We start from the raw sequence: 57,671 nt of genomic DNA, 5'->3' as shown, positions 1-57,671 counted from the left end.
CCGCAGGCGCATTCTCCACTGTCGGCCGGGCAGAAGTCACCCTTGGGACCGGCCCGCCGCCCGGTGCGCGGGCGCCGCGGGGCGACACGGGTGCCCCTGTCCCGGTTCGTCCGCACAGGGGGCGGCGGCCCGGACGCCGTCGGCCGGACCGCGGGCGGGAGGGGTGGGGAGGGTCAGGGGCGGACTTCCCGGAGCAGGCCGGTGTGGACGTCGAAGACGAAGCCGCGGACGTCGTCGGTGTGCGGGAGGAAGGGCGAGGTGCGGACCCGCTGCATCGACTGGCGGACGTCGCCGTCCAGGTCGACGAAGGACTCCACCGCCCACTGCGGCCGCTGGCCGACCTCCAGCTCCAGCTCCCGGCGGAAGTCCTCGGTCAGGCCGAGCAGGCCGCAGCCGGTGTGGTGGATCAGCGCCACCGAGCGGGTGCCCAGGGCGCGCTGGCTGATGGTGAGCGAGCGGATGGTGTCGTCGGTGACGACCCCGCCCGCGTTGCGGATGATGTGGGCGTCGCCGAGCTCGAGGCCGAGCGCGGCGAACAGGTCGAGGCGGGCGTCCATGCACGCGACCACGGCGACCTGCTGGACCGGGCGGGCGTCCATGCCGCCGTCGCGGAAGTCGACGGCGTAGCTCCGGTTGGATCCGACGAAGCGGTCGATGACCGACTCGGCGGGGTTGGCAGCGGCGGTCGGCGTGGGCCGGTCGGGGGTCACTGTCATGGGGATGACGGTAGTGGGGTCCGGGCCCGCGCGGGACGGGTGATCGCTGTTCGAATCCGTGCCGTGACCGGGCCCCGAGCGGAACGCGAGTCTCTGCGCACGGGTACGCCCCGGATTGCCCCGGTTGGTCCCGGCGCGGGCCGCCGCCGTGCGCCGATCGGCCGCGGTCACCCGGGCGACCGCCCCGACCTGCGGGAATCCGTACCTCCGCCCGGGTGGCGCGCCGGTGCGGACCGTTGACTCGGCGGTGGCCCGCGATAGGCTGGCGCCGCCCCGGAGCACAGTCCGCGCAGATCGTCAACTGTGTCTCCCCGGCCGGTCGCTGCGGCCCCCGCGCCGCCCGCGGCCTCCACCCGCTCCTGGCCTCCCGGCACACCTTCCCCGGTGCCTGGCGGCCCCTCCTTCCCCGGGCGAGCGGGCGGGGACCACGGGCGGCGTGCTGCCGCCGCGGCCCGGTGGGCCAGAATGGGAGCAGCCGTCCGGCCCCGGACGGACGCACCGAGGAAGGGCGCCACCGCGCAATGACGAACGACGCTCCGGCACCCAAGCACGTCCCGGTGATGCTGCAGCGCTGCGTGGACGCACTGGCGCCCGCCATCGCGGCGCCCGGCGCGGTGGTGGTGGACGCCACCCTCGGGCTCGGCGGCCACAGCGAGGCGCTGCTGACCCAGTTCCCCGAGGTCCGGCTGGTCGCCGTGGACCGGGACCCGGCGGCGCTGAAGCTCTCCGGCGAGCGGCTGGCCCCCTTCGGCGAGCGGGCCACCCTGGTGCACGCCGTGTACGACGAGATCCCGCAGGTGCTGGCCGACCTCGGCATCCCCGAGGTCCAGGGCGTCCTGTTCGACCTGGGCGTCTCCTCGATGCAGCTGGACGAGGCCGAGCGCGGCTTCGCCTACGCCCAGGACGCCCCGCTCGACATGCGGATGGACCAGACCCGCGGCCTGAGCGCCGCCGAGGTGCTGAACACCTACACCCACGGCCAGCTGGCCCGGATCCTCAAGGTCTACGGCGAGGAGCGGTTCGCCGGGAAGATCGCCTCGGTGATCGTCCGCGAACGCGAGAAGGAACCGTTCAGCACCAGCGCGCGTCTGGTCGAGTTGGTACGCAACGCCATCCCGGCCGCCACCCGGCGCACCGGCGGGAACCCGGCCAAGCGCACCTTCCAGGCGCTGCGGATCGAGGTCAACGGCGAGCTGGAGGTGCTGGACCGGGCCATCCCGGGCGCACTCGACTCGCTGGCCGTCGGAGGGCGGATCGTGGTGATGTCCTACCAGTCGCTGGAGGACCGCCTGGTCAAGCAGTACCTGGCGGCCGGGGCCACCAACACCGCACCGCCCGGCCTGCCGATCATCCCCGAGGAGCACCAGCCCTGGCTGAAGCTGCTCACCCGGGGCGCCGAGCTGGCCACCGAGCAGGAGATCGAGGAGAACCGGCGCGCCGCCCCCGTACGGCTGCGGGTGGCGGAGAGGATCAGGGCAGCCCGGGCCTGACCCGGCCGGCCCGCCGGGACCGGGCCGGCCGCGGACCGGACGGGTGCGTGACGGACGGCCGGCGAGCGGGACGGGCCGGGCACAGCGGGACGGGCCGGGGAAACGGGACGAGCCAGGGAATCGGGACGAGGGAGGGCGGCGGTGCCGGTGGCCGGCCAGGGGGCCTGGGGGAGCGGTCGGCTCCCGGGGCAGAGCGGCAGGGCGCGGATCACCGTGCGCCCCGGCGCCCGCCAGATCCGCGGACGCACCCCGTTCGCCGTCCTGGTGGTCGCCCTGCTGACCGCCGGGCTGCTCGGGCTGCTGATGCTCAACACCGCGCTCAACGAGAACTCCTTCGAGCTCTCCCGGCTCAAGCGGCAGACCACCGAACTGACCGACCGCAAGCAGTCGCTGCAACGCGAGATCGACCAGTTCTCCGCCCCCGACGCGCTCGAACGGCGGGCCCGCGACCTCGGCATGGTGCCCGGCGGCGACCCGGTGTTCCTGTCCGACGACGGCACCGTGCTCGGCAAGCCCGCCCAGGCCCAGGACGGCCCGCCGGTCAAGCGCACCGACAACGGCCTGTGGCAGCAGGCCCCGGCCGCCACGCCCGCCGCCCCACTGCCCTCCCCGCAGGCGTCCGCCCCGGCGCCGTCCGGGCAGGGCGGCGCACCCACCCCGCCGGCCGCGGTGGGCGGCGGGGTGGAGATCGCCCCGCTGCCGCCCGCGGCGTCCACGGCCGCCCCGGCCGCCACCCCGTCAGCGCAGGCCGGAGGTACGCCGCGATGAGCACGCCCCGCCAGCCGTCCCGAGGCTCGGGCGACCGGCGCCCGGCCGGGCCCGCCCGGCCCGGCGGGCAGCGCCCGCGCGCCCCGCGCCCGCGGCCGTCGGCCGATCCCCGCCGTCCGGCCGCCCGCCGGCCGCCGGCCCGGCGCCCCGCGGCCCGTCCGCAGTCGCGCCCGATCAGGCTGGCCGACCCGCGCCGCCGGCTGCGCCTGGTGACGGTCGCGCTGGCGCTGGTGTTCACGGTCTTCGCCGGCCGGCTGGTGCAGCTGCAGCTGCTCGACTCGGACGCGCTGGCCGCCGCCGCGGGCGCCAACAAGTACGTCCGGATGGAACTGCCCGCCGAGCGCGGCTCGATAACGGCCGCGGACGGCACGGTGCTGGCGACCACGGTGGACGCCTACGACATCGTCGGCGACCCGACCCTGCTCACCCCGGCCGCGCTGCACCTGGCCGACGGGCCCGAGCAGGCCGCCGCGCTGCTCGCCCCGATCCTCGGCCAGCCCAAGGAGAAGCTCGCCACCGCGCTGCACCTGAACCCGAAGAACCCGAAGAGCCAGTACTCGCCGCTCGCCTACCGGCAGACCCCGGAGGTCAAGAACAAGATCAACGAACTGCGCAGCTCGCTCGCCAAGCAGGCCGACACCGCCGCCTGCCGCGGCCAGCGCCAGCTGCTCGGCAAGCCGGCCGAGCAGGGCGGACGCCAGTACCTGGACGTCGCCTGCACCAATCCGCTGGCCGCCCTCGCCTCCACCGAGTCGACCCGCCGGGTCTACCCCGCCGACGGGCTGGCCGCCAACCTGGTCGGCTTCGTCAACTCGGAGGGCGTCGGCACCGGCGGGCTGGAGCTGCAGTACCAGAAGGAGCTGGCCGGGCAGAGCGGCCGCAGCACGTACGCCTCGGCCGGCGGGCGGATGGTCGCCACCGCCGGCGGCAGCCGGCAGGAGCCGGTCCCCGGCTCCGACCTGCGGCTCACCCTGCACCCGGACATCCAGTGGGCGGCCCAGCGGGCGATCACCGACCAGGTGGCCAACGCCGGGGCGGAGAAGGGCTACGTGGTCGTCCAGGACGTGAAGAGCGGCCAGATCCTCGCGATGGCCACCTCGCCCGGTTTCAACCCCAACGACCTGTCCACCGCCAGGCCCGAACAGCTCGGCAACGCGGCCCTCCAGGACGCCTACGAGCCCGGCTCCACGGCCAAGCTGATGACCATGGCGGCGGTGCTGGACACCGGCAAGGCCACCTGGGACACCCACGTCACCGTGCCCAACACCCTGCAACGCTCCGACCAGGTCTTCCACGACGACGTCGACCACGAGACCTGGTACCTGACGCTGGCCGGGGTGCTGGCCAAGTCCTCCAACATCGGCACCATCGAGGCCGCCGAGACGCTCGGCGCCGACCAGGCCGAGTCCAACAAGGTGCTGGCCGGGTACCTGGACAGGTTCGGCATCGGCAGGCCCACCGGGCTCGGCTTCCCCGGCGAGACCCGGGGCATCCTGGCCAAGCCGGAGGACTGGAAGGGCTCGCAGCAGTTCACCATCCCGTTCGGCCAGGGCCTGTCGGTCAACGCCCTGCAGGCCACCTCGGTCTTCTCCACCATCGCCAACGGCGGGGTCCGGGTGCCGCCCAGCCTGCTGGCGGGCACCACCGGGCCGGACGGCCGCTACACCCCGGCCCCGGCCCCGGCGGGCTCCCGGGTGGTGGGCGAGCAGACCGCCAAGACCCTCACCGAGATGCTGGAGTCGGTGGTCACCGACGAGCAGGGCACCGGCACCAAGGCGGCCATCCCGGGCTACCGGGTGGCCGGCAAGACCGGCACCGCCAACCGGGTGGACCCGAAGACCGGCAAGTACTCCGGGTACACCGCCTCCTTCATCGGCTTCGCACCGGCCGACCAGCCCCGGGTCACCGTCTCCTGCGTGATCCAGAACCCGGTCAACGGCCACTTCGGCGGCCAGCTCTGCGGCCCGGTGTTCAAGCAGGTGATGGAGTTCACCCTCAAGTCCCTGCAGGTACCGCCGAGCGGCAGCGAAGCACCCAACCTGCCCGTCGACTGGAAGCCCTGATGCCCCACACCCCGGAACCCGGCCACGGCACGCCCGCCCAGCAGCCCTCGGCGCCCGGCGCCGGGCCGCAGCGCCCGAGGGGGAGCAGAGCCGCCGAAAAAGGCGATAGCCTGCCCGCCGTGCCGAAACCCGATCAAATCTCCGCGAGTCCGCCCCGTCCCACCGAGGAGGCGGCGATGCCGTTCGCCGAGGTCGCCCGACTGCTGGGCCTGGAGCCCGCCGACGGGCCGCAGGTCACCGGCATCACCCACGACTCCCGGGCGGTGCGGCCCGGCGACGTGTACGTGGCCTTCCCCGGTGCCAACCACCACGGCGCCGCCTTCGCCGCCGCCGCGGTCGCGGCCGGTGCCGCCGCGGTGCTGACCGACGCCGCCGGGGCCGAGCTGGCCGCCGGCTGCGGGGCGCCGCTGCTGGTCGTGGAGAGCCCCCGGGCGGTCATGGGCGAGCTGGCGGCGGCGGTCTACGGCCGTCCCAGCGAGCGGCTGCTGATGATCGGACTGACCGGCACCAACGGCAAGACCACCACCTCGTACCTGGTGGAGGGCGGGCTGCGCGGCGCCGGCCGGCTGCCCGGGGTGATCGGCACCGTCGAGATGCGGGTCGGCGACGAGCGGATCAAGAGCGAGCGCACCACCCCGGAATCCACCGACCTGCACGGCGTCCTCGCGGTGATGCGCGAGCGCGGCGCCGAGGCGGTGGTGATGGAGGTCTCCAGCCACGCCCTGGTCTTCGGCCGGGTCGACGGCGTGGTCTACGACGTGGCGCTGTTCAACAACCTCACGCCGGAGCACCTGGACTTCCACCCCGACATGGAGGACTACTACCGGGCCAAGGCCCGGCTCTTCCAGCCGGACAAGGCCCGCCGCGGCGTGGCCAACCTCGACGACGCGTACGGGCGCCGGCTGGCCGCCGAGGCGCCGGTCCCGATGACCACCTTCTCCGCGCAGGGCGACCCGGAGGCCGACTGGCGGGCCGTGGACGTCCAGCTCGGCCCGGCCGGCTCCACCTTCAAGGTGGCCGGCCCCGACGGCGCCGAGGCCGACGCCTCGGTGCCGCTGCCCGGCCCGTTCAACGTCGCGAACGCGCTCGGCGCGATCACCGCGCTGGTCACCGCCGGCCTCCCGCTGGCCGAGGCGGTCGCCGGGGTGGCCGCCGTCCCCGGCGTCCCCGGCCGCCTGGAGCGGGTGGACGCGGGCCAGCCGTACGTCGCCGTGGTCGACTACGCGCACAAGCCGGACGCCCTCAAGGCGGTGCTGGAGTCGCTGCGCGAGGTCACCAAGGGGCGGCTGCACGTGGTGGTGGGGTGCGGCGGCGACCGCGACCCCTACAAGCGCGGCCCGATGGGCGCCATCGCCGCCCGGCTCGCCGACACCGCCGTCCTGACCAGCGACAACCCGCGCTCCGAGGACGCGCTGGCGATCCTGGTCGCGATGCTGGGCGGCGCCGCGGACGTGCCCGAGGCCGAGCGCGGCGAGGTGCTGGTGGCGCCGGACCGGGCCGAGGCCATCGCGCTGGCGGTGGCCCGCGCGCACGCGGGTGACGCCGTCCTGGTGGCCGGCAAGGGCCACGAGCTGGGGCAGTACGTCCGGGGCGAGGTGCGGCCGTTCGACGACCGCGAGGTGCTGCGCGAGGCGATCGTACGGATGCAGGAGGTGGATCGGTGATCGCACTGACTCTGGCGGAGGCCGCCGCGGCGGTGGGCGGCACCCTGGACGGCGCCGACCCGGCGGCCGAGATCACCGCGGCGGTGGTGGTCGACTCCCGGCTGGTCGAGCCCGGCGGGCTGTTCGCGGCGGTGCTCGGCGAGCACGTCGACGGCCATGACTACGCCGCCCGCGCGACCGCCTCCGGCGCGGTCGCCGTGCTGGCCTCCCGCCCGGTCGGGGTGCCCGCGATCCTGGTGGACGACGTGGTGACCGCGCTCGGCCGGCTCGCCCGCGCCGTGGTCGAACGGGCCCACGGCACCGCCTTCGTGGCGCTGACCGGCTCGGCCGGGAAGACCTCCACCAAGGACCTGATCGGCCAGCTGCTGCAGCGCCGCGGCGAGACGGTCTTCCCGCCCGGCTCGTTCAACAACGAGATCGGCATGCCGCTCACCGCCCTGCGGATCACCGGCTCCACCCGGCACCTGGTGCTGGAGATGGGCGCCCGCGGCAAGGGCCACATCGACTACCTGACCGGCATCGTGCCGCCCACCATCGGCGTGGTGCTCAACGTCGGCACCGCGCACGTCGGCGAGTTCGGCTCCAAGCAGGCCATCGCCGAGGCCAAGGGCGAGCTGGTGGAGGCGCTGACCGTCGACGGGGTGGCGATCCTGAACGCCGACGACCCGCTGGTCCGGGCGATGTCCGAGCGGACCAAGGCCCGGGTGGTGCTGTTCGGCGAGAGCCGCGAGGCCGAGGTCAGGGCCCAGGACGTTCGCCTGGACGACACCGGACGGCCATCGTTCACGCTTGTCACCCCGGCCGGTTCCGCACCCGTGAAGCTGCGCCTGTACGGTGAGCACCACATCTCGAACGCCCTCGCCGCCGCTGCGGTGGCGGTGGAGCTCGGGATGTCCGTCGACGACGCCGCCGAAGCCCTCAGCGAGGCGGGCGCGCTGTCCCGCTGGCGCATGGAGGTCGTCGACCGGGCCGATGGTGTCACCGTCGTCAACGACGCCTACAACGCGAACCCCGACTCGATGCGGGCCGCGCTGCGGGCCCTCGCGACGATGGCGGGCCGCGGCCCGGGGCGCCGCCGTACCTGGGCGGTGCTCGGAGAGATGCGGGAGCTCGGCGAGGAGAGCCTCGACGAGCACGACGCCATCGGGCGGCTCGCGGTCCGGCTCGACGTCACCAAGCTGGTGGCGGTCGGCGGACGCGAGGCGGCCTGTATGGAACTGGGCGCGAGGAACGAAGGTTCGTGGGGTGAGGAGTCGGTGCTGGTGTCCGACGCGGACGCGGCGGTCGAGCTGCTGCGCAGTCAGCTTCAGCCGGGGGACGTGGTGCTGGTGAAGGCCTCCCGCTCGGTGGGTCTGGAGAAGGTGGCCGAGGCTCTGCTTTCGGACGGAGCCGCCCGGTGAAGCAGATCCTCTTCTCAGGCATGATCGGCCTGGTGCTGTCGCTGCTCGGCACGCCGGCCCTGATCAAGCTGCTGGCCAAGCACGGCTACGGCCAGTACATCCGCGACGACGGCCCCAAGGCCCACCACAGCAAGCGCGGCACCCCCACGATGGGCGGCATCGCCTTCATCCTGGCGACACTGATCGCCTACGGTGCGACCAAGGCGATAACGGGCGAGTCGCCCACCGCCTCCGGCCTGCTGGTGCTGTTCCTGACGGCGGGTCTGGGCCTGGTCGGCTTCCTGGACGACTACATCAAGGTGGTCAAGCGCCGCTCGCTCGGCCTGCGGGCCAAGGCGAAGCTGGCCGGCCAGTCCCTGGTGGGTCTCGCCTTCGCCATCCTGGCACTGCAGTTCAAGGACGACCGCGGGCTCGCCCCGGCCTCGCAGCACCTCTCGTTCGTGCGCGACTTCGGCTGGTCGGTCGGCCCGGTGCTGTTCGTGATCTTCGCGTACTTCATGATCGCCGCGATGTCGAACGGCGTGAACCTGACGGACGGTCTGGACGGCCTGGCCACCGGCGCCTCCGTGATGGTCTTCGGCGCCTACACCTTCATCGGCGTCTGGCAGTACAGCCAGAGCTGCGCCTACGCGATCACCGCCACCGCCAACTGCTACGACGTCCGCGACCCGCTGGACCTCGCCATCGTCGCCGCCGCGCTGATGGGCTCCTGCTTCGGCTTCCTGTGGTGGAACACCTCGCCCGCCAAGATCTTCATGGGTGACACCGGTTCGCTCGCCCTCGGCGGCGCCCTCGCGGGCCTCGCCATCTGCTCCCGCACCGAGCTGCTGCTCGCCCTGCTGGGCGGCCTGTTCGTGGTGATCACCCTGTCGGTGATCATCCAGGTCGGCTCGTTCCGGATGACCGGCAAGCGGGTCTTCAAGATGGCCCCGCTCCAGCACCACTTCGAACTCAAGGGCTGGAGCGAGGTGCTGATCGTGGTCCGGTTCTGGATCATCCAGGGCCTGTGCGTCGCGGTCGGCCTCGGACTCTTCTACGCAGGATGGGTGGCCGGATGACCCCCGACCCCGAGTGGCCGGGCCTGCCGGTCGTGGTGGCCGGCCTCGGCCTCTCCGGGATCAGCGCCGCCAGGGTCCTGCACGGCCTCGGCGCGCTCGTCACCGTGGTGGACGGCAGCGAGGGCCCCGCCCAGCAGGCCAAGGCCGCCGACCTGGCGGCCGAGGGCATCACCGTCCGCCTCGGCGACGGCGAGACCCTGCCCGAGGGCACCCGGCTGGTCGTCACCTCGCCCGGCTGGCCGCCGAGCAGCCCGCTGTTCACCGAGGCCGCGCTGGCCGAGGTCCCGGTCTGGGGCGACGTCGAGCTGGCCTGGCGGCTGCGCCGCCCGCTGCCCGCCACCGGCGAGCCCGCCCCCTGGCTGGCCATCACCGGCACCAACGGCAAGACCACCACCGTCCGGATGCTCGCCTCGATCCTGCGCGCGGCCGGCAAGCGCACCGCCGCCGTCGGCAACGTCGGCGTCTCGGTGCTGGACGCGGTACTCGCCGAGGAGCCGTACGAGGTCCTCGCGGTCGAGCTCTCCAGCTACCAGCTGCACTGGGCGCCCAGCCTGCGCCCGCACTCGGCGGCCGTGCTCAACCTCGCCCCCGACCACCTCGACTGGCACGGCTCGATGGAGGCCTACGCCGCCGACAAGGGCCGGATCTACGAGGGCAACCAGGTCGCCTGCGTGTACAACCTGGCCGACCCGGTCACCGAGGAGCTGGTCCGCGGCGCGGACGTCGAGGAGGGCTGCCGGGCGATCGGCTTCGGCCTCGGCGCGCCCGGCCTCTCCCAGTTCGGTGTGGTCGACGGCCTGCTGGTCGACCGGGCCTTCGTGCCCGACCGGCAGAAGAACGCCGCCGAGATCGGCTCGGTCGAGGACGTCAACCCGCCCGCCCCGCACAACATCGCCAACGCGCTGGCCGCGGCCGCGCTGGCCCGCGCCTACGGGGTCGACGCCAAGGCGGTCCGCGAGGGCCTGCGCGCCTTCCGGCCGGACGCCCACCGGATCGCCGAGGTCGCCGTGGTCGACCGGGTGACCTGGATCGACGACTCCAAGGCCACCAACACCCACGCCGCCGCCGCCTCGCTGGCCGCCTACCGGCCGGTGGTGTGGATCGCCGGCGGACTGGCCAAGGGCGCCACCTTCGACGAGCTGGTGCTCGGCGCGGCGGACCGGCTGCGGGCCGTGGTGCTGATCGGCCAGGACCGCGCACTGATCCGCGAGGCGCTGACGCGACACGCCCCCGATGTGCCGGTGTTCGAGGCCGCCGAGGGCCAGACTGGCGCCGAGGCGATGGCCGAGGTGGTCCGGGTGGCCGCCGGCCTCGCCCGGCCCGGTGACACCGTCCTGCTGGCCCCGGCCTGCGCGTCGATGGACATGTTCACCGACTACGGGCAGCGCGGCGACCAGTTCGCCGCCGCCGTACGGGAGCTGGAGAAGTAGCGGCGCGCACGGGCGGACCGGCCGGCCCACGGGCGGGCCGGCCGCCCGCGGCCGACGGGGGCGGGCGGCGGACGAGGCGAGGGCGGGGAGACGTGGCGGGCGACGGCAAGGCGGGCACCACAGCCCCACCCGAGCGGTCCTCACCGCTCAGACTGATCTCGGCGACCACCACCACCTTCAAGTCGGCCGGGCCGATCGCCCGCGCCCGGGCCTTCCGGGCGGGCTTCCGCTACGCCCTGGACCGGCCCCTGACGCCGTACTACCTGATCCTGGGCTCCACCCTGCTGCTGGTCGTGCTCGGCCTGGTGATGGTCTTCTCCGCCTCGCAGAACGTGGTCACCGAGAACCACCTGCCGATGACCTTCTTCTTCCGCAAGCAGCTGGTCGCCCTGCTGCTCGGCGCCGCCATCGCGATGCTGCTGGCCCGGGCACCGGTCAAGGGCCTGCGGGCGCTGGCCTACCCGGTGCTGTTCGGGGTGCTGGCCGGCCTGGTGCTGGTCGCGGTGCCCGGCATCGGCACCCAGGTCAACGGCAACCGGAACTGGATCAGCCTGGGCTTCTTCCAGATCCAGCCCTCGGAGTTCGCCAAGCTCGCCCTGGTGCTCTGGGGCGGCGACCTGCTGGCCCGCAAGCAGAAGACCCACATGCTCGACCAGTGGAAGCACCTGCTGGTGCCGCTGGTGCCGGGCACCGTGCTGCTGATGCTGCTGATCATGGTCGGCGGCGACATGGGCACCACCATGGTCCTGATCGGAATGCTGTTCGGCCTGCTGTGGATGGTCGGCGCCCCGATGCGGCTGTTCGCCGCGACCCTCGGCATCGCGGTGGTCGCCTGCACCGCACTGATCATCACCGTGCCGCACCGGCTCGACCGGCTCGGCTGCGTCGGCGTCACCAAGCCGGACCCCAACCTCAACTGCTTCCAGGCCCTGCACGGCCTGTACGCCTTCGCCGCGGGCGGCCCGTTCGGCTCCGGACTCGGCGCCGGCGTGGAGAAATGGGGCCAGCTTCCCGAGGCCCACACCGACTTCATCTTCGCCGCGACCGGCGAGGAACTCGGCCTGGTGGGGACGCTGTCGGTACTCGGCCTCTTCGCGGCACTAGGGTATGCGGGTATCCGTGTGGCTCTCGGCACCAAGGACCCGTTCGTCCGCTACGCCGCGGGAGCGGCCACCACGTGGATCATGGCGCAGGCCGTGGTCAACCTGGGCTCCGCACTGGGACTCCTGCCCATCGCGGGCGTCCCGCTCCCGCTGTTCTCGTACGGCGGCTCCGCCATGCTGTCGGCCATGTGCGCCATCGGCGTGCTGCTCTGCTTCGCGCGCAGCTCCCCGGGGGCGAAGGCGGCCATGGCCGCCCGGAGCTCGAACTCCCGGCTCAGGCCCGTCCTGGCCCGGGTGCTGCCACGACGACGGACCACAGCGCGCAAGGCCACCCGGCCGCCGCGCAGGGAGCGGTGAATTTCGGTGCATGTCGTACTCGCCGGCGGCGGAACCGCCGGCCACATCGAGCCGGCCATGGCCCTCGCGGACGCCCTCCGCAGGCACGACCCGTCGATCGGGATCACCGCGCTCGGCACCGAGCGCGGCCTGGAGACCAGACTGGTCCCCGAGCGGGGCTACAGCCTGGAGCTGATCCCGGCCGTCCCGCTGCCCCGCAAGCCCACCCCCGAGCTGATCACCGTCCCGGGCCGGCTGCGCGGCACCGTCCGGGCCGCCCAGGAGATCATCGAGCGGGTCAAGGCGGACGCCGTGGTCGGCTTCGGCGGCTACGTCGCGATGCCGGCCTACCTGGCCGCCAAGCGCGCCGGGGTGCCCATCGTGGTGCACGAGGCCAACGCCCGCCCCGGCCTGGCCAACAAGATCGGCGCCCGGTACAGCGACTTCGTCGCCGTCTCCACGCCCGACTCCAAGCTGCGCGACTCCCGGTACATCGGCATCCCGCTGCGCCGCACCATCGCCACCCTGGACCGCAACGCGGTCCGCCCGGAGGCCCGGCACTACTTCGGGCTCGACCAGCGGCTGCCCACCCTGCTGGTCTCCGGCGGCTCCCAGGGCGCCCGCCGGCTGAACGAGACCATCCAGGCCATCGCGCCGCGGCTCCAGCAGTACGGGGTGCAGATCCTGCACGCGGTCGGCCCGAAGAACGAGCTGCCGCAGATCGACGACATCCCCGGGATGCCGCCGTACCGGGCCGTGCCGTACGTGGACCGGATGGACCTCGCCTACGCCGCCGCCGACCTGATGCTCTGCCGGGCCGGTGCGATGACCGTCGCCGAGCTGGCCGCCGTCGGGCTGCCGGCCGCCTTCGTCCCGCTGCCGATCGGCAACGGCGAGCAGCGGCTGAACGCCCAGCCGATGGTCAAGGCGGGCGGCGGCCTGCTGGTCGACGACGCCGAGCTGACCGCGGACTGGGTACTGCAGAACGTCCTGCCGGTGCTCACCGACCCGCGCAAGCTCTGGGACATGAGCCGGGCGGCCGCCGAGTTCGGCCGCCGGGACGCGGACGAGCTGCTGGTCGGCATGGTCTACGAGGCGATCGACGCCGCCCGGGGCGGCCGCCGACGTGGCTGACGCGCCGGTCCTCGACGGCTCGCCGCGGGACGAGGAGGACGCCGAGGAGCACGCTCCCCGGCTCCGGCTCTCCCGGCGGGGCGTCGTGGTGCTGTGCGTGCTGGCCGCCCTGGTGGCCGGCACGCTCGGCTGGCTGGTGTTCCTCTCCTCGGCCCTGGACGTGCGCGAGGTCGCCGTCCAGGGCCTGCAGAGCGGGCACCTGAGCGAGGACGAGGTGCGCCGGGCGGCCGGGGTGCAGGACGGTCGGCCGCTGGCCCGGGTGGACCTGGCCGCGGTGGAGAAACGGGTCGCCGCGGTGCCCAGGGTGGCCGGCGTCGAGGTGTGGCGCGGCTGGCCGCACACCCTGCGGGTGAAGGTGACCGAACGGCGGCCGGTGGCCGCGGTCCACACCGACCGGGGGACGTACCTGCAGGTGGACGCGGGCGGCAAGGAGTTCGCCGACGAACCGCAACCCCCGGACGGCGTACCGGTGGTGGAGCTCCAGCTCAGTGCGCAGGCGAACGAGGCGCTGGGCGTGATCGACCGGCCGGCCCTGGTACGGGCCGCCGTCACGGTGGCCGCGGGACTGCCCCCGGAGGTCGCCAAGCGGGCCGGCGCGGTCCAGGTGCACTCCTGGGACGACATCCGGCTCCAGTTGCGCGACGGGGTGACGGTGCGTTGGGGCAGTCCGGAGCGGACCGCGCGCAAGGCCGTGGTGCTGACCGCGCTGCTCGGCCGGAAGGCGTCGAATTATGACGTGAGTGCGCCGGACGCACCGGCTGTGTCGGGATGATCCGGTAAGTTCTGTGCCTGAGGGCGGTATTGACGGGGTCGGGACCCCGGTCCGACTCTTGGTGGTCACCCCGGTTTCGCCGAGGGGTCGATGATCACATAGGCTCAAAAGAAAAAAGGGAAGCTCGGCGTGTTCGTTGAACACGTGCCGTCCCGCGACCTACTGTCCTGTTTCACCAGGCTGTGTCAGACAGTGATGTGACACAGGCGCAGCGGTAACCCTAAACCTCAAGTTCAGGGTTCGGGTCGGTGGTCGGCATTTCGGACAATCCGTTCGAAAGCGCGCTCCCCACCCATCGACATCCGTCGGCCTTCACCAACACAGGGAGCCGACCCGGAAATTCGAGGCGAGAGGCCTTCGACGTGGCAGCACCCCAGAACTACCTCGCAGTCATCAAGGTCGTCGGAATCGGCGGCGGTGGTGTCAACGCCATCAACCGGATGATCGAGGTCGGGCTCAAGGGCGTCGAGTTCATCGCGATCAACACCGATGCGCAGGCCCTCCTCATGAGTGACGCCGACGTGAAACTCGATGTGGGCCGTGAACTCACCCGGGGCCTCGGCGCCGGCGCCAACCCCGATGTCGGCCGCAAGGCCGCCGAGGACCACCGCGAGGAGATCGAGGAGGTCCTCAAGGGGGCCGACATGGTCTTCGTCACCGCCGGCGAGGGCGGCGGCACCGGCACCGGCGGCGCGCCCGTCGTCGCCAACATCGCCCGCTCGCTCGGCGCCCTGACCATCGGTGTGGTCACCCGCCCCTTCACCTTCGAGGGCCGCCGCCGGGCCAACCAGGCCGAGGACGGCATCGCCTCGCTGCGCGAGCAGGTCGACACCCTGATCGTGATCCCCAACGACCGGCTGCTGTCCATCTCGGACCGCCAGGTCAGCGTGCTGGACGCGTTCCGCTCGGCCGACCAGGTGCTGCTCTCCGGTGTCCAGGGCATCACCGACCTGATCACCACCCCGGGCCTGATCAACCTCGACTTCGCCGACGTCAAGTCCGTGATGTCCGACGCCGGCTCCGCGCTGATGGGGATCGGCTCGGCCCGTGGCGAGGACCGCGCCAAGGCGGCCGCCGTGATGGCGATCTCCTCGCCGCTGCTGGAGGCGTCCATCGACGGCGCCCGCGGCGTCCTGCTCTCCATCTCGGGCGGTTCCGACCTCGGCCTGTTCGAGATCAACGAGGCGGCCCAGCTGGTCAGCGAGGCGGCCCACCCCGAGGCCAACATCATCTTCGGTGCGGTCATCGACGACGCGCTCGGCGACGAGGTCCGGGTCACCGTGATCGCGGCCGGCTTCGACGGCGGCCAGCCGCCGGCGATCGTCCGCGAGCCGGTGGTGAAGTCCGCCTCCACCCCGGCCCCGGCGGCCGCTCCCGAGCGCCCCGCCACCCGCCCGTCCTACGGCGCCATCGGCTCGGTGACCGCCCGCGGCGAGGAGGGGGCCCGCCAGCCGGAGACCGCCCCGGTCACCGCGACCGCCTCCCCGGTCCCGCCGCAGGTGCAGCCGGCCCGTCAGCCGTACGTGGAGAGCCCGGCCGAGGAGCTGGACGTCCCCGACTTCCTGAAGTGACCCCGGCCGTCCTGACGGATGGTCCGGCCCGGTGCTCACCCCGTCCCCGCCCGACCGGCGGGGCCGCGGGGTGGGCACCGTGGTGTTCCGAGCCCGTCGGCGGCCGGCGGCATCGGGGGGACCCGCCGGTGTGGCGGGGCGATAGGTGGACCACAGGACCACCGAATTGGTGCGATCATCTGTCTGCACCCTTGAGCCGGCCGGTCACCACTCCTACTGTCGCGAGCCATGCCGGCCGGCTCGCGAGCCACGTCTGGTTGGGCCCTGAACTCTGATGACGAACGACCTCTACGGACCGTTCCCGGGAAACAGCGCGTTCCTGGCCGGCCTGACGCAGCAGCAGCACGCCCGCTACGAGCAGCTCGGCACCAACCTCGAGGTGGTGGAGCGGCGGATCGCCGACGCCTGCGCGGCGGCCGGGCGGGAGCGATCCGAGGTGTCGCTGGTCGTGGTGACCAAGACCTACCCGGCCGAGGACACCGCGCTGCTGGCCGCCCTCGGCGTCACCGACGTCGCGGAGAACCGGGACCAGGACGCCGCACCCAAGGCGGAGCGCTGTGTGGAGCTGCCGCTGACCTGGCACTTCGTCGGCCAGCTGCAGACCAACAAGGTGCGCTCGGTGGTCCGTTACGCGGACCTGGTGCACTCGGTCGACCGGCCCAGGCTGGTCGGGTCGCTCTCCGCCGCCGTCCTCCAGGCCGAACGGGCGCCGCTCGGCTGCCTGGTGCAGGTGGCCCTCGACAAGGAGGCCGGCGAGGGCGGGCACCGGGCCGGGGTGGCACCGGCCGAGGTGCCGGAACTGGCCGCCCTGATCGCCGACACGCCCGGGCTGCAGCTGGCCGGTGTGATGACCGTCGCTCCGCTGTCCGGCCCGCTGGCCGGCGATCCGGCGGCGGCCTTCGGGCGGTTGGCGGAAATCGCAAGCGCCGTACGCGCGGCCCATCCTGCTGCCACGATGGTTTCGGCAGGGATGAGCGGCGATCTGGAACAGGCCGTGGCGGCCGGAGCGACACATGTACGCGTCGGGACGGCGGTACTCGGAGTGCGGTCACCGCTCGGGTAACGTCACCGGGTAGTAGATCAGACTGCAGGACAAAATAGGACAGAACCTAGCAGCTTTTCAGAGCGCTAGCGAACCGTGGATCGCACCTCCGCCCCCCGTGCTCCCGGCCTGACGGGCCGTCGGCCCGATGGCCCCTGAGCGGGCGGCGGAGACCGCAGGTGAAGACCGTGGTCGGAGCCGATCCACCACAGAGCGGAGGAGACAGGAGCATGGCCGGCGCAATGCGCAAGATGGCGGTCTACCTCGGCCTCGTGGAGGACGAGACGTACGACGGCCAGGGGTACGACCCCGACGACGACTACGACTCGGACCCCGAGCCGATCCGGACCGGCCGCACCGAGGACCTCAGGTCCGCGGCCGCCACCCAGCCCGCCCCGGCGCCGGTCGCCCACATCGCCCCCCAGCCGGTGCCGGCCGCCGTGCCGATCCGGCAGGAGGCGCCGCGGATGGCTCCCGTGTCGTCCATCACACCCGACCGACGCCACAACGTGGAGAAGAGCGCCCCGGTGATCATGCCCAAGGTAGTGAACGAACGAGAGCCCTACCGCATCACCACACTTCACCCTCGAACCTACAACGAGGCCCGTACCATCGGGGAACAGTTCCGTGACGGGACCCCTGTGATCATGAATTTGACCGAGATGGACGACACCGACGCGAAGCGCCTCGTAGACTTCGCCGCTGGACTCGTCTTCGGTCTGCACGGCAGTATCGAGCGCGTGACCCAGAAGGTGTTCCTCCTGTCTCCTGCTAACGTCGATGTCACGGCGGAGGACAAGGCTCGGATCGCCGAGGGTGGGTTCTTCAACCAGAGCTGACCCGGCCACGACTTTATGTGTGGATCGAGCAACAGTGTGTGACTGACGGAATGTTGGCGGGGGAGAGGGAGACGAGATGGGGATCGTCGGCGCGGTGCTCTACTGGGCGCTGACCGTCTTCCTGCTGATCCTGCTCTTCAGACTCGTCATGGACTGGGTCTTCCAGTTCGCCCGCTCGTGGCGACCCGGCAAGGCCATGGTCCTGGTCCTGGAGGCCACGTACACTGTCACGGATCCGCCACTCAAGCTTCTTCGGCGGTTCATCCCGCCGTTGCGTCTCGGGGGCGTGGCGCTCGACCTGTCCTTCTTCGTACTGATGATCATTGTGTATGTCCTGATCTCGCTCGTGCGGTCCCTGTCGGTGTGAGCGATGCGACAGGATTCCGGAGTGCCGACGATCACGTTGAGGTGAAGAGATGCCATTGACCCCCGAGGACGTTCGGAACAAGCAGTTCACGACCGTCCGGCTGCGCGAAGGCTATGACGAGGACGAGGTCGATGCCTTCCTCGACGAGGTCGAAGCCGAGCTGACCCGCCTGCTGCGCGAGAACGAGGACCTGCGCGCCAAGCTGGCGGCGGCCACCCGTGCCGCCGCGCAGAACCAGGCCAACATGCGCAAGGAGCAGCAGCAGCCCCAGGACGCCCGGCCGGGCGCCCCGGTGCCCGCCGCCATATCCGGCCCGCCGGTGCCCGGCCAGCAGCAGGGCCCCGGTCCGCAGCAGATGGGCGGCCCGCAGCAGCAGATGGGCAACCAGCCCCTCGGCCTGCCGTCCGGCGCCCCGCAGCTTCCGGCCGGTCAGGGCGGCCCGATGCAGCAGCAGATGGGTCAGCCGCAGCTCGGCCAGCCGATGGGCCAGCCGCAGATGGGCCAGACCATGGGCGGCCAGCAGCAGCTGGTGCAGCCGATGGGCGGTCAGATGCTGCAGCCGATGGGCAACCCGATGCAGCAGATGGGCCAGCCGCAGATGGGCCAGCCCATGGGCGGCCAGCAGCTGCAGCCGATGGGCGGCCCGATGGGGCAGCAGCTCGGCGGCCCGCTCGGCGCACCCATGCCGCAGCAGCAGCAGGGTCCCGGCGGCGACAGCGCGGCCCGCGTGCTCGCGCTCGCCCAGCAGACCGCCGACCAGGCGATCTCCGAGGCCCGGTCCGAGGCCAACAAGATCGTCGGCGAGGCCCGCAGCCGCGCCGAGGGTCTGGAGCGGGACGCCCGCGCCAAGGCCGACGCCCTGGAGCGGGACGCGCAGGAGAAGCACCGCGTGGCGATGGGCTCGCTGGAGTCCGCCCGCGCGACGCTGGAGCGCAAGGTCGAGGACCTGCGGGCCTTCGAGCGCGAGTACCGCACCCGCCTGAAGTCCTATCTGGAGACCCAGCTGCGCCAGCTGGAGTCGCAGGCGGACGACTCGCTCGCCCCGCCGCGGATCCCCGCCACCGCTTCGCTGCCGCCGGCCGCGTCGTCGATGGCGCCGACCGGTGCGTCCTCGATGAGCAGCGCCACCCCGAGCTTCGGCGGCCAGCCGTCGTTCGGCGGCGGCCAGTCCTTCGGCGGCGGCCAGTCCTTCGGCGGACAGAGCTCCTTCGGCGGCGGCAGCGGCCAGCCCTCCTTCGGTGGCCAGTCGGGTGTCGGCAACGGCGCTCCGCAGATGGCTCCCGCCGGGATGACCCAGCCGATGGCGGCGGTCCGTCCGCAGCCTCCGCAGCCGATGCAGCAGGCGCCGGCGCCGATGCGCGGCTTCCTCATCGACGAGGACGGCGACAACTAAACAGCACCACCGTCGAGGGCGCCCCTTCTGTGACCATGGTCACGGCGGGGGCGCCCTCGTGCGTGGCCCTGCGGGCGGCGGGCGGACGGCTTCCGTTCGTTGCGCCGGGGTCCGCTGTGGTCCTCCGCTGCGAGGCGCCGTTCTCCCCGGCCTTCCGCCCGGGGGCACCCGGGGGCGGGAAGGCGGTGGCCGCCGGGGGCGGGTGCGGGTGGTGGGACTGCGTGAGCAGGTGGGAGCGTGGGGCGTTTGTTGCGCCGGGATGCGGCGGACTCTTCTGCTGCGCGTCGTTCTTCCCGGCCTTCGGCCCGGGAGGGCCGCGGGGGCGGACAGGCGGTGATCGCCGGGGTGGGGGCGTTCGTTGCGCCGGGATGCGGCGGACTCTTCTGCTGCGCGCCGTTCTCCCCGGCCTTCGGCCCGGGAGGGCCGCGGGGGCGGACAGGCGGTGGCCGCCGGGGTTGGGTGGGGGCAGTGGACTGTGCGAGCCGGTGGGGGCGGTGCCCCGGGGGCGGACAAGGCGGTGGCCGCCGGCTCCCGTGGGGGAGGCGGCGGCCACCGGTGGTGCGGGGGTGGGGTCAGGCCTTGCGGAGCTGGAAGGTGAGGCCGAGGGACTCGTCGGTGAAGGTCTCGGACTCCCAGTCGGCGGAGCCGGCGGCGAAGTCGGTGGCGAGGACCTCCTCGGCGACCAGGCCGCCGTGCTCGGTGATGGCGCCGGCGGTCTCCTCGTCGGCGGACTGCCAGCGCAGCACGATCCGGTCGGCGACGTCGAGGCCGGAGTTCTTGCGGGCCTCCTGGATCTGGCGGATGGCGTCGCGGGCGACACCGAGCCGCTTGAGCTCCGGGGTGATCGTCAGGTCGAGGGCGACCGTGGCGCCGGCCTCGTTGGCGACGGCCCAGCCCTCGCGCGGGGTCTCGGTGATGATCACCTCGTCGGGGGTCAGCGCGACGGACTCGCCGTCCAGCGTGACGGTGGCGGTGCCGGTGGCGCGCAGGTCGGCCGCGAGGGCGGCGGCGTCGGCGGCGGCGACCGCCTTGGCGACCTCCTGGACGCCCTTGCCGAACCGCTTGCCGAGCGCCCGGAAGTTGGCCTTGGCGGTGGTGTCGACCAGCGAACCGCCGACCTCCGCCAGCGACTCCAGCACCGAGACGTTGAGCTCCTCGGTGATCTGCGCCCGCAGGTCGGTCGGCAGCTCGTCCCAGCCCTGGGCGGCGATCAGGGCGCGGGACAGCGGCTGACGCGTCTTGACCCCGGACTCGGCGCGGGTGGCGCGGCCGAGCTCGACCAGGCGGCGGACCAGCGCCATGTGCCCGGACAGCTCGGTGTCGATCAGCGTCTCGTCCGCCACCGGCCAGGTGGCCAGGTGCACCGAGGCCGGGGCGTCGGGCGCGACCGGGACGACCAGGTCCTGCCAGACCTGCTCGGTGATGAACGGGGTCAGCGGCGCCATCAGCCGGGTGACCGTCTCCAGTGCCTCGTGCAGGGTGGCGAGCGCCGCGGCGTCGCCCTGCCAGAAGCGGCGGCGGCCGCGCCGGACGTACCAGTTGGAGAGGTCGTCGACGAAGCCGGAGAGCAGCTTGCCGGCCCGCTGGGTGTCGTACGACTCCAGCGCGAGGTCGACCTCGCGGACCAGGGTGTTCAGCTCGGAGAGCACCCAGCGGTCGAGCTGCGGCCGGTCGGCCGGGCGCGGGTCGGCGGCGGACGGCGACCAGTCGGCGGTGCGGGCGTACAGGGCCTGGAAGGCGACGGTGTTCCAGTAGGTGAGGAGGGTCTTGCGGACCACCTCCTGGATGGTGCCGTGCCCGACCCGGCGGGCCGACCAGGGCGAGCCGCCGGCGGCCATGAACCAGCGCACCGCGTCGGCGCCGTGCTGGTCCATCAGCGGGATCGGCTGCAGGATGTTGCCCAGGTGCTTGGACATCTTGCGGCCGTCCTCGGCGAGGATGTGCCCGAGGCAGACCACGTTCTCGTACGCGTTCTTGTCGAACACCAGGGTGCCGACCGCCATCAGCGTGTAGAACCAGCCGCGGGTCTGGTCGATCGCCTCGGAGATGAACTGCGCCGGGTAGCGCTTCTCGAACAGCTCCTTGTTCTTGTACGGGTAGCCGTACTGGGCGAACGGCATGGAACCCGAGTCGTACCAGGCGTCGATCACCTCGGGCACCCGGACAGCCGTGCCGGAGCACTGCGGGCAGCCGAAGGTGACGTCGTCGATGTACGGGCGGTGCGGGTCGAGCGCGTCCTGGTCGGTGCCGGTCAGCTCGCCCAGCTCGGCCAGCGAGCCGACGCAGGTGAGGTGGTCCTCCTCGCAGCGCCAGATCGGCAGCGGGGTGCCCCAGTAGCGGTTACGGGACAGCGCCCAGTCGATGTTGTTGTTCAGCCAGTCGCCGAAGCGGCCGTGCTTGACGTTCTCCGGGTACCAGTTGGTGGCCTCGTTCTCCCGGATCAGCGCGTCCTTGACCGCGGTGGTGCGGATGTACCAGGACGGCTGCGCGTAGTAGAGCAGCGCGGTGTGGCAGCGCCAGCAGTGCGGGTAGCTGTGCTCGTACGGCAGGTGACGGAAGAGCAGGCCGCGCGCCTGGAGGTCGGCGACCAGGGTCTCGTCGGCCTTCTTGAAGAAGACGCCGCCGACCAGCGGGACGTCCTCCTCGAAGGTGCCGTCGGCGCGGACCGGGTTGACCACCGGCAGACCGTACTTGCGGCAGGTCGCCAGGTCGTCCGCGCCGAAGGCGGGGGACTGGTGGACGATGCCGGTGCCGTCCTCGGTGGTGACGTAGTCGGCGTTGAGGACGTAGTGCGCGTCCTCGATCTCGACCAGGTCGAACGGCCGGGTGTACGCCCAGCGTTCCATCTCGGCGCCGGTGAAGGACTCGCCGGTGGTCTCCCAGCCCTCGCCCAGCGCCTTGCCGACCAGCGGCTCGGCGACGACCAGCTGCTCGGTGCCGTCGGTGGCCACCACGTAGGTGACGTCCGGGTGCACGGCGGCGGCGGTGTTGGAGACCAGGGTCCACGGGGTGGTGGTCCACACCAGCAGCGCGGCCCGGCCGGCCAGCGGGCCGGAGGTCAGCGGGAAGCGGACGAACACCGAGGGGTCGACCACGGTCTCGTAGCCCTGGGCCAGTTCGTGGTCGGACAGGCCGGTGCCGCAGCGCGGGCACCAGGGGGCGACCCGGTGGTCCTGGACCAGCAGGCCCTTGTCGAAGATCTGCTTCAGCGACCACCAGACGGACTGGATGTACTCCGGGTCCATGGTCCGGTACGCCTCGTCGAGGTCGACCCAGTAGCCCATCCGCTCGGTGAGCTTGGCGAACTCGTCGGTGTGCCGGGTGACCGACTCGCGGCACTTGGCGTTGAACTCGGCGATGCCGTACGCCTCGATGTCCTGCTTGCCGGAGAAGCCGAGCTCCTTCTCGACGGCCAGCTCGACCGGCAGGCCGTGGCAGTCCCAGCCGGCCTTGCGGGCGACGTGGTAGCCCTTCATGGTCCGGAACCGCGGGAAGACGTCCTTGAAGACGCGGGCCTCGATGTGGTGCGCGCCGGGCATGCCGTTGGCGGTGGGCGGGCCCTCGTAGAAGACCCACTCGGGGCGGCCCTCGGACTGCTCCAGGCTCTGCCGGAAGACCTTGTTGTCCTGCCAGAAGCTCAGGATCCGGTGCTCCAGCGCGGGCAGGTCGACCTGCGGCGGGACGGCGTTGTAGGTGGTCATGGGGTGCGTCTACCTCCGGCGGATGCGTGGACTGGCTTCCGACGGAGGGACGAGACGGCGTGCCGTCCCGCGGTACCACCCTCCTTGACCGCGATGGTGACTGCGGCCCTCTTGTTTTAGGGCTTGCTGCCGGGTCTACCGGGCCCAGGGCCCCTCTTCCGGCGGCTCCGGGGTGATCTTCCCGCCGCGCACACCCCCGGGCTCACACCGTCCCCGGGTCGCTCTCGGCTGCGTACGTCGGTACTCGTCCCATCAGCGCCTCGCAGGCCCCAGTGTATCGGCCCCGGCAACCCGGTTTCGCAGCGTTCGCTACGCGCCGTGAGGTTAGCGGATGACGATCTGGGCACAACTTGGGCAGCAACGGGGTGCGGGTCGAGCGGTCACGGCTGCCCGAGTGGGTTCCATGGAGCGCATCGGTATGTCCCGTTGTGGCCGGATTCGATGGGGATTATCGTTCCGGCACCGGAGACCGCCGGGAACCGGCGGTTCGAATTATTCGTAAATGAGGTCGAAGCCATGGCTGAGAAGGCAACAGGTGCGGGTACCGCCACCAAGCGGGCGCGCAAGGCTGTGGCAGGCGACCCAGGGGAGGGGACCGTGAGCACTGCACGGCGTAAGACCAGCACCACCACCGGCCATTCCGCGACCACCAGCCGCACCCACGTGCCGGCCGCCACCGGCGCCCGGGGCGGCGGCGCCGAGTCGGTCGACCCGGCCGAGCTGCCGGTCCGCCCGGGCGAGGAGCCGTGGACCACGGCCGAGGTGGCCGAGCTGCACGCCGAACTGAACGCGGACCTGGAGCGGCTGGTCGCCGAGATCGAGGCCTCCGAGGCCGCCATCACCGGCCTGATGCGCGACTCCAACGACGGCGCGGGCGACGACCAGGTCGACGCCGGCACCAAGAACATCAACCGGGAGAGCGAGCTCGCGCTCGCCAACAACGCCCGCGACAGCCTCGCCCAGACCGAGCGGGCACTGGCCAGACTCGAGGGCGTCGGCTTCGGCATCTGCGAGTCCTGCGGCCAGGCGGTCGGCAAGGCCCGGCTGCAGGCCTTCCCGCGGGCGACGCTCTGCGTCACCTGCAAGGCCAAGCAGGAACGCCGCTGACCCCCGGCCCGGGAGACGGGAGACGGGCGGTCCGGCTGGTCATTGCCGTACGCTCGTCCCCGTAACGTCGGCCCACCCGGCCGGTCCACTTTGTACAGGCAGCGGAGCGGATCATCAGCACTCCAGGTTCCCCCCAGACCCAGGACGACGCCGTCCCGACCGCGCGTGTGCCGCACGAGCCGGAGAGCGCCCTGGACGAGACCGCCGAGCCCGCCGACGGCGCAGCCGCCGAGCCGGGCGGCGCCACCGCGGCCGGTGCCACCGCCGCCGGCGGGGCGCGGGCCGCGGTCCGCCGCCGCCGGATCGGCGTCCTGCTGGCCGTCGCGCTGCTGGCCTACGTGATCGACCTGGTCTCCAAGCTGCTGGTGGTCGCCCGCCTGGAGCCCGACCACTCGGTGATCCGGGTGGTCGGCGACATCATGACCTTCCAGGTGATCCGCAACCCCGGCGCCGCGTTCGGCATGGGACAGGCGATGACCGTGGTGTTCACCGCCATCGCCGCCGCCGTCATCGTGGTGATCTGGCGGATCGCCCGCCGGCTGTACAGCCTGCCCTGGGCGGTCGCCCTCGGCCTGCTGCTCGGCGGCGCCTTCGGCAACCTCACCGACCGGCTGTTCCGCTCGCCCGGCGTCTTCCGCGGCCACGTCGTCGACTTCGTCTCGGTGCAGCACTTCGCGGTCTTCAACCTCGCCGACTCGGCGATCGTCTGCGGCGGCATCCTGGTCGTCCTGCTCTCCTTCCGCGGCTCCAACCCGGACGGCACCAGCCACCAGCCGGCCAAGGCCAAGGACGACACCGCGGCCGCCGACACCACCGACCGGACCGAGTAGCGGCCGGACCCGGCAGCGGCCGCACCCGCCCCGGCCCCGCGCCCGCGGGTCGGGCGGGCACCCGCGGTCCGGCATACTCGTACGGGTGAGTACCGCAGCGCAGACCCGCAGCCTCCCCGTTCCCGACGGCCTGGAGGGCGAGCGACTCGACGCCGCCCTGGCCCGGATGTTCGGTTTCTCCCGGACCAAGGCCGCCGAGCTGGCCGCCGACGGCAAGGTGACGCTCGACGGGGCGGTGGCCGGAAAGTCGGACCGGGTGACCGCCGGCGCCTGGCTGGAGGTCGAGATCCCCGCCCCCGCCTCGCCCGTGCAGATCGTCGCCGAGCCCGTCGAGGGCATGCGCATCGTGCACGACGACGACGACATCGTGGTCGTCGACAAGCCGGTCGGCGTCGCCGCCCACCCCAGCCCCGGCTGGACCGGCACCACCGTGATCGGCGGCCTGGCCGCGGCCGGCTACCGGATCTCCACCTCCGGCGCGGCCGAGCGCCAGGGCGTGGTGCACCGCCTGGACGTCGGCACCTCCGGCCTGATGGTGGTCGCCAAGTCGGAGCGCGCCTACACCGACCTCAAGCGGCAGTTCCACGACCGGATCACCGAGAAGAAGTACCACACCCTGGTCCAGGGCCACCCGGACCCGATGAGCGGCACCGTGGACGCCCCGATCGGCCGCCACCCGAGCTCCGACTGGAAGTGGGCGGTGACCCGGGACGGCAAGGCGTCCGTCACCCACTACGACCTGATCGAGGCCTACCGGGCCGCCTCGCTGCTGGACATCAAGCTGGAGACCGGCCGCACCCACCAGATCCGGGTGCACATGTCCGCGCTGCGCCACCCGTGCGTCGGCGACCTCACCTACGGCGCCGACCCGACGCTCGCCAAGCGGCTCGGCCTGACCCGCCAGTGGCTGCACGCCGTCCAGCTCGGCTTCGAGCACCCCTCGGACGGCGAGTGGGTGCAGTTCCACAGCGAGTACCCGGCCGACCTGCAGAAGGCCCTCGACATCATCTCCTCCGAGAGCTGAGGGAGGGCGGCATGACCGAGATCCGCGAGGCCTCCGGCGGCGCCGACCTGGACCTGGTGCGCGGCGTCCGCCACGAGGTCTTCGTGGTCGAGCAGAGCGTCCCCGAGGAGCTCGAGTACGACGACCTCGATGCCACCGCCGTGCACCTGCTCGCGGTGGCCGCGGACGGCCACGCCCTCGGCACCGGCCGGCTGATCCACGGCGCCGACGCGCTCAAGCTCACCGGCACCGAGGGCCGGGTGCTGCTCGGCCGGCTCGCCGTCCGGCAGGAGGCCCGCGGTACCGGGCTCGGCGCGCGGCTGGTCCGGGCGATCGAGCAGGCGGCGCGCGAGCGCGGCGCGGTCGAACTGGAACTGCACGCGCAGGTCCAGGCGCTCGGCTTCTACGAGCGGCTCGGCTACGCCGCCGAGGGCCCGGTCTACCAGGACGCGGGCATCCCGCACCGGACGATGACCCGGGTGCTGTAGCCCCGCACCCGCCTGCCGGACCTCTCCCCGCCCCCTCTACCCTGCCTGCTCATGACCAAGGCGAGAAAGATCGAGGCGGGGATGGCCGCCGCCGCGCTGCTGGCCGGCGCCGGTGTGTGGTGGGCGGCCACCGGCGGCGTGTACGGCTGCTCGGCGGCGGAGCGGCGGCTCGGCCCGCGGCTGCTGTCCGAGCAGGTCCTGCCCGCGCACCCGGCCGGGCTCGAACCGGTCGGGCCGCCCGAGGCCGGCCCCTGCGACGAGGACGACCAGCACGTGGAGATCGGGCAGCGGTACCGGCCGTCCGTCCCGATGGCCGAGGCGGTGGACCGCTACACGGCCGAGGTGCGACGGCAGGGCTGGCAGCCGCAGCCCGTGCGGCCCGGCACCGGACCGTGCTACGCCAGGGAGGCCGCGGGCACCGTGGTCTTCCTCGACTTCGGGCCCTCGGACGACGGCACGGAGCTGGTCGCGCACCTGGTCGCCGACCCGTACCGCGGGGTGTGGTGCTGAGGGGTGTGGTGCTGAGGCGGGTGGTGCCGAGGGGCCGGTCCGGTCAGTGGCGGCCGCCGTCCGGCGGGCCGTCCCGCCGCGGGCCGTCGCCGGTACGGATCCGGGGGAGTGCGGCCGGGTGCCGGTCCCGCAGGTGGGCGACCAGCCGTTCGCGGATCTCGAAGCGCAGCGCCGCCGCGTCGTCCGGGGTGGCGGCGGTGGCCGCGGCCCGGACCACCAGGGTGCTCGGGGTGGTGTCGACGACCTGGAGGTACCACTCCCGGCCGTCCCAGCCGGGGCTGAGCGGCAGTGCCCGGCGGAACTCCTCGCGCAGCTCGTCCACGGCCGTGGTGTGGTCGACGTGCAGCAGCACCCAGGCCAGCAGGCCGGGGTCGCGCCGGGTCCAGTTCTCGAACGGCTTGCCGACGAAGTAGGAGACCGGGACGACCAGCCGCCGGTGGTCCCACAGCTGCAGCACCAGGTAGGAGAGGGTGATCTCCTCGACCGTGCCCTGCTGGCCGTCGACCACCACGGTGTCGCCGATCCGGACGGTGTCGCTGAAGGCGATCTGCAGTCCGGCGAAGAAGTTGCCCAGGGCGGACTGGGCGGCGATGCCGGCCACGATGCCGATGATGCCCGCCGAGGCCAGCAGGCTCGCGCCGATGGTGCGCATCGCCGTGAAGGTCAGCAGCATCGAGGCCAGCGTGACCACCCAGACCAGCGCGCTCAGCACCCGGCGCAGCAGGCCGAGCTGGGTGTGCACGCGCCGGATCCGGGACGCGTCCTCGGTGACCGTCTCGTACCGGCCGAGGACCGCGCCGAGGACGGCGGCCAGCAGCCGGACCGCCAGCCAGCCCAGTGCGGCGATCAGGACCAGCAGCAGCGCGTGCCGGACCCGGTCGTCGGTCAGGCCGAGCAGGTGCTCCACCGGGCGCAGGGCGAGCAGCAGGGCGGCCAGCAGGACGAGCTGGAGCGGTGGCCGGCAGCGGCGCAGCAGCGGCCACAGCGGTGCGTCGGGGTGGCCGGCCGCGGCCCGCCGGAGGGCCTGGTCGACCAGCCATCCGGCCGCCAGGGTCACGAGGCCGACGGCGAGCAGACTGACGAGGGGCCAGAGCACGGGAACACCTCGGTCGGGTAGTTTCCTGGGTGTTTCGCACCATACCGTCAGGTTTCGCCGGGATCGGGCCACCCGGGACGGTGGCGCGGGCCGGAGGGTGGCCGGGTCACCGTTCCGGGTGTCGCCGGGGTGAGCGCCCGGCCGGGCGGCCGGGAGGGCGGGCCCGTCGGCCGGGTGCGGACGGGGGCCGAGCGGATCGTTACCAGTCGGTAACAGGTGCGTGAAGTCCTCGGGGGGCGGTCGGCGGCGGGTGGCGCGCGGTGGGTGCGCACGCTCCGGCGGGGTGCGTTGGACGGGCCGGGCGCTTCGTGTCCGATCCGTGCGGTTCGCGCCGCCGGGTACGCCGGGAGTGCAGGTCACCCCCGCCGGGCGGCGGGTTGATCTTCGCGCGTAGAGGTGATCTGATGGCCGCCCCGGCGCGTCGAAGGGGGCTGACCGTGCGCCCACCGAACACGCTTCCCGTGCCGGTTCTGACGGACGATCAGGTGCTGATCCGCCGCCCCGAGGCCCGCGACGCCGCCACCGTACTGGCCGGCACCCGTGACCAGCTGGTCCGCGAGTTCATGCAGGGCGTGATCCCGCATCAGGACCTGGCCTCGGCCGAACGCTGGATCGCCGAAGTCCCGCCGCTGCTCTGGGCCGAGGGCCGGGCAGCCTACTTCTCGGTGGCGCTCGGTGACGGCCCGTCGGTCGGCTGGGCCGAACTGGTCGACCTGCGGCCCGCCGAGGACGCCGCCGAGGCCGCCGTCTGGCTGCTGCCGGAGGCGCGCAGCATGAAGGTGGCGAGCTCCGCCCTGCGCCTGGTCTGCCGCTTCGGCTTCGAGCAGTTGGGGCTGCGGCGGATTGACGCGTACGCTGCCGTCGATAACATGCCGGTTCAGGTGGTTGGTGCGTATATCGGGTTCCGCCGTGCGGGCTTCCGTTCGGAGCTGTTCCGCAGTTCCCGGACCCAGAGGCTGCACGACGCCGTGTACGCCACCCTTGTACCCGAGGACCTTTGCTGACGCCGGTTCAGGATCGCGCGCGGGGGGCGTTTCGCGGCGAGCGTACCGACGGGACACCCGTCGAGAGGAGAGCGAAATGTCGCAGGAAACCGGAACCCCGGTCGACGAGACGGTGCCCGAGGGGACGGCGCCCGAGGCGCCGGGGGGCCCGGGCCTGCTGCTGACCACCGGGGACGAGGCGCTGCCCGCCGGGTACGTCGAACTGGCCGTCGGCGCCGACGGCACCGTCCGGGCCGGCCGCCGCACCGCCGACACCCTGGTGCTGCGCACCGGGCGGATCGACCCGGCGCTGCTCAAGCGCATCCTGTCGGCGCTGCGCAAGGCGCGCCCGGGCCTCGACCCGGCCGACCCGGGCCTCGCCGCACCCTCCGCCGCCCGCCGGCTCGCCGTGTTCGGCGTGCTGCCCGCCGGGGACACGGTCTGGGACGACGCCACGGCCGCACCACTGCCCGGCGTCGGCAACGCCCTCGAGGCGCTGGCCGCCCAGCTCATCGACCCGGCCGCGGCCGGCCGGCTGCCCAGCGCGCTGATCGCACTGGACGAGCCCGATCCCGCGCCCGCCGAGCCCAGTGCCCGCCCCGCCGCCGTCATCGGCACGGTGGCAGGCCGGGCCGCCTACGCCCTGGCCGAACCCGGCCTCGGGTTCGGCCTGGCCGCCCTGGAGGGCTCGGTCCCGCTGGGCGGCTCCGACACCGACGCCGGCGTGCTGCCGACCGCCGTCGCGCTCGGCGCGGCGGGCGGCCACGAGCTGTTCGCGGTCGGCGGGGAGGACGGCGCCGTGCAGGTCTGGGACGCCGCCACCGGCGCCCTGCTGCACGGCACCGCCGGCGGCGAGGGCGCACAGGCCGTCACCGCCGGTACGGTGCAGGGCGTTCCGCTGGTCTTCTCGGCCGGCCGCGAGGGCGAGGTCCAGGCCTGGCACGCCGAGGACGGCCGGGCGCTCGGCCTGCTGCCGGTCGCCGGACACGGCGCCACCGCGCTGTGCCACGCCCGCTGCGCCGACCTCGACCTGGTGGCCGCGGCCGGCGACGACGCGCTGGTCCGGGTCTGGGACGCCGCCACCGGCGAACAGCTCCACCTGCTGGTCGGCCACACCGACCGGGTGACCGTCCTCGCGGTCCTCGCACTGGGCAACCAGGCGCTGCTGGCCTCCGCCGGACTGGACGGCTCGATCCGGCTCTGGGACCTCGCCACCGGGCAGCCGGTCGCGGTGCTGACCGGCCACTCCGCCACGGTCACCGGGCTCGCCTTCCTCACCTCGGACGCCGACCCGCTGCTCGCCTCCTGCGCCCTCGACGGCACCATCCGGACCTGGGACGTGTTCACCGGCAAGACCCTCAACGGCTGGACCTCCGAGCGCCGCTGGCTCACCGGGGTGGCCGCGGTCCGCCCGGCCGGGCGGCTGGTGCTGGCGACCGGCGACGAGAGCGGCCGGCTGGCCTTCTGGGACCCGGCCACCGGCGCCGGCCTCGGCGAGTGCACCCCGGACGGTTCCGGCTACCCGGTCAACGCGCTGGCCGCCGGCGAACTGGACGGCCGCCCGGTGCTCGCGGCCGGCTACGGCGACGGCACCCTGCGCCTGTGGGACGCGACCCTGCGGACCGAACTGCTGGTCACCGCGCCCGACGGCGGCCCGGTCACCTCGGTGGCGCTGTGCCCCACCGAGGGCCGGACCCTGGTGGTGTGCGGCACCGCGGTCGGCGCGGTCCGCTGCCTCGACCCGCGGGACGGCGTGCCGCTGTCCGTCCCGACGCCGCACACCGGCGCGGTCACCGGGCTGGCGTTCGCCGACCCGGCCGAGGACGGCGACGCGCTGCTGGTCTCGGTCGGCGCGGACGGCACCGTCCGGGTCCGCGACGCCGTCACCGGCCGCCCGCTGCTGCGGCTGGCGGCCGACCCGCGCGGGGTGACCGCACTGGCCGTCGGCGCGGTTGCGGGACGCCGGATGCTCGCCACCGGCGGGGCGGACGGCGTGGTGCGCCTCTGGGACGCCCTGGACGGCCGTCCGGGACCCGAACTGACGGGTCTCGCCGGAGCGGTCGAGACGCTCGCGTTCGGCCTGCTGGGCGACCGTCAGGTGGTCCTCGGCGGCAGCGCCGCGGGCGGTGTCCTGCTGTGGGACGCCCAGGACGGCAGCCGGGCCGCGGAGTTCGCCGGGGGCGACGCCGCGGTGCGGAGCATGGTCCTCCAGAACCTCGACGGCGAGGCCCTGTTGGCGGCGGGCGACCAGCGTGCCACTCTGCGGCTGTGGCACGTCTCCAGCGGCACGCTGCTCAACGAGGCCGGGCTGGACCGGATCCCGCTCGCCATCGCCTTCGGCGAGGCCGGGCTGCACGTGGTGGGTCCGGGCGGCGCGACCGTGCTCTGACCGGGGGCGGCCGTCCCCGCCGGCCGGCGGGGACGGCGTTTTGTGATCGTTTAGAGGTCCGGGACAGAGTGGGACCGGGCCGGACGGGACCGGGCGGGAGCCTGGGGGGAGAGGGTGGGCAGCACCGTGAGCGGAAAATCGTTCCAGATCGATCTCGACGAGGTCGAGGCGGCGGCCAAGGCGATCCGGACCATGCTCGACGACATGGAGGCGCCGACCGCCAGGCTGGAGGCCGTGATCAAGCAGATCAAGCCGACCGCCTACGGCACCGACGCCGTCGGCAAGTCGCTGACCGGCGGCGGGTCCTCCGTCGGCGGGATTCCCGAGCACCAGCAGCAGGTCTTCGACGGGGTGAAGAAGTACCTCGCGAACTCGGCCCAGTTGGCGGCCAACCTGGAACTGATGTGCCAGCAGTACCGGCAGACCGACGACGCGCAGGCCACCGAGCTGCGGCGGCTGAACGGCTCCCGCGCCGACGGTGACCCGGTCCCCGCCACCCCCACCCACGTCACCCCCCGGGTGCCGCAGAAGGACCCGGTCACCCTGACCACCTCGGGTGAGCCCGCGCCGGAGTTCCACAACCCGGACAAGCCCGACCTGGACTACAACGAGCGTGACTCCGACCCGGATCCGGAGCCGCACGCCCCGGGCGGCGGGCACATGCTCATCTAGGGCCGCGTCGCGGGCGGCGGCGTTCCGGCCGCCCGGCCGCCGCCGTCCCTCCGGCCCCGAATCCCCCGTCCGGCTCCAGCCAGGCCGGCGCGGGGCCGGAACCCGTGGAATGCCGCCCGTCCGGCGGACGTTCCGTCAGCAACGACTCGAAACACCGTATTTCTCCCCCCGTCACACCGCCCGCCCCAGGCCAGCCGGCCAGCCAGCCGAAAAGAGCGACCCGTCATGATCGAGCTCCCGCCCGACCTCGCCGAGGTACTCAAGGTCGTCCAGAGCAACGAACACGGCTCCGGCATCCTCTTCCCCGACGCCGACGAGGAACTGCTGGCCGAGCTGGCCGACGCTTGGGACGCCTGGAACAAGGCCGCCGAGCCCGCCGTCCGCACCATCGTCGCCAGCGCGAACCGCGCGATGTCCAACATGTCCGGCGCCGCCGCCGACAGCTTCGAGCGCTACCTGCGCAAGTACGCGGGCAACGACCAGTCGCACGCGGCCACCACCCTGGACGCCGGCGCCGCCATGGCGCAGTCGCTGCGCGGCGCGCACGAGGCCGTCAGCCAGACCAAGACCGAGATGGTCCGGGAGCTCCAGTACGCCAAGGACTACATGGAGCAGAACCCGGCCGGCAAGCACGACGACATCGCGCAGTCCGAGGGCATCAAGACGGCGGCGGACACCTACAACACGTACGTGGGGCAGGTCGGTTCCAGCGTCGACACGATGCTGCGGCAGAGCGCCGGGCACGTCGAGCGGATGACCAGTGCCGGACAGGTCGCCACCCTCGGCGGCTCGGGCGGGTCCGGCGGCTCCGGCGCCACCCCGCGCACCCTGCCGGACGGCGTCCTCGACCCGACCACCCTCCAGCACCCGACCGGCCTCGACTCGATGACCCTGGCCGGCGGAGTCCCGTACGGCGGCGGCCCCGGTGCCGCGATGCCGGACGCACCCGGCGCGCTGGGCGGCCCCGGCGGCCCGGGATCCGGCTTCCCGGACGGCTCCGGCGGGACGGGGGGCTACGGCGGCGGGATGCCGGGCGGCCAGTTCGGCGGTGGCGGTGGCGGCGGCTCGGCGAGCCCGTACAAGCCGCAACTCGCCTCCCTGCAGCCGTTCCAGGCGCCCTCGCCGGTCGGCCGGACGATACCCGGTGCGGGCACCTTCGGCACCGGTGGCGGTGGCGGCGGCGGTGGTGGCGGGGGTGGGATGCCGGTGTTCAAGCCGAGCTCGCCCGGCCTCGGCCTGGCCGGGCTGACCGGCAGCACCGGGGGTGGAGGCGGTGGCAGCACGTACAACCCGCCGAAGCTGAACCCGTGGTCGGGCGGCCCCGGGGGCTCGCCCACCGCCCCGGCGTCGGTGGGTTCCACGTTCGGCGGCGGTTCCCCGTTCGGTGGCGGCTCGCCGTTCGGCGGCGGTTCCCCGTTCGGCGGCGGCTCGCCGCTCGGCGGGCGCGGGTCGCTCGGCGGCTCTCCCGGCGGCAGCCGGCCGACCAGCCCCTCCCGGTACACCCCCATCGGGGCGACCCCGGGCAAGATCGGCACCGTCGGCGGTAGCGGCGGCTCCGGCGGCAGCGGCGGTGCGCGCGGCTTCGGCGGGGGCGGCACCGCAGGCACCGCCGGACGCGGCCTCTCCGGCTCCGGCGGAAGCATCGGGCGCGGCGGCGGATCCGTCTCCGCCGCCGGCGGCCGGATCGTCCCCGGGAAGTCGGGCCTGTCGGTGGCCTCGGGCACCGGCGAGGGCGTGCGCTCCGGCTCCGGCTCCGGGCTCGGCGGCGCGGCCGGCGCGTCCGGCCGCGGCGGCACCGGCACCGGCGCGACCGGCACCGGCACGTCCCGCACCACCGGCCCCGGCGGCATGGGCGGCGCCCACGGCCCCGGCGGCATGCCCGGCGCCGGCGGCGGCAAGGGCGGCCGCAGCACCGGCAACCGGTTCGTCCGGCCGAGCCGCTTCGGCGAGAACGGACCGGAGGACGAGGAGGAGCTGGCGCTCTCCGACGCCGGCGTCGACGGACAGGCCGGCCACTTCGAGCACAACGACCGCCGCTGGCGGCGGATGCGCCGGCAGTGGCTCGACTCCGCCCGCACCGACGCGGCGGACGCACCCCCGCCCGCCGAGGAGGCCCAGACGGCCCCCAACGAGAACGCCCTGCTCAACCAGCTCGCCACCGCCCTGCTCGGCCCCGACGCCGCACCGGCCGACGGCGACGCCCCGACCGACCCGGCCGCGGCCGCCACCGACGGCGCCGCCGACCGGACGGCCGACCGCACGACCGAGGGCTCGGGCGACCGGGCCGCCGCCGGGTCGGCCGAGCGCACCGGCGAGCGGACCGGGTCCGGCGACGACGACGCCTACCTGGACCGGGCCCGCTCGGTCGCCGCCCGCCGCGGCCGCCCCGACGAGGCGGCGCCCGCGCCGGACGCCAGGCCGGCCGGGGAGGCCGCCCGGCCCGCCCCGCTCCGGGAGGAGGGCGGCTACCAGGTGCCCAGCCCGTTCCTGCGGGCCGCACTCGCCCGGTTGGCCACCGGCGGGGCCGAGGGCGGAAGCCCGGCGGCCGCGCCGAACGCGGCGGCCGGCCGGTGAGCCGGCCGCCCGTTCCCCTCCGCCCGTTCCCCACCACCCGACACCACCCGACACCGCCGTCCCGGTCACCCCGCCGGAACCCGAACCCCCTGAACTGGAAGCGCCATGGATGAGCAGGCACGCACGGAGCCGGTCCGGGCGACCATGCGCGACAGCGTCGAGGCCGTGACCGAACCCCGGCTGATGGCGACGGAGCAGGTCGAGCAGTTGCGTCCGATGGAGCGGGCCGAGCCGGTGGAGCAGTTGCGTCCGATGGAGCGGGCTGAGCCGGTGGAGCAGTTGCGTCCGATGGAGCGGGCCGAGCCGGTGGATCAGTTGCGTCCGATGGAGCGGGCCGAGCCCATGCAGCAGCTGCGTCCGATGGAACGTGGTGAGCCGATGCATCCGGTGGAGACGGCGCAGCTGCGCCCGATGGAGCGCGGTGAACCGATGCATCCGGCGGAGATGACACGGCTCGCGTCGCGGGACGCGCTGCAGCCGGAGCAGGCCCACTTGGCCGCGCGGGACGCTCTGCAGCCGGAGCAGGCTCACCTGGCCGCGCGGGACGCGTTGCAGCCGGAGCAGGCCCACCTGGCCTCGCAGGACGCGCTGCGCCCGACGGAGGCCTTCGAGCGCGGGACGCCGCTGACCGCGACGGAGGGCGTCCGGCGTGCCGAGTCCGGCCCGGGTCTCGCCGCCACGCGCGGCGCCGCGGCGACCGATCCGGACGGCGGGGAAGCGGCCAAGCGCCGCGCGCCGGCCGCCGAGCAGGCGCCGCAGGGTTCCGGCGGCTCCGGGGGTTCGGCCGGTACCGGCTTCCGGGTCGACCCCGCCCAGTACCAGGCCGCGGTCAGCCCGTTGCTCGCCGCCGCCGACCAACTCTCCCAGCTGGTCACCGGTCTGACCGCGTTCCTGGACCACACCCAGTCCACGGCCCCCTGGGGCAACGACGAGTCGGGGAAGAAGTTCGCCGAGGGGGAGAAGGGCTACCTGAAGTACAGCACCGAGACCCTCAAGGGCCTCAAGGGGATGCCCGGTGCGGTCAAGTACATCGCGGACGGCCTGAAGGCGATGGCCGACAACTACCGCTACGCCGAGGACGCCACCACCGACGTCTTCAAGAGCGACGGCGGCGGGGAGGTGGCAGCCGCGCCGCAGGTCGGTACGTACTCCGCGCCCGTCCACCCGACGATCCCCACCGGCGCCCTGGGCAGCATCGCCCACGGCCGCCCGAGCACGCACACCACCGGAAGGGCTTGATCACATGGCAGTCGAGCTGCCCGAGCCCCTGCAGTGGGTGCTCCTCCTCCTGGCCGGCACCCGCTGGCCGGAGGCCGACGAAGACATGCTCCGCGACATGGCGGAGCGCTGGCGCAGCGGCGCCGAGACCCTGGAGGACGCGGGCAAGTCCGCGGACTCGGCACTGAAGCGTGCACTGGAGGGCCAGGAGGGCGAGGCCGCGAAGGCGCTCGGCAAGCACTGGGACCAGTTCACCGTCGGCAAGGGCACGGAGTCCGACCCCGGGTACTTCCCCGGTCTGGTCCAGGCGTGCAACGGCATGGGCGACATGCTGGAGGCGATGGCGAATTCCGCCGAGACCGCGAAGATCCAGATCATCGCCCAGCTCGGCATCCTGGCCTTCGAGATCGCCACCGCCGAGGCGGAGGCGCCGTTCACGGCCGGTGTCTCGCTCGCCCAGATCCCGGTCGCGGTCGGCATCAGCCGGACCGTCGTCCAGCAGATCCTCAAGACGCTGCTCAAGGAAGCCCTGGAGTTCGCGGCCAAGCAGGCCGCGCAGATGGCCGCCATCAACGTGCTCGCCCAGGGCATCGAGGTGATGGAGGGTCACCGCAAGAGCATCGACATGAAGGAGGTCGGGCAGAACGCCCTCGGCGGCGCCGTCGCGGGCGCCAGCGGCCACCTGATCGGCAAGGGTCTCAGCGGGGCGGGCGGAAAGCTCGGCCTGGCCAATGCGATGCAGACCATCCCGGGCAAGATGGTGCACGGTGCGGCGGTCGGCGTCGGTGCGGACGTCTCCACCCAGCTGATCACCACCGGCCACGTCGAGGGCGGCAGCCTGCTCGGCTCGGGCCTCAGCGGCGGTGCGGCGGTCGGCCTGAAGGCCGGTGCGTCCAACATCAAGGGCAAGTTCAACGGCCCCGGCAACATCCCGACCCCGCACGCGGGCCCGCCGCCCAAGGGCGGTGCCCCGGAGGGCGGCGCGCCCATCGGTGGTGCGCACATCGGCGGTTCGGTCGGCGGTTCGTCCGTGGGCGGGCCTTCGGTGGGCGGCTCCTCGGCCGGTGGGTCGGCGGGTGGGTCGGCGGGCGGTTCGTCCGTGGGCGGCTCGTCGACGGGCGGCGGGAGCCACGGCGAGGGCACCCCGACGTTCTCCAAGCCCGACACCTCCGCGTCGGCGTACCACGGGCCGAGCTCCGGCCCGTCCACCCACGGCGGCCCGGAGACCGCTCCGAGTACGGCGAGCACGTCGGCCGGTACCGGTGGCGGCATCACCGCGGGTGCGGGCCACTCCACTGAGGGCGGCGGTGGCACGACCAGGAGCGGCGGCGGCAGCACCGGCGGCCTCGTGCCGTTCGGCTCGGACCGTCCGACCTCCTCCGGCAGCCATGTCACCTCGGAGGCTCCCGGCGGCGGCGCGCAGGTGCACGCCACGCCGGAGCATGCGACGCCCGCGGCCGACACCCCGGTTCCTGCCCAGCAGCACCAGTCCCCGGCGGCGGGTACCAGCCACCCCGCAGGTACGGAGACCACCTCCCACACCCCGCCGGCGGAGCACACGCCGACGGTCGAGCGTGGTGCCCCGGCGGAGGGTGGTGCTCGTGTCGAGCCCATGCCGTCGGCGGAGCACAACACCACGGCGGGGCACACGCCGTCGGTCGAGCACACGCCGACGGTCGAGCACAGCGCCCCGGTGGACCGCGGCGCCCCGGCGGAGGGTGGTGCTCGTGTCGAGCCCATGCCGTCGGCGGAGCACAACACCACGGCGGGGCACACCCCGTCGGTCGAGCACACGCCGACGGTCGAGCGTGGTGCCCCGGCGGAGGGTGGTGCTCGTGTCGAGCCCACCCCGACGGCGGAGCACAACACCACGACCGAGCACAGCGCCCCCCGGCCCGTCGAGCCGGAGCCGGTCGCGCAGCAGCACACGCAGGCCCCGTTCACCGAGGCCCGTCCGCCTGCCGCCGAGCCGACCGTGCAGCCGGTCGCCCCGGAGCACGTCGCCGGCGCGACCCCGCACGAGGGGTCCACGGTGCCTCCGGTGCATTCGGGCGGTTCGGAGCACGTGCCGAGTGCGGCCCCGCACGAGGCGCCGGTCTCGCAGGCCCCGCACGAGGCTCCCGCTGCGCAGGTGCACGAGCAGGCCCCGTCGGCCGTCCCGGCCGCGGGTCACGTGAGCGGGTCCGGCTCGTCCGGTCCGTCTGCCGCGTCGGTGCCGCACCAGTCGGCCGCCGGTGACGGCGGTTCCGTGCCCCGGGACTCCGACAACGGCCCCACCCGGGTGGAGACCGCCGGTCTCGGCGGGCTGTCCGTGCCGACCGTGCGCCCCACCAGCGGTGGCGGCGACCACACCTCGCGCACCACCGACCCGGCGGCGGTCCCGCCGCCGCCCCCGGCCGACGCCTCCACCGCCGCGACCGTGCCGCCGCAGGGCGTGCCGGGCGCGGGCGGGTTCCACGTGCCGACCCAGGCCGGCGGGGTGCCGGGCTCGATGCCGCACGGCTCCTCGGCGGCGCCGCCGCCGCAGGCCCCGCCCCGGACGACGCCCGGCACCGGCCAAGGCGGCCAGGGCGGCCAGCGCGGTCTCGGCCCGGTGCAGCCGTCGTCCACCGGCGGTCTGAACCGTCCGGCGGGCGCCCGCGGCGCCGACCGGATTCCCCCCGCTCCGACGCCCCCGGCCCCGGCCCGGCAGCCTGCGGCCGCCGGCGCCCACGGGGAGGTTCCGCCGCCGCCCCCGGCCGCGCCGAACCAGAGCCAGAACCACGCCTCCACCTCGACCGGCACCCCGGCGCCCGCGCCGGCGCACGGCGGGCTCGGCCCGGTCAACCCCGGGTCCTCCCTCGGCCCGGTCGCCGGTGGCGGCACCGGTCAGGCGCACGGCAACGGCCACAACCAGACCCCGGGCCAGAACCAGGGTCAGCACACCGCGCCGCGCCCGGACATCTTCGAGCAGCGCCGCCTGGAGCGGGAGGCCGAACTCGGCCGTCTGAACGCGGACAACGACGGGCAGGTCGGCCGGACGATCACCGGCCTCGGCCGGGAACAGCGGTTCCTGATGACCCAGCCGCCGAACGCCGACCGCCTGGTCGCCGACGTGCCGCGGATGAGCGAGCACGACCGGATGGAGGCCCTCGGGAACCTGCGGCCGGAGTACCGCCGCTGGCTGGCCTCCAACGAACCGCTGGTCGACAACCTGCGCAACACGCTGCCGCCGCAGGAGTTCGCGCGGACGGCGGCCCGCCTGATGGTGGACGTCGACCCGCGGGTCAGCGACCACGACGCGGCCCGCAAGGAGGCGGAGAACAACCTCTCCCGGATGCTCCAGGACCCGGAGGTGACCGCGAAGCTGCTCAAGGGGCGCGCGGGCATGTACGTGGTGCCCAAGGACGTCCCGATGACCGACGCCGCGCCGTACCGGAACCTGCGGGGCACCGAGGCCGCGGGCGACGCGGGTGGCGGTCGCAAGTGGGAGGACGTGCGTGGTTCGGGTGGCCGCCGGGCCGCCGCCACCGAGGAGAACCTGCTCGGGGAGCACACCACGGTCGGTGGCCTGTCGCACTACGACGACGGCTACTCCACCACGACCCACGAGTTCGCCCACACCATCCACCGGCAGGCGCTGGGCCCGTCGGACCGTCAGCTCATCACGGACTCCTACCAGGCCAAGATCGACGCCGACCACCTGGCGCGGACCTTCGGCGAGGAGAGCCCGGTCCAGTGGACCGACGGTGCCCGCCGGCCCGACGGGCCGAAGGGCGACAACTACGCCTCCCGCGACGAGCTGGAGTACTTCGCGCAGGTCACCAACGCCTACCTCGGTACCAACCACGGCAATGACCCGTACACCGGGGAGCCCCGGAACAACGGTGCCGACTGGGTGCGGGCCAACGAGCCCGACCTGCTGCCGCTGCTCGAGCGCCTCTACGGCCCGGACCCGGAGCCCATCCGGGCCAACCCGGTCAACGAGAACGACGGGCTGCGCGGGCTGCGCAACCTGTTCGGCGACGAGGACCCGGCCGGTCCGTCGCGGCCGCCGGCGCCGACCCGCCCCGCCCCGCCGATCCCGGTCCCGGACCCGGCGGCCACGGCCGCCGGCTCGGGCAGCACGGTGCACCCGACGGGCACCGGCACCGGCCCGGTGCACCCCACAGGTACGGGAACGGGCAGTGTCCACTCGCACGACTCGGACGCGGCGAGCATCAGCTCGCACGACTCCCAGGATTCGTCGGCCTCGCAGGGCTCGAACCGGCACCCGGACGACCCGTTCCGGGACCCGTCGGACCGCTCGGACGACGGTTCCGACACGGCGAGCATCAGCTCCCACGACTCGCACGATTCGCTGGACTCGCACGGCTCGCAGGGCTCCAACCGGCACCCGGACGACCCGTTCCGGGACCCGTCGGACCATTCGGACGACGGTTCCGACACGGCGAGCATCAGCTCCCACGACTCGCACGATTCGCTGGACTCGCACGGCTCGCAGGGCTCCAACCGGCACCCGGACGACCCGTTCGCCGATCCGGTGACCCCGCACACCCAGGCGCCCCCGCCGCCGCCCGCGCCGCCGGCCCCGCCGGTGCGCACGGCGCCCGAGGGGTCGCTGCACGCGGACGTCCCGCCGCCGCCCCCGATGCCGCCGTCCGACACCCACGGCAACGGGTCCGCCGACCAGACGCACCCGGCGGTGGACCACACCCAGGACCACCAGACGCACGACACCCACGACCCGCAGACCCACGACACCCACACCGACGGCACCCACGACAACGTCACGCCGCACGAGGACACCACCGGCTCCGGCTCCCGGGACCTCCCGTCGGAGCGCACGCCGCGGCCCGGCTGGGGCTCCGAGCGCAGGCTGCTGGACTCGCCCGAGGACCGGGCGGACCAGCTGCGCGAGCAGCTCGGCCTCGGTGAGGACCGGACGCACGAGGTGCAGGACCTGGTCCGCAACGCCCGCAACGGCAAGGTCGACGACCTCGCGCGCTGGGTGGACCAGCATGGGACGGGCGCGGTGCACGCGCTCGGCAAGGAGATCCCGGAGCACGCGCTGTGGGGTCTGGGACGCGAACGGCCCGAGCACGCGCAGGCGTTGCACGACGTCATCGCGGACCGGCGGGGCGGCAACCCGCCGTCGCGGGAGGAGATCCAGGCCCGCCAGGAGGTCTACGAGAAGCTCCAGCAGCACGAGTCGGTCACCGTCGTGGTCGAGTCGGGCCCCGGCTCCGGCCACCAGGCGGCGGCGATCACGCTGGTCCGCTCGCTGCGTGAGCTGGGCTACGGGGGCGAGATCCAGATGGTCGCGCCGCACAGCGTGCGGGAGCGGCTGGAGCGGATGCTCGACCGGGACGAGCTCCGGGTCAACGAGCCGGTGTACGTGGACAAGGAGCTCGACCACGAGACCGTGTACGAGCAGCCCGTGCGGCCGGACCTCGGTCGCGGGCCGACCTTCGTCGCGGCCAGCGACAGCCTGGAGGTCAACCGGGAGTCGGCCGGCGCGCTGCTGTCGTTCACGGGTGCCGACAAGGCGATGCTGCTCACGCCGTACGCCTGGGGCCACCCGCGGGCCGTCTACGAGCGGACGCCGGGGGAGGACGGCACGCCGCAGTACACCGCGCACCACATGGACGCGGGGGTCAGCCCGGACCACGGCCTGTACCAGTTCGACATCCGCACGCCCGAGAAGGTCGCCTTCCCCGACGACCCGAAGCTGCAGTCGATCGCCGACTCGGTGGCCAACGGCAAGGTCGACATGATGCCGGTCTACGGGCTGGCCCGGATGGAGGACCGGCTGCGCGCCAGCGGCCCGGAGTACCTGGCGTCCGCGATCCGGGAGTCCGGCGCGCACGAGGTCGGCGGGGTGAAGACGTACGGCAAGCCGGCCGTGATGGTGGAGGTCGGCGGGCGCGAGATCGGCTACGCGCCGAAGTTCGAGCCCAGTTGGCTGAAGCGGGCGAACCTCTCCGAGCTGGGGGCCGAGGACGTCTCCCGGATGATGTCCGAGCTCAAGGACGGCGAGGTGCTGCTCATCCGCAGCGACGGCACCTCGCAGTCGAACTTCGAGAAGCTGTTCCAGCTCGGTGACCTGCCGGCCATCCAGGAGGGCGCCAACACCACCAACGCCAGCCAGCTGACCGGGCGTCCGTACCTGTCGCCCAATGTCGGTACGACCCCCTACCCGCGGATCCACGAGCCCGCCGCGGCGGACCTGCTGGAGGCGCGGGTGGCCAACGCCCTCGGCCGGGACGGGGCGGGTTCGGTGCCGGACCTGTCGCACGCCCGGGACGCCTGGGACCGGGCCACCTGGCGCAACGAGTCGCCGTCGCACGAGGACTACCGCAACGCGGCCGACAGCCTGCGGGACGCCGCCGACGGCGTCGACCGGCTGGCGCAGGACCACCCGGACCCGCAGGTCGCCCGGACCCTGCGGGACGCCGCGGCGCAGGCCCGCGAGGACGCGTCGGTGCTGGAGCGCTCCGCGCAGGCGCTGGGCGTCAACGGTGACCTCACCAAGGCGACGGACGGCATGAACGCGGGCACCGAGTGGTCCGCGGCCGCCGAGCACTCCGAGCCGCACATGCAGCTCGGCAAGGTGAAGTGGGGCCGGGACATCGTCGAAGGCTGGGCCAAGGAGGCCAACCAGCACACGGGCGACGGGAAGTTCACCATGCCCGTCGACAAGCTGCAGGACTTCGGCAACGCGCTCACCCGTCACACCGACCGCAACCGGCCGCCGAACCCCGGCGAGACGCAGGCCGGGTTCGACCGGGTGTACGAGATCCTCAGCCGGGGCCTGGACCCGGCCGACGCGCAGGCACTGAAGCTCGCGATGGACAAGAAGACCTGGGAAGGGGAGATGATCCGCACCAATGTGACGCCGTCGACCAGCCTGGGCCGTCCCGACGTGGTCCGGCAGAACTTCGAGACGCTGTCGCAGGAGATCCGGGCGAACGAGCGGTTCTACTCCGACGAGGTCATCGACCAGCTGGGCCACCTCTCCAACGAGCCGAAGCCCGAGTCCGTGCAGGACATCGCCGAGGTGCTGCGCGGCTACCGCACACCGGACTCCCGGTTCCGGCAGTACACCTCGGAGGTCAACGGCCGGGCGCTGGACTGGCGGCAGGACCAGCTGCTGATGGGCCTGCTGCACATGGACAACCCGCACGTCCTGACCGACGAGAGCATCCACTCGCAGGCCCAGGAGCAGGTCAACTGGCGCCGGGAGGCGCCCGAGCGGGAGGCCAGGGCCGCACGGGCCGCCGAGGCGCAGCGGCAGCGGGAGGCGAGGGAGGCGCAGCGCCTGCTGGAGCAGCAGCAGCGGCAGGAGCAGTTCGAGGCGGCCCGCCGGGCCCGCGCCGAGGCGGCCGCGGCCGCGGCCGCCGCACCCCCGGTCCAGCCGCAGCCGCAGCCGCAGCCCGCGCAGACGAGCCACAGCTCGGACGAGGAGAGCGACGCGGACATGGCCAACTTCGACCCCGACGACCTCTGGTAGGTCCTCGGCCGGTCCGGCCGGCTCACCCGCCCGGCGCCGAAACGGCGCCGGGCGGCCCGCCGCGCTCCCCGACGGGCCGCCCCGGCCGACCTAGGATGCACTGGCGTCACCACTCAGGGTGACGGCATCCAGGCAGGGAGTGAGCATGAGCAGCGGTATGACCATCGGTCTGCTGGTCCGGATCGAAGCCAAGCCCGAGTACGCCGAGCAGGTCGGCACGATGCTGCGCGACGCCGTCGCGCTCGCCAACGAGGAGGAGCGGACCCTGGCGTGGTTCTCGTTCCGGGAGAGCGCCACCACCTTCGGTGTCTTCGACACCTTCGCCGACGAGCAGGGCCGCGCCGCCCACCTGCAGGGCCGGATCGCGGCCGCCCTGATGGAGGCGGCGCCCACCATGCTGGCCGTGGCCCCCGACATCCGGCAGATCGACCTGCTGGCGGCCAAGCTGCCGTGACCCGGGCCGCGAGGGTGCGTCAGGCCGTGGCGGCCCGCTCGGCGGCGCTGCGCTCGACGCAGAACTCGTTGCCCTCGGGGTCGGTGAGCACCGCCCAGCCGGAGCCGTCGGGGTTGCGCCGGTCGTCGGCCAGGGCGGCACCGAGGGCGAGCAGCCGGTCGACCTCCTCGTCGCGGGGCCGGTCCTGCGGCTGGAGGTCGAGGTGGAGCCGGTTCTTGACGGTCTTGCCCTCCGGTACGGCGATGAACAGCACCCGGCCGCCCGGGGACTCGACCAGCACCTCGGGGTCCTCGGGCCCGTCGTCCGGGTGGATCCGGGAGTCCAGGACGGCTGCCCAGAATCCGGCCAGCGCGTACGGATCGGCGCAGTCGACGGTCACCTGACGGATGAGAGAGGCCATGGTGGTCACTATGGCCGCTGCCGTCCGGCCGGTCCAGCGCCCGCGGCGGGTGCGCCGCCGGGGGGCTTATCACCGTCCTACCCGAGCGGTGCATAGGATCGGTCACCATGGGTCTCGGTGGGGTGTGGCGCAGGCGGCCGACGGGCCGGCGGTCGGTGGTGATCGGCCTGCTGCTGGCGCTGCTCGCCGTCCTCGGCGGGCTCGGCGCGGTGGCGGCCTCGGGCTCCGGACCGGCGGTGCGCCGGGAGGACCGGGTGCTGGACCTGCCCGAGACCCCGGGCGGCGCCGCGACCGTCCCGATCGACACCTCGTTCTTCACCACCGGCTCCGGGCCGCGCCCGGCGGTCCTGCTGGCGCACGGCTTCGGCGGCTCCAAGGAGGGCGAGCGGGCACGCGCCGAGCAGCTGGCCAGGTCCGGCTACGCGGTACTGACCTGGTCCGCCCGCGGTTTCGGCAAGTCCGGCGGGAAGATCGGCCTGGACGCGCCCGACCGCGAGGTGCAGGACGTCCGGCACCTGGTCGACTGGCTGGCCCAGCGCCCCGAGGTGCAGCTGGACGGCCCGGGTGACCCGCGGGTCGGCATCACCGGCGCCTCCTACGGCGGCGGGGTCGCGCTGCTCGGCGCCGCGTACGACTCCCGGATCGACTCGGTGGCCACCCAGATCACCTGGTGGAACCTGGCGGACGCGCTGTTCCCGCAGGGGGTGCAGGGCAGCGGCGCGGCCGACGGGGTGTTCAAGAAGCTGTGGGCCGGGATCTTCTTCACCACCGGCTCGGCGGCCGACCCCTCGGCCGGCCCCGGCGGGCGTCCCGGCGGCGGTGCCGCGCAGGGCCCGATCGGCTGCGGCCGGTTCCTGGACGAGCTGTGCGCGATGTACGACCGGGTGGCCACCGCCGGGCACGCCGACCCGGACGCGGTCGCGATGCTGGAGCGGTCCAGCCCGTCCTCGGTCGGCGACCGGATCAAGGTCCCCACCCTGGTGGTGCAGGGCCAGCAGGACTCGCTGTTCCCGCTCGACCAGGGGGACGAGATCGCCCGGGCGGTCGCCGCCAACGGCGCGCCGGTGGCCGTGGACTGGTTCGCCGGCGGCCACGACGGCGGCACCGAGGGCAGCGCCCGGGTCGACGACCGGGTCACCGCCTGGTTCGACCGCTACCTCAAGCAGCAGAGCGGCACCGACACGGGACCCGCGTTCCGGGTCACCCGGACCGGCGGCGTCGACTCCACCGGGTTCCAGGCCGTGCTGCGCGGCGCCGACGCCGCCGCCTACCCCGGACTCGGCGGCACCGGCTCCCGTACCGTCCCGCTCGGCGGCGCCCCGCAGGAGATCGCCAACCCGCCGGGCGGCACCCCGCCCGACATCTCCACCGTGCCCGGCATCGGTGCCCTCGCCCAGGCGTCCGCGCTCGGCGCCGGCCTCGCGCTGGACTTCCCCGGCCAGTACGCCTCGTTCGACTCCGCACCGCTCGACGCGGGCCTGCACCTCACCGGCGCACCCACCACCAGGATCACCGTCCGGGCCGACCGCCCCGACGCGGTGCTCTTCGCCAAGCTGTACGACGTCGGACCGGACGGCAAGCAGGCGCTGCCCCAGCAGCTGGTCGCGCCGCTGCGGGTGACCGGCGCCGACGCGCCCGGCGGGCGGAGCGTCGACATCACGCTGCCCGCGGTCGACCACACCTTCGAGGCCGGCCACCGGCTGCGCCTGGTGCTGGCCGCCACCGACCTGGCGTACGCCTCGCCCGCGCAGAGCGCCACCTACCGGATCTCCGCGGACGGGCCGCTCACCGTACCGACCGTGGCGGCGCTGCACACCGAGGCCGCCCCGCTGCCCGCCCGGACCTGGCTGCTGCCGCTGGCCGCGCTCGGCGCGGCCGCCGTCCTGCTGCTGCCCCGGCGGCGCCTGCGGCACCGGGCGCCCGATCCGGCACTGGCCGGTGTCCCGCTGCAGATCACCGGTCTGAGCAAGCGCTACCGCGGCGCCGCCGACCGGTACGCCGTCCGCGACCTGGGCTTCCGGGTCGAGCAGGGCCAGGTGCTCGGCCTGCTCGGGCCCAACGGCGCGGGCAAGACCACCACGCTGCGGATGCTGATGGGGCTGATCCGCCCCGACGCCGGCGAGATCCGGATCTTCGGGCACGCGATCCGGGCCGGCTCCCCGGTGCTGTCGCGGGTCGGCTCCTTCGTCGAGGGCGCGGGCTTCCTCCCGCACCTCACCGGGCGGGCCAACCTGCGGCTGTACTGGCAGGCCACCGGCCGCCCGGCCGAGGACGCCCACCTGGACGAGGCGCTGGCCATCGCCGACCTCGGCGAGGCGCTCGACCGGGCGGTGCGCACCTACTCCCAGGGCATGCGCCAGCGCCTGGCCATCGCCCAGGCCATGCTCGGCCTGCCCGACCTGCTGATCCTGGACGAGCCGACCAACGGCCTCGACCCGCCGCAGATCCGCGAGATGCGCGAGGTGATGATCCGGTACGCCGCGGCCGGGCGGACCGTCATCGTCTCCAGCCACCTGCTCTCCGAGATCGAGCAGAGCTGCACCCACCTGGTGGTGATGGACCGCGGCCGGCTGGTCGTCGCGGGCGAGGTCGCGGACATCGTCGGCGCCGGCGAGGTGCTGCTGGTCGCCACCCCCGCCGGGTTCGGCGGCGACCGGCGGGCGGTGGCCGCCGACAAGGTGGCCGCGCTGGCCGGGGTCGCCTCCGCCGAGGCGGTCGACGGCGGGCTGCTGGTGCGCCTCGACGGCCTGACCGCCGGTGAGCTGCTGGTCGAACTGGTCCGGCTGGACGTCCCGGTCGAGCGGTTCGGGCCGCACCGCAGACTCGAGGACGCGTTCCTGTCACTGATCGGAGGAACGGCATGACCGCCCCCGCCCCCGCCCCCGCCCCCGCGCCCGCACCCGCCGACACCGCCGCGGCCCCGGGCTACCGGCCCGGCCGGACCCTGCCGCTGCGGGTCGAGGCGGTCCGCCAGCTGCGCCGCCGCCGGACCATGGTGATCGGCGGGGTACTGGCCGCGATGCCGTTCATCGTGCTGGCCGCCTTCCAGATCGGCGGCACCCCCGACCGCCCGGACCGCACCACCTTCATCGAGCTGGCCACCGCCTCCGGGCCCAACTTCGCCGCCACCATGCTCTTCATGGGCACCGGCTTCCTGCTGGTCATCCCGATGGCGCTGTTCTGCGGCGACACCGTCGCCTCCGAGGCCAGCTGGTCCTCGCTGCGCTACCTGCTGGCCGCGCCGGTGCCCCGGGCCCGGCTGCTGGCCCGCAAGTTCACCGTCGGGCTGGCCTTCTCGGCGGCCGCGATCGTGCTGCTTCCGCTGGTCGGGCTGGGCGTCGGCACCGCCGCGTACGGCTGGGGCGACCTGAGGCTGCCCACCGGCGCCAGCCTGCCCGCGTCGGTGGCGCTGCCGCGGCTCGCCCTCGCGGTGGCCTTCGTGGTGGTCGCCGAACTGGTCGTCGGCGCCCTGGCGTTCTGGCTCTCCACCGCCACCGACGCCCCGCTCGGCGCGGTCGGCGGCGCCGTGTTCCTGACCATCGTCACCGGGGTGCTCGACGCCATCACCGCCCTCGGCGGCCTGCGCGAATGGCTGCCCGCGCACTGGAACTACGCCTGGGCGGACGCCCTGCAGCCGCAGCTGGAGTGGGGCGGGATGCTCCAGGGCGCCTCGCTCTCGGTCAGCTACTCGCTGGTCCTGCTGGCGCTGGCGTTCCGCGGCTTCGCCCGCAAGGACGTGGTGTCCTGACCGGGTCCGCAAAGCCGTTCTACCCGCGGCGGCCGGTGGGCTAGGGTGACGACTGCGCGGGGCGGCTCCGCGGCGTGCTTCCTTCTTTCAACTCACTGTAAATGAACCGAGTGCGCCCACTCTCCGCCCCGCGCCTCTCACCCCAGGGGGCCCCACCAGCATGACCAGCGCCACCCAGGCCGTCGCCGACCCGGACCTCGACACCTTCCTGCTCCGCCGTCGAAGCGCCGTCCACGTCCCGCCGGCCCTGCTCGGCGCCGCCGCCGACAGCTGGACCGCCGCCGGCCTCACCGCCCTCGACGGCGACCTGCTCCAGCGCGGACACGTGCTCGGCGCGTCGCTGCGCGCCACCCTGGCCCGCCTGCACCCGACCGACCTGGCGCTGCTCGGCTCCACCCTGCTGGCCCGGCTGGACGCGCTGTACGGCGCCGACCGCCGGCACCGCCCGCTGTTCCGCGGCTTCCCCGACAGCGTGCCCGACGACGCGCAGTCCTACTTCTCCGAGCAGATGCGGCAGTTCCTGCTGAGCCAGCCGCACCAGCCGTGCGTGCGGTGCGGCCGAACCGGCGCCGAGGCGGGCATCGGCGCCCTCGCGCCCTGCGCCCACCTGGTCTGCGCCGACTGCCTGGACCCGGCGGGCCCCGCGGACGGCGCTGCGCTGTCCGCCTGCCCGGTCTGCGGCACCGAACTGGCCGCCGAGCGCCGCCTGGGCCCCGGCCGGGCGCCGTACTCGCACCGCGTGGTGGTGCCCGAGGCGCAGCGGCGCAGCCTGGTCCCGCTGAACCTGGCCGAGGGCGCCGACCCCGCCGCCGCGGCCCTGGCCGAACTCGACCTGCTGCTCGCCCGCCGCACCCCGCTGCCGCCGCAGGACCGCGAGGACCTCGCCGTGCTGCTCGCCCACGCCCCCGCCGACCTCGCCGACCGGCTGCCCGGAGCGATCCCCGTCCGCGAGACCAGGGCCACCGTCCTCGCGGCGCTGGTGCGCCGCGCGCCCGAGGGCGCCGAGGCGCTGCTGCGCGCCCACGTCGACACCGCCACCGACGTGCTGCGCATCCTGTGGGCGCTGTCCGGCGCCGAGCCCGACCTGCTGCCCGCCAACGCCCCCAGGCTGCGCAACCTGCCGCGCCCGCTGCGCCGTTCGCTGCTCGCCGTGCTGGACGCGCTGCCGCTCGCCGCGCTCGCCGAGGACCTGCGGCGGCACCGGCAGGCCTGGCTGCGGGCCGGCGAGCTGCTCCACCCGTCCGAGCACCGCCGCCGCTTCCCGGCCGTGGCCGCCGCGTTCGCGCTGCTGCGGCAGACCGACCTGGAGGCGCACCCGGCCGCCGCCGGGCTCCTCGACGCGCCCGCGCCGCTGCGGGTGGACCGGCGCGAGCGCGGCACCCGGCTCGGCTTCACCGGCTTCGGCGGACAGGTCGAGGCCGGGCTCGCGGACGGGGACCTGGCCGGGGCCACCGCGCTGCTGGCCGCCCGGCCGGGGGAGCTGGTCCGCCGGCTCCACCACCTGCTGCGGGTGCACGCCACCGCCGCGCCCGGCAGCCCGCTGCCCGAGGCGTTCCTGCGGACGGCCGCGGAGGCGCTGCGCGCGGTCGGACCGGGTCCGCTGCTCGGCGCGTACGGGCGGCTGCGCGGCCCGCGCACCCCGGGCGAGCGGCGGCTGTACTTCCCGCGGGGCTCGGTCGCGCTGGCCCACGCCCGGGAGGACCACGGCACGGTGGTGCCCGTGGCGCTGAGCGGCCCGGTGTGCGAGCTGATCGAGGCAGAACTGCTGCGCCGGGCCCAGGCGTCGCCGTCCGGCCGGGGCACCGGGACGGCGCTGCTGGACGAAGGACTGGCCGACCTGGTGGCGCCGTTCGCCGAACGGGCGGCCGCCAAGACGCTGGTCCCGGTGCCGCGCGGCAGTGTGCAGCCGCTGCCGGACGGCGGCCGGCTGCGGCTGTTCCTGCACTGGATGCAGCCCGAGGGCGTGCGGGTCGACCTGGACCTGTCGATCGCCCTCTACAGCGCCGACTGGCAGTTCGCCGGGCTGTGCGACTACACCTCACTGGTGTACGGGCAGCGGGCCGCGGTGCACTCCGGCGACCTGGTCGACGCGCCGCCGCCGCACGGCGCCACCGAGTTCGCCGACCTGGACCTGGAGCTGCTGGCCGGCCACGGCGCGCGCTACGCGGTGGTGCTCGTGCTCGCGTACAACGACATCGCCTTCGACGAACTCACCGACGCCTTCACCGGGTTCATGGACCTCGCCGAACTCGGCCCGGCCGGCGGCTTCGACCCCCGGGCGGTGCGCCAGCGGATGGACCTGGCCGGGGACGCCCGGGTGTGCGTGCCGATGATCGTCGACCTGGCGGAGCGCCGGTACACCTGGACCGACCTCAACACCTCCGCCGCGGGCGGCTTCCACAACATCGCCCGGCATGGCGCGCAGGTCGGGCAGCTGTGCGCCGACCTGCTGGCCCACTTCGCGCCGGGCGCCCGGGCCACCCTGTGGGACCTGGCCTGCGCCTGCGCCGCCGCCGACGCGCGGGAGGTGCTGGTCCGGGCCCGGGACGGCAGGACCGTCCGGACCTGGCGGCGGGCGGACGACGAGCCGGCCGGGCGGTTCGCCGCCCGGCTGCGCACCCTGAGCGGCCCGGACGCCGAGGAGCGGCTGGGCGGCGAGGCGCTGGCCGCCCGGCTGGCCGGGACCGACGGCCCGCTCTGCCTGGTCGACGGCGATCTGCCGGTGCCGCCCGGCCGGTCCGGGACGCTCTACCGGCTCCGCCCCGGCCCGGTCGACGCCGCGCCGGACACGCTGCGCCGGCTCGGTGCGGGCGACCTGGTCGCCCGCTTCGCCCCGGAGCAGTCCCGGTGACCGCGCCGCAGAGCGGCCCGGCGGCCGGCCCGGCGGACGTGGGCGCGGCGGGTCCGCGGGTCCGGGCGGCGGTGCGGGCCGATCTGCCGCAGGTGGCTGTGCTGGCCGCCGAGCACGCGGCGTACGAGCGGGCGGCGCCGCCCGCCGAGGGGCTGGCGGAGCTGCTGGCGGCCGAGCTGTTCGAACGGGCCGGGCCGCGGCTGAGCTGCCTGGTGGCCGAGCTGCCGGGGGGTGTGCTGGCCGGATATGCCACCTGCACCGAGGAGTTCAGCACCTGGCAGGGGCGGCCCTACCTGCACCTGGACTGCCTCTACCTGCGCGACGAGCACCGCGGCCTCGGCCTCGGCGGCCTGGTGATCGGCGCGGTGGTGGCCGAGGCCGCGGCCCGCGGGCTGGCCGAGGTGCAGTGGAACACGCCGGTCTGGAACGAGGGCGCGATCCGCTTCTACGACCGGCTCGGCGCCACCCGCACGGAGAAGCAGCGCTACCGCCTGGCCGTTCCGCCGGGCTGAGCCGGGACCGCCATCCGCCATCCGGCATCCGGCTTCCGGCCGCGCCGCCGCCCGGTGGCCCGGGTGGCGGCGCGGCCGGCGGGATGTCACTTCACGGGCGCGTAGACCCGCTCGACCTGCTGGGTGCCGGAGCGGGTCCGGTACGAGCGGGTCCACTTGGAGGTGGCGTCCTGCCGGGTCCGGTCGGACAGCACGTAGTAGTCCATCTGCGCGGCCTGCGGGGTGATGTCCAGGACGCCGTAGCCGTGCGAGTCCAGGTCGATCCACTTGACGTGGCGGTTGGCGGCCTCCAGGGCGGCGACGGCCAGCAGCGAGATGGTCTGGGGGGCGACCTTGAGGACGTCGTCGATGTTGTCCGAGGTCACCGAGGTGACCACGAACTCGGTGGCGACGCTGCCCGAGGCCGGGTAGGTGGCGGCCTCGTACGGGACGTCGGCGGCCCAGGCGGAGTGGATGTCACCGGTCAGGAAGACGGTGTTGCCGATGCCGTTCTGCTTGAGGTGGCCGAGCAGTTCGCGCCGGTCGTGGGTGTAGCCGTCCCACTGGTCGGTGTTGACCGCGATGCCCTCGCCGGGCAGGCCGAGCAGCTTGGCCAGCGGGCGCAGCAGGTAGCCGGGCAGCGAGAGGAAGGCGACCGGGGAGATCATCACCTCGTTGCCGATCAGCCGCCAGGTGGTGTCGGAGGCGGACAGGCCGGCCTTCAGCCAGTCCAGCTGCGCGCGGCCGGTGATGGTGCGGTCGGCGGAGTCGACGTCGCCGTTGCCGGCCTTGACCTGCTCGGAGCGGAACGAGCGCAGGTCCAGCAGGTGCAGGTCGGCGAGCTTGCCGTAGCGCAGCCGGCGGTAGGTGGTGCCGGCGACGGACGGGCGGACCGGCATCCACTCGAAGTAGGCCTGCTTGGCGGCGGCGACCCGGTCGGCCCAGTTGCCCTCGGTGCCGGGGGTGTGGTTCTCGGCGCCGCCGGAGTAGGCGTCGTTGGCGAACTCGTGGTCGTCCCAGATCGCCACGGTCGGGACGGTGGCGTGCAGCGCCTGAAGGTCCGGGTCGGTCTTGTAACGGCCGTGCCGGGTGCGGTAGTCGGCGAGGGTGGTGATCTCGTGGGCGGGCTCGTGCGGGCGGACCACGGTGCCGCGGGCGCAGTACTCGCCGGACTTGTACTCGTAGATGTAGTCGCCGAGGAACAGGAAGGCGTCGAGGTCGCCGCGGGCCGCGAGGTGGCGGTAGGCGGAGAAGTAGCCGGCTTCCCAGTTGGCGCAGGAGGCGACGCCCAGGCGCAGGTGGCTCAGTGCGGCGTCGGTGGCCGGGGTGGTGCGGGTGCGGGCGGCGGGGGAGGTGACGCCGCCGGCGGTGAAGCGGTACCAGTAGCCGGTGTCGGGGGTCAGGCCGCGGACGTCGGCCTTGACGGTGTGGTCGGACGCGGCGGAGGCGGTGACGGTGCCGCTCGCGACGACGGCGGTGAACGCCTTGTCGGTGGCCAGCTGCCAGACCACCGCGATGTCCTGGCCTCTGCCGGAGCCGGGTACGGCGTCCGGGGACGGGGTGACGCGGGTCCACAGCAGGATGCCGTCCGGCAGCGGGTCGCCGGAGGCGACGCCGTGCAGGAACTGGGGCGTGGGCGCGGCGGAGGCGGTGGCCCCGCCGAGGCCCAGCGGTACGGCGACGGCGCCCGCGGTCAGCGCGGCGGCCTTGAGGACCCGGCGGCGGCGCGGCCGGGCAGCGGAGAGGGTGTCAGGGGTCTCGGTCACGTCGCCGTAGGCTACTAGCCGGTAACGGGCTCTCCAACCCCTGCGACTGACTGTTCGTCGACTCTTCACCCGGCGGTCCGGCGGCCCCCGTCCCGGGCGGGCCGCCCCAACCGGCCCGCCCGGGGTGCAAGTTGACGGCTCCCCGGGTCTTCCCAACGCCATGTGATACATGCAATTGTACATGTCACACCCTCTGTCGGCCCGGGCAGCAAGGTCCCCACCGCGCCGCCCGGCCGAGGTTCCCCCGGCCGCACCCCCACCCCGGCCACCCCCACATCCCCATGGCCGCGCCCGCGCGCGGCCGTCCACCCGGCCCGGAGGCCCCCACGTGAGTTCCTTCCGGACATCGGCCGCACCACACCTCGCCCGGCTGCTGCTCACCGCAGCCCTGGCCCTGTGTCTGGCGTTCGGCCTGTTCTCCCCCCGTAGCCAGGCCGCCGTTCCCGCCGCACCCGCCGCACCGGCCCCCGCGACCCCGGCGGGAGCGCCGCCGCGTCCCGCCACCGGCACCCCCGCCGCCGAGGACCAGCACCTCGGCGCCACCGTCGCGCCCGCCGACCGCGCCCCCCGCAGCGCCGACCCGGCCACCGCCCGCACCGACTACGCCGAGCCCGCCAAGCCCGCCGCGCCCCGCGCCCTCGACGCCGCCTGCAACGTCTCCGACTTCGCCACCAAGTCCGGCGCAGCCCTGGTCCAGCAGGTCAAGTCGGTCCCCACCGACTGCGTCAACACCCTGTTCACGCTCACCGGCGCGGACGCGGGCGCGGTCTTCCGCGAGGCCCAGATGGTCACCGTCGCCGACGCGCTGCGCGACGTCTCCGCCGCCTACCCCGGCGACAACAGCACCTCCGCCGGCCAGCTGGTGCTCTTCCTGCGCGCCGGCTACTTCGTGCAGTGGTACCACCCCGCCGACGTCGGCAGCTACGGCACCGCCCTGAAGACCGCCATCCGCGGCGCCCTGGACACCTTCTACGCCGCCCCGCACTCCGGCGACGTCACCGACGCCAACGGCCAGATCCTGTACGAGGCCGTCACCCTGATCGACAGCGCCGCCGAGAACGCCCGCTACCTGTACGTCGTCAAGCGGCTGCTGAACGGCTACAACAGCTCCTACGACGGCCTGTGGTCGATGCTCTACGCCGTCAACAACACCTACACCGTGCTGTGGCGCGGCCACCAGAACGCGGACTACCAGGCCGCCGTCCAGGCCGACCCCAGCATCACCGACACCCTGACCGACTTCGCGGTCCGCAACTTCGGCCTGCTCGGCGGCGACCGCGGCTACCTCGCCGCCAACGCCGGCCTGGAACTCGGCCGCTTCCTGCGCTACCAGCCGCTGCTCACCAAGGTCCGCCCGCAGGTCAAGGGACTGCTCGACCGCAGCGCGATCACCGGCCCCAGCTCCGCCCTGTGGGTCAACCTCGCGGTCGCCACCGACACCTACGACCAGGCCGACTGCGCCTACTACGGCACCTGCGACCTCGCCGCCCGGCTGCGCGCCGCCGTCCTGACCGTCAACTACCCCTGCAGCCCCAGCATCCGGATCGTCGCCCAGCAGGCCGCCACCGCCGACCTGGCCGCCACCTGCACCAGCCTGGTCAACCAGGACGCCTACTTCCACAGCGTCCTCAAGGACAGCGGCCCGGTCGCCGGCGACAACAACACCACCATCGAGGTGGTGGTCTTCCACTCCAGCAGCGACTACCAGACCTACGCCGGACCGATCTTCGGGATCTCCACCGACAACGGCGGCATGTACCTGGAGGGCGACCCGGCCGCGGCCGGCAACCAGCCCCGGTTCATCGCCTACGAGGCCGAGTGGCTGCGGCCCGCCTTCCAGGTGTGGAACCTCAACCACGAGTACACCCACTACCTCGACGGCCGCTACGACATGTACGGCAACTTCGACGCCGGCACCACCACCCCCACCGTCTGGTGGAGCGAGGGCCTGGCCGAGTACATCTCGTACTCCTACCGGGGGGCCCGCTACGACGACGCGATCACCCAGGCCGGCCTGCACACCTACAGCCTGCGCACGCTCTTCGACACCACCTACGACAACGCCGACCAGACCCGGATCTACAACTGGGGCTACCTGGCGGTCCGCTACATGGTCGAGAAGCACCGGCCGGACCTGGACGCGGTGCTCGCCAAGTACCGCACCGGTGACTTCACCGGCGCCCGCACCTACCTCACCACCACCGTCGGCACCCGCTACGACGCGGACTTCGCCGCCTGGCTGACCGCCTGCAACACCGGCGCCTGCGAGCCCGGCGGCCAGACGAACAAGCCGCCGGTGGCCGCCTTCACGGCCGCGGTCAGCGACCTGTCCGTCGCCTTCACCGACACCTCCACCGACCCGGACGGCACCATCGCCGCCCGCAGCTGGAACTTCGGAGACGGCACCACCTCCACCGCCGCCAACCCCACCAAGTCCTACGCCACGGCGGGGAGTTACACGGTGACCCTGACCGTGACCGACGACCGGGGCGCCACCGCCACCCTCAGCCGCACGCTCACCGTCAGCGGCCTGCCGCTGTGCGGCGCGGCCGACGTCCGGCAGTACGACCGCAACTGCCGCCGCACCGGCGTCGCCGCCACCACCGGCAACGTCAGCTACATGTTCGCCTACCTGCCGGCCGGGGTGAAGCAGCTCAGGCTCACCAGCAGCGGCGGCACCGGCAACGCCGACCTCTACTGGAACGGCCGCAGCTGGGCCACCAGCACCGCGTACACCGCCAAGTCCGTGCACGCCGGCAACGCCGAGACCCTGACCGTCGCCAACCCGCCGTCGGGCTGGGTGTACTTCAGCCTCTACGCCAAGCAGGGCTTCAGCGGGGTGACGATGAAGGTCGAGTACTGACGCGGCCGCCCACCGAAGGCGCCGCCCTCCCACCCGCACCCGGGTGGGAGGGCGGACCGGTGGGACCGCCCCGGGCCGGCCGATGGGGGATCATGGAGGGCACGACCCCCGCCCCGCCCGCCGTCAAGGAGCCGACCCCGTGGCCACCATCCTCCTGCTGCACTCCGTCCACGGACTGCGCCCCGCCGTGCACACCGCCGCCGAGCGGCTGCGCGCGGCCGGGCACGAGGTGCACACACCCGACCTGTTCGACGGGAAGACCTTCGAGGACGTCGAGGCGGGCACGGCCCACAAGGAGGAGCTCGGCAGCGACGAGCTGCTGCGCCGGGCGGTGACCGCCGCCGCCCCGCTGATCAGGGCGGGGGAGCCGGGCCTGGTGTACGCGGGGTTCTCGCTCGGCGGGTCGCTGGCACAGAACCTGGCCCTGGCCGACGAGCGGGCCCGCGCACTGCTGCTCCTGCACGGCACCTCGGACCTGCGGGAGGACGCGGCGACCGAGATCCCGGTGCAGCTGCACGTCGCGGAGCCCGACCCGTTCGAGACCGAGGACTGGCTCAACACCTGGTACCTGCTGATGACCCGGGCCGGTGCCGACGTGGAGGTCCACCGCTACCGGGGCGCCGGGCACCTGTACACCGACCCGGGGCTGGCCGACTACGACGCCGAGGCCGCGGAGCGGACCTGGCAGGTGGCCGAGGCCTTCCTCGCCGAGCTGGACGGCTGACAGCGGTGGCCGCGGCCGGGTACGCGGGGACGCCGTTGGCCCGCAAGCTCGGCATCGGGCCGGACGCGGTGCTGGTGCTCGCGGGCGCACCGGACGGCTTCCTGATCCCCGGGCTGCCGCCGGGGGTGCGGACCCGGCCCGCGCCGGACCCCGCCGCGCCGTTCGACGTGGCGCTCTGGTTCCCCGCCGACCGGGCCGGGCTGACCGGCCGGCTGGCGGAGTTCCGGGCCGCCATGCGGCCCGCCGCCGGGCTGTGGGTGGCCTGGCCGAAGAAGGCCTCCCGGGTGGCGACCGACCTGACCGAGGACGTGCTGCGCGAGGTGGCGCTGCCGACCGGGCTGGTCGACAACAAGGTGTGCGCCGTGGACGCGACCTACTCCGGTCTGCGGCTGGTGATCCGTTGCGAGCTGCGCGGCCGCTGACCCGCTAGTGAACGCCCGGCGGTGCGGTGGGCGGCGCCGGGGGAGCGGCGGGCGGCGCCGGAGCGGCGGGCGGGGCGTCGGCGGGCGCGGGCGGCTGCCCGGGGTACGGGAGGTACCCCTGCGGCGCCTGGGGTGCCTGCGGATGCTGGTACGGCTGGGGCACCTGGTACGGCTGGGCGCCGGGGTACGGTGCGACAGGCACCGGCGGCAGGCCGGGCGGGCGCCGCTGGGTGACGCCCACCAGCACCGCCACCGCCAGGGCCAGCAGGAGGGAGGCCACCACGGTGAGGTTGAGCACCAGGTGGCTGACCGGCTCGGCGAAGCCGTCGCCGCCCTGGTTGATCAGCTGCGCCCCGGCCGCGTAGGCGTTGACGCCGAGCAGCGCGACCGCGGCCGGCCTGGTCCAGCGGCCGCCGCTGAACGCGCCGACGGCCAGCACCAGCAGGGCCACGCAGAGCGCCGTGTCGTAGCCGAAGAAGCCCACCGGGGCCTGCACGTAGGCGTCGAAGGAGAAGCCCAGCGCCGTCCCCAGGTAGTCGGGCCCGGCCTGGGTGAAGTCCCAGACCAGCACACCGATCTCGATGGCCAGCTGGACCAGCAGCAGCAGTGCCAGTGCGATCAGGCTGCCGTCCCGGCCGCCCGGCGGCTGCGGCCGTGGGGCACCGTACGGCGGGCCTGCGGGCGGGTACGGCGTGGCGTAGGACATGCGGCCCCCCTGTGAGTCGTCGGCGCCGACAGTAGCG

40 protein-coding genes are annotated in these 57,671 nt (G+C 74.1%); 34 read left to right on the top strand and 6 right to left on the bottom strand.

What is annotated here, in order from left to right; translation table 11 throughout:
- Nucleotides 1-173: 173 nt before the first annotated feature.
- Nucleotides 174-716: a beta-class carbonic anhydrase gene (locus tag AC2TEW_RS31850; protein WP_359885902.1), complete on the bottom strand. Its 543-nt coding sequence runs from the start codon at nt 714-716 to the stop codon at nt 174-176.
- A 521-nt stretch (nt 717-1,237) separates the two neighbouring features.
- Here AC2TEW_RS31850 and rsmH point away from each other — a divergent pair.
- The 15 genes from rsmH (at nt 1,238) to AC2TEW_RS31775 (ending at nt 19,146) form a co-directional block, all read left to right on the top strand.
- Nucleotides 1,238-2,206 carry a 16S rRNA (cytosine(1402)-N(4))-methyltransferase RsmH gene (rsmH, locus tag AC2TEW_RS31845; protein WP_484624432.1) on the top strand — a complete coding sequence of 323 codons (969 nt, stop codon included), beginning with the start codon at nt 1,238-1,240 and terminating at the stop codon, nt 2,204-2,206.
- A gap of 213 nt (nt 2,207-2,419) precedes the next feature.
- Complete coding sequence (gene ftsL / locus AC2TEW_RS31840; protein ID WP_484624431.1) at nt 2,420-2,974, top strand: cell division protein FtsL; 555 nt, start codon at nt 2,420-2,422, stop codon at nt 2,972-2,974.
- Nucleotides 2,971-5,037: a peptidoglycan D,D-transpeptidase FtsI family protein gene (locus AC2TEW_RS31835; RefSeq protein WP_484624430.1), complete on the top strand. Its 2,067-nt coding sequence runs from the start codon at nt 2,971-2,973 to the stop codon at nt 5,035-5,037. Before ftsL ends, AC2TEW_RS31835 begins: the two co-directional genes overlap by 4 nt.
- The gene (locus AC2TEW_RS31830) at nt 5,037-6,701 is read left to right on the top strand and encodes a UDP-N-acetylmuramoyl-L-alanyl-D-glutamate--2,6-diaminopimelate ligase (protein ID WP_484624429.1); all 1,665 of its coding nucleotides are present in this window, start codon (nt 5,037-5,039) and stop codon (nt 6,699-6,701) included. Before AC2TEW_RS31835 ends, AC2TEW_RS31830 begins: the two co-directional genes overlap by 1 nt.
- Nucleotides 6,698-8,101: a UDP-N-acetylmuramoyl-tripeptide--D-alanyl-D-alanine ligase gene (locus tag AC2TEW_RS31825; RefSeq protein ID WP_484624428.1), complete on the top strand. Its 1,404-nt coding sequence runs from the start codon at nt 6,698-6,700 to the stop codon at nt 8,099-8,101. The genes AC2TEW_RS31830 and AC2TEW_RS31825 overlap by 4 nt, the downstream gene beginning before the upstream one ends.
- Nucleotides 8,098-9,159, top strand: coding sequence for a phospho-N-acetylmuramoyl-pentapeptide-transferase (gene mraY / locus AC2TEW_RS31820; RefSeq protein ID WP_033825331.1), 1,062 nt, complete (start codon nt 8,098-8,100; stop codon nt 9,157-9,159). The genes AC2TEW_RS31825 and mraY overlap by 4 nt, the downstream gene beginning before the upstream one ends.
- Nucleotides 9,156-10,589, top strand: coding sequence for a UDP-N-acetylmuramoyl-L-alanine--D-glutamate ligase (murD, locus tag AC2TEW_RS31815; protein ID WP_484624427.1), 1,434 nt, complete (start codon nt 9,156-9,158; stop codon nt 10,587-10,589). The genes mraY and murD overlap by 4 nt, the downstream gene beginning before the upstream one ends.
- Nucleotides 10,590-10,744: 155 nt before the next feature.
- Complete coding sequence (gene ftsW / locus AC2TEW_RS31810) at nt 10,745-12,049, top strand: putative lipid II flippase FtsW (RefSeq protein ID WP_484624455.1); 1,305 nt, start codon at nt 10,745-10,747, stop codon at nt 12,047-12,049.
- A gap of 6 nt (nt 12,050-12,055) precedes the next feature.
- A complete protein-coding gene (murG, locus tag AC2TEW_RS31805) occupies nt 12,056-13,162 on the top strand; it encodes an undecaprenyldiphospho-muramoylpentapeptide beta-N-acetylglucosaminyltransferase (RefSeq protein WP_033825329.1) in 1,107 nt (368 codons plus the stop codon).
- Nucleotides 13,155-13,934: a cell division protein FtsQ/DivIB gene (locus AC2TEW_RS31800; RefSeq protein ID WP_484624426.1), complete on the top strand. Its 780-nt coding sequence runs from the start codon at nt 13,155-13,157 to the stop codon at nt 13,932-13,934. Before murG ends, AC2TEW_RS31800 begins: the two co-directional genes overlap by 8 nt.
- Nucleotides 13,935-14,296: 362 nt before the next feature.
- Nucleotides 14,297-15,505 (top strand): cell division protein FtsZ, encoded by a 1,209-nt coding sequence (gene ftsZ, locus AC2TEW_RS31795; protein WP_484624425.1) that lies wholly within the window; start codon nt 14,297-14,299, stop codon nt 15,503-15,505.
- A 274-nt stretch (nt 15,506-15,779) separates the two neighbouring features.
- Nucleotides 15,780-16,568 carry a YggS family pyridoxal phosphate-dependent enzyme gene (locus tag AC2TEW_RS31790; RefSeq protein WP_484624424.1) on the top strand — a complete coding sequence of 263 codons (789 nt, stop codon included), beginning with the start codon at nt 15,780-15,782 and terminating at the stop codon, nt 16,566-16,568.
- 209 nt (nt 16,569-16,777) lie between these two features.
- On the top strand, nt 16,778-17,386 hold the full coding sequence (locus AC2TEW_RS31785; RefSeq protein ID WP_033825327.1) for a cell division protein SepF: 609 nt from the start codon (nt 16,778-16,780) through the stop codon (nt 17,384-17,386).
- 76 nt (nt 17,387-17,462) lie between these two features.
- Nucleotides 17,463-17,753 (top strand): YggT family protein, encoded by a 291-nt coding sequence (locus tag AC2TEW_RS31780; protein ID WP_033825326.1) that lies wholly within the window; start codon nt 17,463-17,465, stop codon nt 17,751-17,753.
- Nucleotides 17,754-17,802: 49 nt separating this feature from the next.
- On the top strand, nt 17,803-19,146 hold the full coding sequence (locus AC2TEW_RS31775; RefSeq protein WP_484624423.1) for a DivIVA domain-containing protein: 1,344 nt from the start codon (nt 17,803-17,805) through the stop codon (nt 19,144-19,146).
- 572 nt (nt 19,147-19,718) lie between these two features.
- Here the strand turns inward: AC2TEW_RS31775 and ileS are convergent.
- Nucleotides 19,719-22,847: an isoleucine--tRNA ligase gene (ileS, locus tag AC2TEW_RS31770; RefSeq protein WP_484624422.1), complete on the bottom strand. Its 3,129-nt coding sequence runs from the start codon at nt 22,845-22,847 to the stop codon at nt 19,719-19,721.
- 597 nt (nt 22,848-23,444) lie between these two features.
- On the opposite strand from ileS, the gene AC2TEW_RS31765 reads away from it, so the two are divergent.
- From AC2TEW_RS31765 to AC2TEW_RS31745, 5 genes are all read left to right on the top strand, one after another.
- Nucleotides 23,445-23,954: a TraR/DksA family transcriptional regulator gene (locus AC2TEW_RS31765; protein WP_484624421.1), complete on the top strand. Its 510-nt coding sequence runs from the start codon at nt 23,445-23,447 to the stop codon at nt 23,952-23,954.
- Nucleotides 23,955-24,064: 110 nt separating this feature from the next.
- Nucleotides 24,065-24,784 carry a signal peptidase II gene (gene lspA / locus AC2TEW_RS31760; RefSeq protein ID WP_484624454.1) on the top strand — a complete coding sequence of 240 codons (720 nt, stop codon included), beginning with the start codon at nt 24,065-24,067 and terminating at the stop codon, nt 24,782-24,784.
- An 85-nt stretch (nt 24,785-24,869) separates the two neighbouring features.
- Nucleotides 24,870-25,808: an RluA family pseudouridine synthase gene (locus tag AC2TEW_RS31755; protein WP_484624420.1), complete on the top strand. Its 939-nt coding sequence runs from the start codon at nt 24,870-24,872 to the stop codon at nt 25,806-25,808.
- A gap of 11 nt (nt 25,809-25,819) precedes the next feature.
- Complete coding sequence (locus AC2TEW_RS31750; RefSeq protein WP_484624419.1) at nt 25,820-26,275, top strand: GNAT family N-acetyltransferase; 456 nt, start codon at nt 25,820-25,822, stop codon at nt 26,273-26,275.
- 51 nt (nt 26,276-26,326) lie between these two features.
- Nucleotides 26,327-26,785: a hypothetical protein gene (locus tag AC2TEW_RS31745; RefSeq protein WP_484624418.1), complete on the top strand. Its 459-nt coding sequence runs from the start codon at nt 26,327-26,329 to the stop codon at nt 26,783-26,785.
- A gap of 43 nt (nt 26,786-26,828) precedes the next feature.
- Here the strand turns inward: AC2TEW_RS31745 and AC2TEW_RS31740 are convergent, their stop codons facing one another.
- Nucleotides 26,829-27,881 (bottom strand): mechanosensitive ion channel family protein, encoded by a 1,053-nt coding sequence (locus AC2TEW_RS31740; RefSeq protein ID WP_484624417.1) that lies wholly within the window; start codon nt 27,879-27,881, stop codon nt 26,829-26,831.
- Between the two features lie 404 nt (nt 27,882-28,285).
- On the opposite strand from AC2TEW_RS31740, the gene AC2TEW_RS31735 reads away from it, so the two are divergent.
- The 7 genes from AC2TEW_RS31735 (at nt 28,286) to AC2TEW_RS31705 (ending at nt 43,663) form a co-directional block, all read left to right on the top strand.
- Nucleotides 28,286-28,885, top strand: coding sequence for a GNAT family N-acetyltransferase (locus AC2TEW_RS31735; RefSeq protein ID WP_484624416.1), 600 nt, complete (start codon nt 28,286-28,288; stop codon nt 28,883-28,885).
- Between the two features lie 76 nt (nt 28,886-28,961).
- The gene (locus AC2TEW_RS31730; protein WP_484624415.1) at nt 28,962-31,253 is read left to right on the top strand and encodes a WD40 repeat domain-containing protein; all 2,292 of its coding nucleotides are present in this window, start codon (nt 28,962-28,964) and stop codon (nt 31,251-31,253) included.
- Between the two features lie 126 nt (nt 31,254-31,379).
- Nucleotides 31,380-31,925 (top strand): hypothetical protein, encoded by a 546-nt coding sequence (locus AC2TEW_RS31725; protein ID WP_484624414.1) that lies wholly within the window; start codon nt 31,380-31,382, stop codon nt 31,923-31,925.
- A gap of 225 nt (nt 31,926-32,150) precedes the next feature.
- Complete coding sequence (locus AC2TEW_RS31720) at nt 32,151-34,499, top strand: WXG100-like domain-containing protein (RefSeq protein ID WP_484624413.1); 2,349 nt, start codon at nt 32,151-32,153, stop codon at nt 34,497-34,499.
- A gap of 105 nt (nt 34,500-34,604) precedes the next feature.
- Entirely contained in the window at nt 34,605-35,738 is a 1,134-nt protein-coding gene (locus AC2TEW_RS31715) for a hypothetical protein (protein WP_484626777.1), read from the top strand.
- Between the two features lie 4 nt (nt 35,739-35,742).
- The gene (locus AC2TEW_RS31710; RefSeq protein WP_484624411.1) at nt 35,743-43,209 is read left to right on the top strand and encodes a WXG100-like domain-containing protein; all 7,467 of its coding nucleotides are present in this window, start codon (nt 35,743-35,745) and stop codon (nt 43,207-43,209) included.
- Nucleotides 43,210-43,354: 145 nt separating this feature from the next.
- Entirely contained in the window at nt 43,355-43,663 is a 309-nt protein-coding gene (locus tag AC2TEW_RS31705) for a putative quinol monooxygenase (protein ID WP_484624410.1), read from the top strand.
- 19 nt (nt 43,664-43,682) lie between these two features.
- On the opposite strand, the gene AC2TEW_RS31700 is transcribed toward AC2TEW_RS31705, so the two are convergent.
- Nucleotides 43,683-44,063 (bottom strand): VOC family protein, encoded by a 381-nt coding sequence (locus AC2TEW_RS31700; protein ID WP_484624409.1) that lies wholly within the window; start codon nt 44,061-44,063, stop codon nt 43,683-43,685.
- Nucleotides 44,064-44,170: 107 nt separating this feature from the next.
- On the opposite strand from AC2TEW_RS31700, the gene AC2TEW_RS31695 reads away from it, so the two are divergent.
- The 4 genes from AC2TEW_RS31695 (at nt 44,171) to AC2TEW_RS31680 (ending at nt 51,174) form a co-directional block, all read left to right on the top strand.
- Nucleotides 44,171-46,927: an alpha/beta fold hydrolase gene (locus tag AC2TEW_RS31695; protein WP_484624408.1), complete on the top strand. Its 2,757-nt coding sequence runs from the start codon at nt 44,171-44,173 to the stop codon at nt 46,925-46,927.
- A complete protein-coding gene (locus AC2TEW_RS31690; protein ID WP_484624407.1) occupies nt 46,924-47,811 on the top strand; it encodes an ABC transporter permease in 888 nt (295 codons plus the stop codon). Before AC2TEW_RS31695 ends, AC2TEW_RS31690 begins: the two co-directional genes overlap by 4 nt.
- A 160-nt stretch (nt 47,812-47,971) precedes the next feature.
- On the top strand, nt 47,972-50,662 hold the full coding sequence (locus AC2TEW_RS31685; RefSeq protein WP_484624406.1) for an MXAN_6230/SCO0854 family RING domain-containing protein: 2,691 nt from the start codon (nt 47,972-47,974) through the stop codon (nt 50,660-50,662).
- Nucleotides 50,659-51,174: a GNAT family N-acetyltransferase gene (locus tag AC2TEW_RS31680; protein WP_484624405.1), complete on the top strand. Its 516-nt coding sequence runs from the start codon at nt 50,659-50,661 to the stop codon at nt 51,172-51,174. Before AC2TEW_RS31685 ends, AC2TEW_RS31680 begins: the two co-directional genes overlap by 4 nt.
- Nucleotides 51,175-51,260: 86 nt before the next feature.
- Here the strand turns inward: AC2TEW_RS31680 and AC2TEW_RS31675 are convergent, their stop codons facing one another.
- Nucleotides 51,261-52,919, bottom strand: coding sequence for an alkaline phosphatase D family protein (locus AC2TEW_RS31675; protein ID WP_484624404.1), 1,659 nt, complete (start codon nt 52,917-52,919; stop codon nt 51,261-51,263).
- Between the two features lie 328 nt (nt 52,920-53,247).
- Here AC2TEW_RS31675 and AC2TEW_RS31670 point away from each other — a divergent pair, with 328 nt between their 5' ends.
- From AC2TEW_RS31670 to AC2TEW_RS31660, 3 genes are all read left to right on the top strand, one after another.
- On the top strand, nt 53,248-55,782 hold the full coding sequence (locus tag AC2TEW_RS31670; RefSeq protein WP_484624403.1) for a collagenase: 2,535 nt from the start codon (nt 53,248-53,250) through the stop codon (nt 55,780-55,782).
- A 139-nt stretch (nt 55,783-55,921) separates the two neighbouring features.
- Nucleotides 55,922-56,506 carry a dienelactone hydrolase family protein gene (locus AC2TEW_RS31665; RefSeq protein WP_484624402.1) on the top strand — a complete coding sequence of 195 codons (585 nt, stop codon included), beginning with the start codon at nt 55,922-55,924 and terminating at the stop codon, nt 56,504-56,506.
- A gap of 5 nt (nt 56,507-56,511) precedes the next feature.
- Complete coding sequence (locus AC2TEW_RS31660; RefSeq protein ID WP_484624401.1) at nt 56,512-56,928, top strand: DUF3052 domain-containing protein; 417 nt, start codon at nt 56,512-56,514, stop codon at nt 56,926-56,928.
- 4 nt (nt 56,929-56,932) lie between these two features.
- Here AC2TEW_RS31660 and AC2TEW_RS31655 read toward each other — a convergent pair whose 3' ends face one another.
- Entirely contained in the window at nt 56,933-57,634 is a 702-nt protein-coding gene (locus tag AC2TEW_RS31655) for a hypothetical protein (RefSeq protein ID WP_484624400.1), read from the bottom strand.
- Nucleotides 57,635-57,671: the final 37 nt, after the last annotated feature.

Source organism: Kitasatospora sp. NEAU-CNBT7 (assembly GCF_057220535.1).
This window is presented reverse-complemented; position numbering and strand designations above follow the sequence as displayed.

Excerpts from the sequence above, each read along its gene's own strand:
- AC2TEW_RS31775 (WP_484624423.1), top strand. The coding sequence starts at position 17,803 with ATGCCATTGACCCCCGAGGACGTTCGGAACAAGCAGTTCACGACCGTC.
- AC2TEW_RS31785 (WP_033825327.1), top strand. The coding sequence starts at position 16,778 with ATGGCCGGCGCAATGCGCAAGATGGCGGTCTACCTCGGCCTCGTGGAG.
- AC2TEW_RS31685 (WP_484624406.1), top strand. The coding sequence starts at position 47,972 with ATGACCAGCGCCACCCAGGCCGTCGCCGACCCGGACCTCGACACCTTC.
- AC2TEW_RS31730 (WP_484624415.1), top strand. The coding sequence starts at position 28,962 with ATGTCGCAGGAAACCGGAACCCCGGTCGACGAGACGGTGCCCGAGGGG.
- AC2TEW_RS31835 (WP_484624430.1), top strand. The coding sequence starts at position 2,971 with ATGAGCACGCCCCGCCAGCCGTCCCGAGGCTCGGGCGACCGGCGCCCG.
- murD (WP_484624427.1), top strand. The coding sequence starts at position 9,156 with ATGACCCCCGACCCCGAGTGGCCGGGCCTGCCGGTCGTGGTGGCCGGC.
- AC2TEW_RS31655 (WP_484624400.1), bottom strand. The coding sequence starts at position 57,634 with ATGTCCTACGCCACGCCGTACCCGCCCGCAGGCCCGCCGTACGGTGCC.
- AC2TEW_RS31700 (WP_484624409.1), bottom strand. The coding sequence starts at position 44,063 with ATGGCCTCTCTCATCCGTCAGGTGACCGTCGACTGCGCCGATCCGTAC.
- AC2TEW_RS31780 (WP_033825326.1), top strand. The coding sequence starts at position 17,463 with ATGGGGATCGTCGGCGCGGTGCTCTACTGGGCGCTGACCGTCTTCCTG.
- AC2TEW_RS31850 (WP_359885902.1), bottom strand. The coding sequence starts at position 716 with ATGACAGTGACCCCCGACCGGCCCACGCCGACCGCCGCTGCCAACCCC.
- AC2TEW_RS31690 (WP_484624407.1), top strand. The coding sequence starts at position 46,924 with ATGACCGCCCCCGCCCCCGCCCCCGCCCCCGCGCCCGCACCCGCCGAC.
- AC2TEW_RS31735 (WP_484624416.1), top strand. The coding sequence starts at position 28,286 with ATGGCCGCCCCGGCGCGTCGAAGGGGGCTGACCGTGCGCCCACCGAAC.
- AC2TEW_RS31790 (WP_484624424.1), top strand. The coding sequence starts at position 15,780 with ATGACGAACGACCTCTACGGACCGTTCCCGGGAAACAGCGCGTTCCTG.
- AC2TEW_RS31750 (WP_484624419.1), top strand. The coding sequence starts at position 25,820 with ATGACCGAGATCCGCGAGGCCTCCGGCGGCGCCGACCTGGACCTGGTG.
- AC2TEW_RS31720 (WP_484624413.1), top strand. The coding sequence starts at position 32,151 with ATGATCGAGCTCCCGCCCGACCTCGCCGAGGTACTCAAGGTCGTCCAG.
- rsmH (WP_484624432.1), top strand. The coding sequence starts at position 1,238 with ATGACGAACGACGCTCCGGCACCCAAGCACGTCCCGGTGATGCTGCAG.
- AC2TEW_RS31715 (WP_484626777.1), top strand. The coding sequence starts at position 34,605 with ATGGATGAGCAGGCACGCACGGAGCCGGTCCGGGCGACCATGCGCGAC.
- AC2TEW_RS31830 (WP_484624429.1), top strand. The coding sequence starts at position 5,037 with ATGCCCCACACCCCGGAACCCGGCCACGGCACGCCCGCCCAGCAGCCC.
- ileS (WP_484624422.1), bottom strand. The coding sequence starts at position 22,847 with ATGACCACCTACAACGCCGTCCCGCCGCAGGTCGACCTGCCCGCGCTG.
- AC2TEW_RS31705 (WP_484624410.1), top strand. The coding sequence starts at position 43,355 with ATGAGCAGCGGTATGACCATCGGTCTGCTGGTCCGGATCGAAGCCAAG.
- AC2TEW_RS31745 (WP_484624418.1), top strand. The coding sequence starts at position 26,327 with ATGACCAAGGCGAGAAAGATCGAGGCGGGGATGGCCGCCGCCGCGCTG.
- AC2TEW_RS31710 (WP_484624411.1), top strand. The coding sequence starts at position 35,743 with ATGGCAGTCGAGCTGCCCGAGCCCCTGCAGTGGGTGCTCCTCCTCCTG.
- AC2TEW_RS31695 (WP_484624408.1), top strand. The coding sequence starts at position 44,171 with ATGGGTCTCGGTGGGGTGTGGCGCAGGCGGCCGACGGGCCGGCGGTCG.